General features: G+C 65.8%; 49 protein-coding genes (2 of these 49 only partly in view). 19 read left to right on the forward strand and 30 right to left on the reverse strand.

Annotated elements, in window-relative coordinates:
• On the forward strand, positions 1 to 1,856 hold the 3' portion of the coding sequence (gene quiC / locus NJF35_RS11165; RefSeq protein ID WP_225789159.1) for a 3-dehydroshikimate dehydratase QuiC. 52 nt of this gene lie to the left of the window's left edge; the window shows 1,856 of its 1,908 coding nt (coding positions 53–1,908); the start codon falls outside the window, past its left edge; its stop codon occupies positions 1,854 to 1,856.
• Between the two features lie 189 nt (positions 1,857 to 2,045).
• On the opposite strand, the gene glpT is transcribed toward quiC, so the two are convergent.
• From glpT to NJF35_RS11205, 8 genes are all read right to left on the reverse strand, one after another.
• Entirely contained in the window at positions 2,046 to 3,398 is a 1,353-nt protein-coding gene (gene glpT, locus NJF35_RS11170) for a glycerol-3-phosphate transporter (RefSeq protein ID WP_253081536.1), read from the reverse strand.
• A gap of 245 nt (positions 3,399 to 3,643) precedes the next feature.
• The gene (locus tag NJF35_RS11175) at positions 3,644 to 4,024 is read right to left on the reverse strand and encodes a DUF2195 family protein (protein ID WP_225789161.1); all 381 of its coding nucleotides are present in this window, start codon (positions 4,022 to 4,024) and stop codon (positions 3,644 to 3,646) included.
• 201 nt (positions 4,025 to 4,225) lie between these two features.
• Complete coding sequence (locus NJF35_RS11180; protein WP_225789162.1) at positions 4,226 to 4,609, reverse strand: RidA family protein; 384 nt, start codon at positions 4,607 to 4,609, stop codon at positions 4,226 to 4,228.
• A gap of 33 nt (positions 4,610 to 4,642) precedes the next feature.
• Positions 4,643 to 5,332: a DUF3726 domain-containing protein gene (locus tag NJF35_RS11185; protein ID WP_225789163.1), complete on the reverse strand. Its 690-nt coding sequence runs from the start codon at positions 5,330 to 5,332 to the stop codon at positions 4,643 to 4,645.
• 2 nt (positions 5,333 to 5,334) lie between these two features.
• The gene (locus tag NJF35_RS11190) at positions 5,335 to 7,029 is read right to left on the reverse strand and encodes a hypothetical protein (protein WP_225789164.1); all 1,695 of its coding nucleotides are present in this window, start codon (positions 7,027 to 7,029) and stop codon (positions 5,335 to 5,337) included.
• A 26-nt stretch (positions 7,030 to 7,055) separates the two neighbouring features.
• A complete protein-coding gene (locus NJF35_RS11195) occupies positions 7,056 to 8,606 on the reverse strand; it encodes a BCCT family transporter (protein ID WP_253091042.1) in 1,551 nt (516 codons plus the stop codon).
• 55 nt (positions 8,607 to 8,661) lie between these two features.
• The gene (locus NJF35_RS11200; RefSeq protein WP_253081539.1) at positions 8,662 to 9,648 is read right to left on the reverse strand and encodes a dipeptidase; all 987 of its coding nucleotides are present in this window, start codon (positions 9,646 to 9,648) and stop codon (positions 8,662 to 8,664) included.
• A gap of 13 nt (positions 9,649 to 9,661) precedes the next feature.
• Positions 9,662 to 11,104 carry an aldehyde dehydrogenase family protein gene (locus tag NJF35_RS11205; RefSeq protein ID WP_253081540.1) on the reverse strand — a complete coding sequence of 481 codons (1,443 nt, stop codon included), beginning with the start codon at positions 11,102 to 11,104 and terminating at the stop codon, positions 9,662 to 9,664.
• A 93-nt stretch (positions 11,105 to 11,197) separates the two neighbouring features.
• On the opposite strand from NJF35_RS11205, the gene NJF35_RS11210 reads away from it, so the two are divergent.
• The 3 genes from NJF35_RS11210 (at position 11,198) to nudC (ending at position 13,876) form a co-directional block, all read left to right on the forward strand.
• Positions 11,198 to 12,091 (forward strand): LysR family transcriptional regulator, encoded by an 894-nt coding sequence (locus NJF35_RS11210; RefSeq protein ID WP_225789168.1) that lies wholly within the window; start codon positions 11,198 to 11,200, stop codon positions 12,089 to 12,091.
• 108 nt (positions 12,092 to 12,199) lie between these two features.
• Positions 12,200 to 13,012, forward strand: a complete 813-nt coding sequence (locus NJF35_RS11215; protein WP_225789169.1) for a crotonase/enoyl-CoA hydratase family protein — start codon at positions 12,200 to 12,202, stop codon at positions 13,010 to 13,012.
• 33 nt (positions 13,013 to 13,045) lie between these two features.
• Positions 13,046 to 13,876, forward strand: coding sequence for an NAD(+) diphosphatase (gene nudC / locus NJF35_RS11220; RefSeq protein WP_225789170.1), 831 nt, complete (start codon positions 13,046 to 13,048; stop codon positions 13,874 to 13,876).
• A 48-nt stretch (positions 13,877 to 13,924) separates the two neighbouring features.
• Here nudC and NJF35_RS11225 read toward each other — a convergent pair whose 3' ends face one another.
• The 4 genes from NJF35_RS11225 to NJF35_RS11240 form a co-directional block, all read right to left on the reverse strand.
• Positions 13,925 to 14,698 (reverse strand): TSUP family transporter, encoded by a 774-nt coding sequence (locus NJF35_RS11225; RefSeq protein ID WP_225789171.1) that lies wholly within the window; start codon positions 14,696 to 14,698, stop codon positions 13,925 to 13,927.
• Positions 14,699 to 14,873: 175 nt separating this feature from the next.
• Positions 14,874 to 16,226 carry a glutamine synthetase family protein gene (locus tag NJF35_RS11230; protein WP_253081543.1) on the reverse strand — a complete coding sequence of 451 codons (1,353 nt, stop codon included), beginning with the start codon at positions 16,224 to 16,226 and terminating at the stop codon, positions 14,874 to 14,876.
• Between the two features lie 9 nt (positions 16,227 to 16,235).
• The gene (locus tag NJF35_RS11235) at positions 16,236 to 16,808 is read right to left on the reverse strand and encodes a helix-turn-helix domain-containing protein (RefSeq protein ID WP_410045490.1); all 573 of its coding nucleotides are present in this window, start codon (positions 16,806 to 16,808) and stop codon (positions 16,236 to 16,238) included.
• Positions 16,801 to 18,090: an NAD(P)/FAD-dependent oxidoreductase gene (locus tag NJF35_RS11240; RefSeq protein WP_253091043.1), complete on the reverse strand. Its 1,290-nt coding sequence runs from the start codon at positions 18,088 to 18,090 to the stop codon at positions 16,801 to 16,803. The genes NJF35_RS11235 and NJF35_RS11240 overlap by 8 nt, the downstream gene beginning before the upstream one ends.
• Positions 18,091 to 18,247: 157 nt before the next feature.
• Here NJF35_RS11240 and NJF35_RS11245 point away from each other — a divergent pair, with 157 nt between their 5' ends.
• The 3 genes from NJF35_RS11245 (at position 18,248) to NJF35_RS11255 (ending at position 21,436) form a co-directional block, all read left to right on the forward strand.
• The gene (locus NJF35_RS11245) at positions 18,248 to 19,135 is read left to right on the forward strand and encodes a LysR substrate-binding domain-containing protein (protein WP_253091044.1); all 888 of its coding nucleotides are present in this window, start codon (positions 18,248 to 18,250) and stop codon (positions 19,133 to 19,135) included.
• 94 nt (positions 19,136 to 19,229) lie between these two features.
• Positions 19,230 to 20,342, forward strand: a complete 1,113-nt coding sequence (aguA, locus tag NJF35_RS11250) for an agmatine deiminase (RefSeq protein WP_225789175.1) — start codon at positions 19,230 to 19,232, stop codon at positions 20,340 to 20,342.
• Entirely contained in the window at positions 20,339 to 21,436 is a 1,098-nt protein-coding gene (locus tag NJF35_RS11255) for an extracellular solute-binding protein (protein ID WP_225789176.1), read from the forward strand. The genes aguA and NJF35_RS11255 overlap by 4 nt, the downstream gene beginning before the upstream one ends.
• Positions 21,437 to 21,574: 138 nt before the next feature.
• Here the strand turns inward: NJF35_RS11255 and NJF35_RS11260 are convergent, their stop codons facing one another.
• From NJF35_RS11260 to NJF35_RS11295, 8 genes are all read right to left on the reverse strand, one after another.
• Entirely contained in the window at positions 21,575 to 23,548 is a 1,974-nt protein-coding gene (locus NJF35_RS11260) for a DNA topoisomerase III (protein WP_253091045.1), read from the reverse strand.
• 267 nt (positions 23,549 to 23,815) lie between these two features.
• On the reverse strand, positions 23,816 to 24,250 hold the full coding sequence (locus NJF35_RS11265) for a GNAT family N-acetyltransferase (protein WP_225789178.1): 435 nt from the start codon (positions 24,248 to 24,250) through the stop codon (positions 23,816 to 23,818).
• Positions 24,243 to 25,409 (reverse strand): cupin domain-containing protein, encoded by a 1,167-nt coding sequence (locus NJF35_RS11270; protein WP_225789179.1) that lies wholly within the window; start codon positions 25,407 to 25,409, stop codon positions 24,243 to 24,245. Before NJF35_RS11270 ends, NJF35_RS11265 begins: the two co-directional genes overlap by 8 nt.
• Before the next feature lie 81 nt (positions 25,410 to 25,490).
• Complete coding sequence (gene purB / locus NJF35_RS11275) at positions 25,491 to 26,861, reverse strand: adenylosuccinate lyase (RefSeq protein WP_253091046.1); 1,371 nt, start codon at positions 26,859 to 26,861, stop codon at positions 25,491 to 25,493.
• Between the two features lie 128 nt (positions 26,862 to 26,989).
• Positions 26,990 to 27,610 (reverse strand): high frequency lysogenization protein HflD, encoded by a 621-nt coding sequence (hflD, locus tag NJF35_RS11280; protein ID WP_225789181.1) that lies wholly within the window; start codon positions 27,608 to 27,610, stop codon positions 26,990 to 26,992.
• Positions 27,607 to 28,731, reverse strand: a complete 1,125-nt coding sequence (gene mnmA, locus NJF35_RS11285) for a tRNA 2-thiouridine(34) synthase MnmA (RefSeq protein WP_225789182.1) — start codon at positions 28,729 to 28,731, stop codon at positions 27,607 to 27,609. The genes hflD and mnmA overlap by 4 nt, the downstream gene beginning before the upstream one ends.
• A gap of 55 nt (positions 28,732 to 28,786) precedes the next feature.
• A complete protein-coding gene (locus NJF35_RS11290) occupies positions 28,787 to 29,227 on the reverse strand; it encodes an NUDIX hydrolase (protein ID WP_225789183.1) in 441 nt (146 codons plus the stop codon).
• Between the two features lie 159 nt (positions 29,228 to 29,386).
• On the reverse strand, positions 29,387 to 31,612 hold the full coding sequence (locus NJF35_RS11295) for an NADP-dependent isocitrate dehydrogenase (RefSeq protein ID WP_225789184.1): 2,226 nt from the start codon (positions 31,610 to 31,612) through the stop codon (positions 29,387 to 29,389).
• 560 nt (positions 31,613 to 32,172) lie between these two features.
• Here NJF35_RS11295 and icd point away from each other — a divergent pair.
• The gene (icd, locus tag NJF35_RS11300; RefSeq protein WP_225789185.1) at positions 32,173 to 33,429 is read left to right on the forward strand and encodes an NADP-dependent isocitrate dehydrogenase; all 1,257 of its coding nucleotides are present in this window, start codon (positions 32,173 to 32,175) and stop codon (positions 33,427 to 33,429) included.
• 174 nt (positions 33,430 to 33,603) lie between these two features.
• Here icd and cspD read toward each other — a convergent pair whose 3' ends face one another.
• A complete protein-coding gene (cspD, locus tag NJF35_RS11305) occupies positions 33,604 to 33,861 on the reverse strand; it encodes a cold shock domain-containing protein CspD (protein WP_317235052.1) in 258 nt (85 codons plus the stop codon).
• Between the two features lie 230 nt (positions 33,862 to 34,091).
• Between cspD and clpS the strand changes: the two genes are divergently transcribed.
• The gene (gene clpS / locus NJF35_RS11310; RefSeq protein ID WP_225789186.1) at positions 34,092 to 34,454 is read left to right on the forward strand and encodes an ATP-dependent Clp protease adapter ClpS; all 363 of its coding nucleotides are present in this window, start codon (positions 34,092 to 34,094) and stop codon (positions 34,452 to 34,454) included.
• A 30-nt stretch (positions 34,455 to 34,484) separates the two neighbouring features.
• Complete coding sequence (clpA, locus tag NJF35_RS11315) at positions 34,485 to 36,755, forward strand: ATP-dependent Clp protease ATP-binding subunit ClpA (protein WP_225789187.1); 2,271 nt, start codon at positions 34,485 to 34,487, stop codon at positions 36,753 to 36,755.
• A gap of 88 nt (positions 36,756 to 36,843) precedes the next feature.
• Here clpA and infA read toward each other — a convergent pair whose 3' ends face one another.
• From infA to aat, 3 genes are all read right to left on the reverse strand, one after another.
• Positions 36,844 to 37,062: a translation initiation factor IF-1 gene (gene infA / locus NJF35_RS11320; RefSeq protein ID WP_002553999.1), complete on the reverse strand. Its 219-nt coding sequence runs from the start codon at positions 37,060 to 37,062 to the stop codon at positions 36,844 to 36,846.
• A gap of 103 nt (positions 37,063 to 37,165) precedes the next feature.
• The gene (locus NJF35_RS11325) at positions 37,166 to 37,873 is read right to left on the reverse strand and encodes an arginyltransferase (protein ID WP_225789188.1); all 708 of its coding nucleotides are present in this window, start codon (positions 37,871 to 37,873) and stop codon (positions 37,166 to 37,168) included.
• Positions 37,874 to 37,928: 55 nt separating this feature from the next.
• Complete coding sequence (gene aat, locus NJF35_RS11330) at positions 37,929 to 38,609, reverse strand: leucyl/phenylalanyl-tRNA--protein transferase (protein WP_225789189.1); 681 nt, start codon at positions 38,607 to 38,609, stop codon at positions 37,929 to 37,931.
• Between the two features lie 392 nt (positions 38,610 to 39,001).
• Between aat and ftsK the strand changes: the two genes are divergently transcribed.
• From ftsK to cysG, 6 genes are all read left to right on the forward strand, one after another.
• Positions 39,002 to 41,416, forward strand: a complete 2,415-nt coding sequence (ftsK, locus tag NJF35_RS11335; protein ID WP_253080565.1) for a DNA translocase FtsK — start codon at positions 39,002 to 39,004, stop codon at positions 41,414 to 41,416.
• 62 nt (positions 41,417 to 41,478) lie between these two features.
• A complete protein-coding gene (lolA, locus tag NJF35_RS11340) occupies positions 41,479 to 42,102 on the forward strand; it encodes an outer membrane lipoprotein chaperone LolA (RefSeq protein WP_225789191.1) in 624 nt (207 codons plus the stop codon).
• A gap of 12 nt (positions 42,103 to 42,114) precedes the next feature.
• Positions 42,115 to 43,440, forward strand: a complete 1,326-nt coding sequence (locus NJF35_RS11345; RefSeq protein ID WP_225789192.1) for a replication-associated recombination protein A — start codon at positions 42,115 to 42,117, stop codon at positions 43,438 to 43,440.
• Positions 43,437 to 43,811 carry a fluoride efflux transporter CrcB gene (gene crcB, locus NJF35_RS11350; RefSeq protein WP_225789193.1) on the forward strand — a complete coding sequence of 125 codons (375 nt, stop codon included), beginning with the start codon at positions 43,437 to 43,439 and terminating at the stop codon, positions 43,809 to 43,811. Before NJF35_RS11345 ends, crcB begins: the two co-directional genes overlap by 4 nt.
• Before the next feature lie 28 nt (positions 43,812 to 43,839).
• Positions 43,840 to 45,120: a serine--tRNA ligase gene (gene serS / locus NJF35_RS11355; protein ID WP_225789194.1), complete on the forward strand. Its 1,281-nt coding sequence runs from the start codon at positions 43,840 to 43,842 to the stop codon at positions 45,118 to 45,120.
• Entirely contained in the window at positions 45,121 to 46,515 is a 1,395-nt protein-coding gene (cysG, locus tag NJF35_RS11360) for a siroheme synthase CysG (RefSeq protein WP_225789195.1), read from the forward strand.
• Between the two features lie 52 nt (positions 46,516 to 46,567).
• Here cysG and NJF35_RS11365 read toward each other — a convergent pair whose 3' ends face one another.
• The 5 genes from NJF35_RS11365 to NJF35_RS11385 all read right to left on the reverse strand — a co-directional run bounded on the left by NJF35_RS11365 (position 46,568) and on the right by NJF35_RS11385 (position 51,675).
• On the reverse strand, positions 46,568 to 47,878 hold the full coding sequence (locus NJF35_RS11365) for an OprD family porin (protein WP_253080566.1): 1,311 nt from the start codon (positions 47,876 to 47,878) through the stop codon (positions 46,568 to 46,570).
• A gap of 107 nt (positions 47,879 to 47,985) precedes the next feature.
• Entirely contained in the window at positions 47,986 to 48,384 is a 399-nt protein-coding gene (locus NJF35_RS11370) for a PPC domain-containing DNA-binding protein (RefSeq protein ID WP_225789197.1), read from the reverse strand.
• Positions 48,381 to 48,932, reverse strand: a complete 552-nt coding sequence (locus NJF35_RS11375) for a hypothetical protein (protein WP_253091047.1) — start codon at positions 48,930 to 48,932, stop codon at positions 48,381 to 48,383. Before NJF35_RS11375 ends, NJF35_RS11370 begins: the two co-directional genes overlap by 4 nt.
• Positions 48,929 to 50,509, reverse strand: coding sequence for an acyl-CoA synthetase (locus NJF35_RS11380; RefSeq protein WP_225789199.1), 1,581 nt, complete (start codon positions 50,507 to 50,509; stop codon positions 48,929 to 48,931). The genes NJF35_RS11375 and NJF35_RS11380 overlap by 4 nt, the downstream gene beginning before the upstream one ends.
• Complete coding sequence (locus NJF35_RS11385) at positions 50,509 to 51,675, reverse strand: acetyl-CoA acetyltransferase (protein ID WP_225789200.1); 1,167 nt, start codon at positions 51,673 to 51,675, stop codon at positions 50,509 to 50,511. Before NJF35_RS11385 ends, NJF35_RS11380 begins: the two co-directional genes overlap by 1 nt.
• Before the next feature lie 397 nt (positions 51,676 to 52,072).
• Between NJF35_RS11385 and NJF35_RS11390 the strand changes: the two genes are divergently transcribed.
• The 3 genes from NJF35_RS11390 to NJF35_RS11400 are packed head-to-tail and all read left to right on the forward strand — an operon-like array spanning position 52,073 to position 55,788.
• Positions 52,073 to 53,104, forward strand: a complete 1,032-nt coding sequence (locus NJF35_RS11390; RefSeq protein ID WP_225789201.1) for a TRAP transporter substrate-binding protein — start codon at positions 52,073 to 52,075, stop codon at positions 53,102 to 53,104.
• Positions 53,101 to 54,984, forward strand: a complete 1,884-nt coding sequence (locus NJF35_RS11395; RefSeq protein ID WP_225789202.1) for a TRAP transporter large permease subunit — start codon at positions 53,101 to 53,103, stop codon at positions 54,982 to 54,984. Before NJF35_RS11390 ends, NJF35_RS11395 begins: the two co-directional genes overlap by 4 nt.
• A 12-nt stretch (positions 54,985 to 54,996) precedes the next feature.
• On the forward strand, positions 54,997 to 55,788 hold the full coding sequence (locus tag NJF35_RS11400) for an SDR family NAD(P)-dependent oxidoreductase (protein ID WP_225789203.1): 792 nt from the start codon (positions 54,997 to 54,999) through the stop codon (positions 55,786 to 55,788).
• 140 nt (positions 55,789 to 55,928) lie between these two features.
• On the opposite strand, the gene NJF35_RS11405 is transcribed toward NJF35_RS11400, so the two are convergent.
• A protein-coding gene (locus NJF35_RS11405; RefSeq protein ID WP_225789204.1) for a LysR family transcriptional regulator crosses the window boundary here: on the reverse strand, positions 55,929 to 56,557 show its 3' portion. It continues 295 nt past the right edge of the window; 629 of the gene's 924 nt are visible here — the last part of the coding sequence; the start codon falls outside the window, past its right edge — the gene reads right to left on this strand; it ends in the stop codon at positions 55,929 to 55,931.

Consider the following 56,557-nt stretch of genomic DNA (forward strand, 5'->3'; position numbering starts at 1 on the left):
TCGAAGCCATTGCCGCCGCCGGTTTCGACGGCGTCGAGATCTTCGAGAACGATCTTTTGTACTACGCCGGCAGCCCCCGTGAGATCCGCCAGATGTGCGCCGATCTTGGCATCGCCATCACCCTGTTCCAGCCGTTTCGCGATTTCGAGGGCTGCCGCCGCGACCGCTTGCAGAAGAACCTCGACCGCGCCGAGCGCAAGTTCGACCTGATGCAGGAGCTGGGCACCGACTTGGTGCTGGTGTGCAGCAACGTCCAGGCCGATGCCTTGGGCGACGAGCAGGTGCTGGTGGATGACCTGCGCCTGCTGGCCGAACGCGCGGGCCAGCGCGGCCTGCGCATCGGCTACGAAGCCCTGGCCTGGGGGCGTCACGTCAATACCTGGCAGCAGGTGTGGCAACTGGTGCGCCAGGCTGACCATCCAGCCCTGGGGGTGATCCTCGACAGCTTCCACACCCTGTCGCTCAACGGCGACCCTGGCGGTATCCGTGATATTCCCGGCGACAAGATCTTCTTCGTGCAGATGGCCGATGCGCCGATCCTGGCGATGGACGTACTGGAGTGGAGCCGGCATTTCCGTTGTTTCCCGGGGCAGGGCGAGATGGACCTGGCGGGCTTTCTCGCGCCGATCCTCGCCAGTGGTTATCGCGGGCCGCTGTCGCTGGAGATCTTCAACGACGGTTTTCGCGCAGCCCCTCCCCGGCAGAATGCCGCCGATGGCCTGCGCTCGCTGCTCTACCTGGAGGAGCAGACCCGCCTGCGGCTTGAACAGGAGGCGAAGGCCGTGGAGCCGGGCGTGCTGTTCAATACGCCGGCGGCCAGTGCCTACGAGGGCGTGGAGTTTCTCGAGTTTGCCGTCGACGAGGCGCTCGGCGCGCGCCTGGGCAGTTGGCTCGAGCGCCTGGGCTTCGCCGTGGCCGGCCAGCATCGTAGCAAGGCGGTGCGCCTGCTACGCCAGGGCGATATCAACATCGTGCTCAACGCCGAGCCCTATTCCTTCGCCCACAACTTCTTCGAGGCCCACGGCCCGTCCCTGTGCGCCACAGCGTTGCGGGTCAAGGATGGGCAAGCGGCCCTGCAGCGTGCCATCGCCTACCGTGGCCAGCCGTTTCGCGGGCTGGTGGGCCCGAACGAGCGGGAGATCCCCGCGGTACGTGCGCCGGACGGCAGCCTGATCTACCTGGTGCAACAGGCAGGCACGGGCCAGACCATCTACGACAGCGACTTCCACCTCGCTCCCACGGCGGCTGCCACCGGCGGGCTGCGGCGCATCGACCACATGGCCCTGGCCCTGCCGGCCGAATCGCTGGACAGCTGGGTGCTGTTCTACAAGAGCCTGTTCGGTTTCACCGCCGACGACGAGGTGGTGCTGCCCGACCCCTACGGTTTGGTCAAGAGCCGCGCCTTGCGTAGCCCCTGCGCCAGCCTGCGGCTGCCGCTGAACATCTCGCAGAGCCGTAACACCGCCATTGCCCACGCGCTGTCCAGCTACGGTGGCTCGGGCGTGCACCATATCGCCTTCGCATGCGAGGACATCTTCCGCGAAGTGGCCAGGGCCAAGGAGGCCGGTGTGCCGCTGCTGGAGATCCCGCTGAACTACTACGACGACCTGGCGGCGCGCTTCGACTTCGACGACGAGTTCCTCAGCGAGCTGGCCTACTACAACGTGCTGTACGACCGCGATGCCCAGGGTGGCGAGCTGTTCCACGTGTACACCGAGCCATTCGAGGGGCGTTTCTTCTTCGAGATCCTCCAGCGCAAGGGCGGGTATGCCGGATATGGCGCGGCCAACGTCGCCGTACGCCTGGCAGCGCTGGCCAAGGCCCGCAGCGGCGTGGGGCGCAAGCCGGTGTTGTGATCGGCATGTGCTGTGAGGCGGTTTGTCACTTGGGGCCGCTTCGCGCCCCATCGCCGGCAAGCCGGCTCCCACAGGGTGCGCGTCGGCCACAAAGGATGCGGCTTGCAGGAACGTCCTCTACATGACTCAAGACTCGTGAGCACCGCCGGCGATGGGCTGCAAAGCAGCCCCAGGATCATCATGTTGCCCTCAGGCCAATGCCTCGCGCGTACGGCTGCTCGCCTGGGTATGCCGCAACGTCGGTAGCAGAAAGGCAATGGCCAGCAGGCACGCCGCCACCAGCATCACGAACCCACCGTCCCAACCAAAGTGGTCCACGGTGTAGCCCATCGCCGCACTGGCGGCGACCGAGCCGCCGAGGTAGCCGAACAGCCCAGTGAAACCGGCTGCGGTACCAGCAGCTTTTTTCGGTGCCAACTCCAGCGCTTGCAGCCCCACCAGCATGACCGGCCCATAGATCAGGAAGCCAATGGCAAAGAGCGCAGCCATGTCGATGCCCGGGTTGCCCGGCGGATTGAGCCAGTAGACCAGGGTGGCGACGGTGACCAGCGCCATGAACACGATGCCGGTCAGCCCGCGGTTGCCACGGAAGATCCGGTCCGACATCCAGCCGCACAGCAGGGTGCCGGGAATCCCGGCCCACTCGTAGAAGAAATAGGCCCACGACGTGGTGTCGACGCTGAAGTGCTTGGCTTCCTTGAGGTAAGTCGGCGCCCAGTCCAGCACGCCATAGCGCAACAGGTAGACGAAGACGTTGGCCAGGGCGATGTACCACAGCAATTTATTGCGCAGCACGTAGTCGACGAAGATCCGCCTGGCGCTGAATTCCTGTTCATGGCTGGCATCGTAGCCTTCGGGGTAATCGTGCTTGTACTGCTCCACCGGCGGCAGGCCGACCGACTGGGGCGTGTCGCGCATGGCGGCGAAGGCGAATACCGCCACCAGTACCGCCACGGCCGCAGGCACGTAGAACGCAGCGTGCCAGTCGTTGGTCCAGCCCAGGCCCAGCAGGAACAGCGGGCCGATCAGGCCGCCGCCGACGTTGTGCGCCACGTTCCACACCGACACCACGCCGCCGCGCTCCTTGCGCGACCACCAGTGCACCATGGTTCGCCCGCTCGCCGGCCAGCCCATGCCCTGGGCCCAGCCATTGATGAACAGCAACACGAACATGACCGTCACGCTGGACGTGGCCCAATGTGCGAAACCGAACAGGAACATCACCGATGCCGACAGTAGCAGGCCGAACGGCAGGAAGTAGCGCGGGTTGGAGCGGTCCGAGACCAGGCCCATGAGGAACTTGGACAGGCCGTAGGCAATGGCCACGGCGGAAATGGCCACCCCGAGCTGGCCGCGCGTGTAGCCTTCCTCCTCGATCAGGTAGGGCATGGCCAGGGAGAAGTTCTTGCGCAGCAGGTAGTAGCCGGCATAGCCAATGAAGATGCCGGCGAAGATCTGCCAGCGCAGGCGGCGGTAGGTGGTGTCGACGTGCTCGGCGGGCAGTGGCGCCCGATGCATGGCGGGACGGAAGAGGGCGAACATCCTGTATCTCCGGTTTTATTATTGGTGTGCGAAAACGAATATCATGTTTTCGATATGGAAAACAATATCGTGCTTAGGTCCGGATGTGTTGTATTTCGAATGTTCGGCGGGGGAGGGCGTTGCCGAGGCAGCGGGCGTCTTCGATATTGGCTGTTCTGGGCCGCTACGCGGCCATCGCCGGCAAGCCGGCTCCCATGGCGAGTCGATTACGGGTGCCTCACTCCACCACTGGATTGGGTTCGGGCTCAGTCAGGCGCCCTGCACCCCAGCGTCACTTCGATTTCCCGGCCAGCAGCCAACCGGGCATCCGCCACCAACATCAGCGTGCGGGCGCCTGCATGGCGACTGTCGAGCAGGCCTTCCTGGAGGATGAACGAAGTGGCGCCGGCCCCCGTGGCCAGCAGGCGATAACGGATCAGTGCCGAAGTGCAGCCACACTCGCCGGTGGAGCGTCTGGCTTCCAGGGTGAGCGGCAGTAGTACTTGCCCTTGCGCTGTGCGCGGGGGGGCGAGGTGAGCGGCGAGACAGGTGGAGAGGGTATTGTCGAGGGTCGGCGCGCCAGCCAGGGCGCCAGCGAGCGGGGCGGCCAGGCATAGGCTGCCGAGGCGCAGGGCTCTGGCATCCATGGTGGTGTTCCGGTGTAAGGGGCAGTCCTTCAAGGTGTCCTGAAGTAATGGGCTGTTGGGCTGCTTCGCAGCCCTTTCGCGACACAAGGCCGCTCCCACAGGGGGCGTTGCCCTTTCAGTCCCTGTTCTCTGCGCAAAGCGCCCCCTGAAGTGTAGAGCAGCGCCGGGCTTATGAGCGGCTCCAGCATTGTCGTCAGGGCATCACGCCTGCAACGGCAGGCAGGCGTAGACCACCAGTTCCACCAGCATTTCCTCGCGTGCCAGCCCTGCCACCACGACCGCGGCGCGGTTGGGGAAGGGCGCTTGGAAGTATTGCGCGTACACGGCATTGACCGTTGCCAGGTAACTGCGGTCGGTGACGTAGATCAGTACCTGGGTCACGGCATCCAGCGAGCTGCCCGCAGCCTCGAGGGTATGGCGCAGGTTGTCCAGCGTCTGGCGCGCCTGGGCTTCGATGCCGCCGGCGACCACCTGACCCTGGGCATCGATGGGGATCTGCGCGGTGTAGAGCGTGCCGTTGCCGACGACGGCCCACTCCAGCGGGGCTTTGGACGCGAACAGGTCGGTCTTGATGGCGTATTTCATGAGTGTGTTCCTGGGGGGATGGGAGGGGGCTTGTCAATCGGCGTCGCTGCCGCCTCCAGCACCGTGCCGGCGCGAGGCTTCGGTGCTTTCGACGAGGATGTGCCCGGCCAGTTGCTTGAGCCGCTGCCAGGTGTGCTCGCTGACGCTGAAGCCTTGGTTGAGCGCGGCCTGCGCGCAGGCGACTCGCTGGGCGCAGTTGGCCGGGCGGCTGAAGGTGACGGTGATGCTCTGTTCGATGCACTCGGCTGTCGACGGCAGCTCGTGCAGGTCAGGGTGGCTGTCGAGCGCGGCGAAGGTGGCGATGTGCAACTGACGGGCATCGCTCCAACGGGCCTGGACCTCCAGGCCGAGCTCGGCGGCCCGGCACAGGTAGCCAAGCAACAGCAGGCGGTTGTGGCAGTGGTGGATCCGCAGCACCGCCTGGCCTGTGCGCAGCGCCTTGGCCAGGGCCAGCTCCACCACGGTCGCGGCGCAGCGCAGCACACTCTGGCCACGAGCATCGATCACCAGCAGGGCGCTGTCTTCATAGCTCAGGGCAAAGGGCTGGTCGGCTTCGTTGCGCAGGTAGTCCAAGGCCTTTTCCAGCGTCGCGACGCCATCGAGCCCCTGCAATTGCAGCCAGCCGACCATGTCGGCCGCGTCCTCGCAATCGCCGGCGGCAAAACCCATGCCTTCGAAGGCCTTGCGGCACATCACCTGGATTTCGTTGAGGGATACGCGCATGGTCAGTGATCTCCGTCCGGCATGACCGCAAAGTTCCAGTCGTCTGCGAATGGCTGGCCGATTTCGCTCACCAGCGGCGCCCCCTGGAACAGCGTGATGCGCACCCAGCGGCTCGACTTGGGGTCGAACTTGCCAGCACCGAAGAACGCCAGTTTGCAGCGCAGCAGGTGGATCGGCAGCATGTCGCGGGCCAGCAGGTTGGCGCGGATCTCGCCATAGCTGCGTAGCGCCATGCCCTGCAGGCGGCGTACCGTGCCCTTGAACGCCGGCTGGGCGATCAGAAAGTGCGCAGTCAGCGCATCGGGGTGGGCGTGCAGGTGATCGACCAGTGCGGCGTGGCACTGCTGGATGTTGCGGGCGATGCCCAGTTGCATTTCCTTCTCGGCGCCCGGTTCCTCGACGCGCATGCCCAGGCGGGGCTCTTCCTTGTCTGCGGAGCGGTACCAGAAGAAGTGCTCGGCGTCGGCATCGCTGAAGTCGTAGGCCAGCGCCCAGCCGTAGTGGCTTTCGATCAGCTTGCGCAGGTGCGCCAGGGGCATTTGTGCGTCCAGGCGCCAACCTTCGACCACGCCCATCTGCTCGGCCAGCGGTAGCACCTGCTCGGGGTACAGCTCCAGCAACAGGCTGACCAGCAACTCCTGGCAGCCGACGCTCGCGTGCGCTTCGCTCCAGGCCAGCAGGCGTGCCCAGAGGTCGTTGCCGGTGGGCTGGCGATCGAGCCACTCGGCCAGGGGCGCGAGGTCGGCCAGGGTCTGCTGGTCCTGCGCGTGCTGGCGCAGGTCTTCGGTATGGCTCTGCTGCAGGTGCAGGCGTGCCCGCGCCAGCAGGTCATGCAGACGCTGCATGTGGGCCGGGTCGGCTGCTTGCGCGAGCACCCGGGCCAGGGCGGTTTCCCGTGCCCAGACCCACTGGTCGACCAGTTGCGGGTGGTTGAGCAGAAATGGCGCCATGCCCAGCCCGGTGGAGTTGCCGACCCCCAGGTAGCGTTGCAGCGCCGGGGCCAGTCTCACCGCACGCCGTGGGTTGCGTGCCCGCGCCATGTGTTCGATCTGTTCGATGCTGAAGTGCCGCAGCAGGTACACGGTGAACATCTGTGCCGCGAAGGGCTGGCTGAAGTCCTCGTTGCCATGCAGGCAGCCGAAGTCGGCGATGCCGAACTTGCCGTTGCCATAGACGGCGGTGGTGCGATACAGGTAGCCGACTTCGGCCAGTTGCCGCGGGTCGGGCTGCTGGCCTTCGGCCAGGGCCGCGAGGAAGCGGTCGAAGTTGCGCAGGCTGCGGTTGGCGCGCGACAGCACCAGCACACGGGCGTCGAAGCGGCCGGCTTCCTGCAGGGGGACGTTGCGCTGCAGGTCGGCCAGTTGCGCCTCGTCGACGTCCCCGGCCAGCAGCACGAAACTCACGTCCCATTGGTCGGCGATCACCCGGTCGCTGCGTTTTTCCGGCGGCAGGTAGGCCGAGAAGATCACGCAGTGGTAGTGCGCATTCGGTGTGTCGATGCGGTAGATGACGGTGCCGAAACCTTCGCCATCGAGGTCGAAACGGCTGCGCTGGATGCGCCAGCCTTGGTTCATCATCCGGCGCATGCTGCTGCGCACGAAGCTCAAGGGGCTCTGGAAGTGGCTGCCCAGCCGGGCCAGGTCCATGACCTGGCTGGCGGGGCGCAGCGCGTGCGCTGCGAACAGGGTGTTGGACATTGTTAGGGTTCCTGGATGCATCATGTTCAGAGGCCTTGTGCGTGGGCCATGTGCCGGGCGATGCGCACGGCATCCCACAGCGCCGGCAGGATCAGCAGCGACACCGGCACCGCGGTGATGACGATGAAGGACTGCAGGGCCGTCACGCCGCCTGCGCCGATGGTGATCAGCACCACGGCCGCCAGGCCCATGCCGATGGCCCAGAAACCGCGCAGCCATTTCTTCGGCTTGTCGCTGCTGGACATCGCCAGTGCCACGGTGAAGGCCATGGCGTCGCCGTTGGTGGCCACCGAGATGAAACTCAGGAACAGGAACAGCGCACTGACCAGGCCACCCAGGGGCAGGTTCTGCGTCACGCCCAGCAGCAGGTCTTCGGGCTGGCTGCCATGGGCGGTGACGATACCCGGGGTCTGCAGCTCCAGGCCGATGCCGCTGCCGCCGACCACGGTGAACCAGAACATGGTCACCAGCGGGGCAACGATCGACAGCGTCATGATGATCTCGCGGATGGTGCGGCCCCGGGAGATCCGCGCGACGTACAGCGCGACCATGGGGGCATAGCCGATGAACCAGCCCCAGAAGAACACCGTCCACCAATCCAGCCACTTGGGGTCGGCACGGAACAGGGTCATCGGCAGGAAGTGCTCCACGTGCAGGGCCAGGGCCGAGGGGAAGCTGCCGAGGATGAACAGGGTGGGGCCGAACGCTACCATGAACACCGCGAGCCCGAGCATCAGCCAGACGTTGATCTCGCTGACGAAACGGATGCCCTTGAGCCCCACCAGGCACGAGACGGTGTACATCAGCGTCACCAGGACGATGGTGAGCGACTGGGTGAACAGGTCGTTGGGCAGGCCCCACGCCGCGTGCAGGGCGCTGCTGATTTGCAGGCCGAGGAAACCGATCGGGCCGATGGTGCCGGCGACCACGGCGATGATCGAGGTGGCGTCGGCCAGGGTGCCGATCGGGCCCCTGAGGGCGCGCTCGCCGAACAGCGGGTAGAGCAGGGTGCGGGGCGCCAGCGGCAGGCCCTTGTCGTAGTGCAGGTGCATCAGCACGATCGCCAGCAGGCTGCCGAGCACCGCCCAGGCGAGGAAGCCCCAGTGCACGAAGGACTGTGCCAGCGCCGCCGTGGCCGCCGCCTCGCTGTGCGGCTGCACGCCGGCGAACAGGGGGGGCGGGCTGGCGAAGTGCATCAGCGGTTCGGCCGCAGCCCAGAAGGCGCCGCCGCCTGCCAGCAGTGCGCACATGATCACCGCGATCCAGTTGAAGGTGCTGATGTCCGGGCGTTGTTCGACGCCGCCCAGGCGCACGCGCCCATATTTCGAGAAACCGATGCCCAGGCTGACCACGAAGGTCACCAGCATCAGCACCTGCCAGTACAGGCCGAAGGCCTTGGTCGACCAGGCGAACAGGGTATCGACCAGTGCCGATACCGCGTCGATGTCGACCAGCGCCGCGACCAGGAACGCCGCGAGGAAACCGCCGCTGATCAAGAACAGCGGCCAGTCGATATCCCGGGCGAGCGGCAGGCGCATGGCCTGGCCGTCCGCTGGCAGGGTGGTTGGGTTTTTCATGAAGCCTCCGGAACCTGCGTTGTTGTTATTGTTCAAGCTGTCCGTGCGGGGAGATTCAGGCCTGCGCCGTGGTGGCGGTTTCCAGCAGGCGCAACCAGTTCAGGCCCATGATCTGGCGCACCTCGTCCTCGGCGAAGCCTCGGGCGCGCAGGCCTTGGGCGATGTTGGGGAAGTCGCGGCTGTCACGGAACCACTGCAGCGGTGCCGGCCAGTTGGCGTTGTCCTTCGAGCCTTCGCCGTAGTCCTTTTCCTTGCTCCAGCGCCCGTTGCGCATCCATTCGAGCACCGACAGCGGTTGCGCCTGGCACAGGTCGGTGCCGATGCCGATGTGCTCGACCCCCATCAGGTCGGCGGTGCTGGCGATCATGTCGCAGAAGCTTTCCAGGCTGCAGGCCGAGGCGCCCTTGAGGTGGAAGGGGTAGGTGCTGAAGCCCAGCAGGCCACCGGACTCGGCGATACCGCGCAGCACCGCATCGGACTTGTTGCGCTTGGCGGCATGGAAGCTCGACGGGTTGGCGTGGGAGACGATCACCGGCCGGCTCGACAGCTCGATGGCTTCCAGGGTGCTGCGTTCGGCGCTGTGCGACATGTCGATCAGCATGCCGACCCGGTTCATCTCGGCGATGACCTGGCGGCCGAAGCGGCTGATGCCGTTGTCTTCACGCTCGTAGCAACCACTGGCCAGCAGGCTCTGGTTGTTGTAGGTGAGCTGCATGACGAACACCCCCAGCTGGCGGAAGATCTCCACCAGGGCGATGTCGTCCTCGATCGGCGAGCAGTTCTGGAAGCCGAAGAAGATCCCCACCCGGCCTTCTTCGTGGGCCAGGCGGATATCGCTGGCCGTGCGTACCGGGCGGATCAGCTGTGGCCAGGTTTCGAAGCGGCGGTTCCACTCGCCGAGGCGCGAGAGGGTTTCGCGAGCGTTCTCGTGGTAGGCGATGGTGGCGTGCACCGCGCTCAGGCCACCGGCTTGCATCTGCTGGAATATTTCCGGGCTCCAGTTGGAGTACTGCAGGCCGTCGATCATCAGTAGGTCGTGCATGGCGCGTGCTCCTTCAAGGCCGCAGGTAGGTGGTCTTGACCACGGTGTAGAAGTCGCGGGCGTACTGCCCCTGTTCGCGCGGGCCGAAGCTGGAGGCTTTGCGGCCGCCGAAGGGCACGTGGTAGTCGGTGCCGGCGGTGGGCAGGTTGACCATCACGCAGCCGGTCTGGGCGCGGCGGCGGAACTCGGTGGCGTGGCGCAACGACTGGGTGACGATGCCGGCGGTCAGGCCGTACGGGGTGTCGTTGAGCGTGGCCAGGGCGTCCTCGAAATCGCCCACGCGGATCACGCAGGCGATGGGGCCGAACACTTCCTCGCGGTTGATGCGCATGTCATTGCGGCTGTCAACGAATAGCGCCGGGCGCATGTAGTAGCCGTCGGTCTCCAGTTGCAGCCGTTCGCCGCCTTCGATCAGCGTGGCGCCTTCGGCCTGGGCCAGGCGCAGGTAGCCCAGGTTCTGCTCCAACTGGCGGGCGTCGGCCACCGGGCCGATCTGCACGCCGGCCTGCAGGGCGTGGCCGACCTTGAGCTGGCGCATGCGCAGGCGCAGGGCCTCGACGAAGCGGTCGTGGATACCCTCGCAGACGATCAGCCGCGAGGAGGCCGTGCATTTTTGTCCCGTGCCGAAGAACGCACCGTTGAGCGCGCACTCCACCGCCAGGTCGAGGTCGGCGTCGTCCATCACCACCAGGGCATTCTTGCTGCCCATCTCCAGTTGGCAGCGCACCAGGTTGCCGGCGGTGGCGACCGCGACGCGGCGGCCGGTTTCCAGCGAGCCGGTGAAGGTCAGGGCGTCGATCTCCGGCGAGTTCACCAGGGTTTCGCCGACATTGGCGCCGCTGCCCATGATCAGGTTGAAGGTGCCGGCGGGCAGGCCCTGGCGGCTGATGATCTCGGTCAGCGCCCAGGCGCTGGCCGGTACCAGGTTGGCCGGCTTGAACACCACGGCGTTGCCGAAGGCCAGGGCCGGGGCGATCTTCCAGGCGGCGGTGGCCATGGGGAAGTTCCAGGGGGTGATGATGCCCACCACGCCTACCGGCTCGCGGTGCACCTCGATGTCGATACCGGTGCGCACGGAAGCGGCGGTCTCGCCCATCTGGCGCAGCACTTCGGCGGCGTAGTAGTGGAAGAACTGGCCGCTGCGGTTGACCTCGCCAATGCCTTCGGCCAGGGGCTTGCCCTCTTCACGGGAGAGCAGCTCGCCGAGTTCGTCCTTGCGGGCGATCAGTTCGTCGCCGATGGCCATCAGCACCTGCTGGCGGGCTTCGAGGCCGCTGGCGGCCCACTGCGGTTGCGCGGCGCGGGCGGCCTGGATGGCCTGGCGGGCCTGTTCGGCGCTGGCCTGGTGGTATTGGCCGATCAGGTCGCGGGTATCCGAAGGGCTGTGGTTGGCCAGCGTGGACTGGCCTTCGCACCATTGGCCATCGATGTAGTTCTTGTAGGGAGTGAGTGACATTGAGAAGCCTCCGTTTGCCTGGCTCTCATCTTGCGAGCAATATGGCGCAAATAAAAATTAATAAAAAAAATGATTCGATAAGGAACGCTAACCATGTTGCCCGAGCTGAAGATCGCCCAGTTGCGCTATTTCCTGTGGGTCGCGGAGCTCAAGAGCTTCCACGCTGCCGCCCGCCAGGCCTACCGCACCCAGCCGGCGGTATCGCTGGCGGTGCGCGAGCTGGAGCAGAAGCTGGGCCAGGCGCTGGTCGAGAAGGGCGGCGGGCGGGTCGAGCTGACGCCTTTTGGCGAGCATTGCCTGCCGTTGTTCCGTGGCCTGGTCGAGCACCACGACCGCATCGCTCGCGAGGCCACCTTGCTGGCTCGGCACGAGATCGGCCAGGTGAGCATCGCCACCGTGCCTTCGGTGGCCAGCCGGCTGCTGCCGGGGCCCCTGGGGCGCTTCGTGGCCGAGCACCCGAACGTGCAGGTGAGCATCCAGGACGGCAGCGCCGACAGCGTGCAGCAACTGCTGGCCCAGGGGCAGGTGGACTTCGTCATCAGCAGCATGTGGATGGCCGATGAGCAGGTCGAGTTCGTGCCGATCCTCAACGACCAGGTGGGGGTGGTGTGCCGCAGCGACCATCCCCTGGTGCAGGGCGGCGGGACGTTGCACTGGTCGCAGTTGCAGGGGGTGCCGATCATCCGCAACGGCACCTCGCGGCTGCTGGAGGGCACCGAGGCCGAGTGCCTGCTGGCGCACAGCCGGTTGTTCGTCTCCAACATGATTTCGCTGATCGCGATGCTGGAGGAGGGCGTGGGGATCAGCACGCTGCCGTACCTGGCGTTCCCGCTGGAGAACGAAAAGCTCGCCTTCCTGCCGCTGGCCGAGCCGAAGGTGGAGCGCCAGATCGGCATGCTGACGCGCAAGGGGCGCAGCCTGTCGCCTGCGGCCGAGGCGTTGATGACGTTCTTGCGGGCGCAGTTGCCCAAGGCGGGGGATCGGTAGGGGCGGTTCATTCATGGGGGCCAGGAGTCCCGCTTTTGGCACATGTGCAGCCTTGCGGGTGGGTTATAGTCCGGCGATGTGAACCCTTCCCCCGCTGGAGTACCGCCCGTGACCGAATACACCGCGTTCAAGGTCGAACTGACCGACAACATTGCCCATGTGCAGATCAACCGCCCGGAGAAGATCAATGCGATGAACGCGGCCTTCTGGGAGGAGATCGTCGCCATCTTCCAGTGGATCGACGACACCGATGCGGTGCGCGCGGTGGTGCTCAGCGGCGCTGGCAAGCACTTCTCCTCGGGCATCGACCTGATGATGCTGGCCTCGCTGGCGGGCCAGATGGGCAAGGATGTCGGCCGCAACGCCCGCCTGTTGCGCCGTACCATCCTGCGCCTGCAGGCGTCGTTCAATGCCGTGGACAATTGCCGCAAGCCGGTGCTGGCGGCGATCCAGGGCTATTGCATCGGTGGCGCCATCGACCTGGTGTCGGCCTGCGACATGCGCTATTGCAGCGCGGACGCGCAGTTCTCGATCAAGGAGATCGACATGGGCATGGCCGCCGATGTCGGCACCTTGCAGCGTTTGCCGCGCATCATCGGTGACGGCATGCTGCGCGAACTGGCCTTCACCGGACGCACGATCGATGCCCAGGAGGCCCTGCGCATCGGCCTGGTCAATCGGGTCCATGACGACCAGGCGGCGCTGCTCGATGCAGTCTTTGCCATCGCCAGGGAAATTGCAGGAAAATCCCCCATTGCCGTGGCCGGCACCAAGGAGATGCTCAGCTACATGCGCGACCATCGCATCGACGATGGCCTGGAGTACATCGCCACCTGGAATGCCGCCATGCTGCAGTCCGAGGACCTGCGGGTCGCCGTGGCGGCCCACATGAGCAAACAGAAACCGACGTTCGCTGACTGACCTGGCCAGCGGGCGCCAGCAAGGAACCCGAACATGTCAGCACGCTGGACTACCGCAGTACTCGACCCGCAGATCGTCGGAGGCTGGGCCGTGGCCCGCAGCCCGCAGGGGTTCCTGGTGGACGCCAACGGTGCGCTGTTCCCCCGTGACTGGCTGGCGCGCCAGGACTTGGACGTGCTCTGCGAGCATGGCATCGGCCACTTCGATGGCCAGCCGGTGTTCCTCCTCGAGCTGCGCGCCGCCACCGACCTGCCGGGCTGCAGTTGGCGCGGCCTGCGCCAGTTCATGCTGGAGGGCGACGCCGACACCTACAGGGTCCTCGGCTACGCGGCGCAGATTGGTACCTGGGCCCGCGAACACCGCTTCTGTGGCAGTTGCGGCCAGCCCATGGCGCAGATCCGCTGGGAGCGCGCCATGTATTGCCAGGCCTGCGACCTGCGCAGCTACCCGCGCATCTCGCCGAGCATGATCGCGCTGATCACCCGCGGCGACGAAATCCTCCTGGCCCGCTCGCCGCGCTTCGTCACCGGCGTCTACAGCACCCTGGCGGGCTTTGCCGAGCCGGGCGAGTCGGCCGAGCAGTGCCTGGTGCGCGAAGTGCTGGAGGAAGTGGCGGTGCAGGTGAAGAACATCCAGTACGTGGGCAGCCAGTGCTGGCCGTTCCCGCACTCGATGATGCTGGGCTTCCATGCCGAGTACGCCAGTGGCGAGATCGTCATGCAGCCGGACGAGATCGAGGATGCCAAGTGGTTCAGCGTGCATGACTTGCCGCCACTGCCGGCCGGGCGTTCCATCGCCCGCTACCTGATCGACCTCTATGTGGCGCGTCGATTGGGCCAGCAGGAGCCGGCATTCCCGGCCTAGGTCCGTAGCAAATGCCGCGAAGCACTCCAACGCTGCGCAAACACTGCGCTATCCGACCCAGTGCTGCCATACCAGGCGCACGGTCAGCGCCAGCACCACGGCGATGAACACCGGGCGGATGAACTTGCTGCCCCCGCTGATCGCCGTGCGTGCGCCAAAAAAGGCACCGACCATCACCGACAGGCCCATGGCCAGGCCAACGATATAGTCCACCTGCCCGGACAGGATGAACACCGTCAGCGCCGCGATGTTGCTGACGAAGTTCATGCTGCGCGCCACGCCGCTGGCGCGCACCAAGTCGATGGGGTAGAGCAGCAGCGTGCTCACCGTCCAGAACGCCCCGGTGCCGGGGCCGGCCACGCCGTCGTAGAAGCCCAGGCTCAAGCCCTGGGGGAACTGCCAGGTCTTCTTGATCGGTACATCGGCATCCAGCGGTGCCTTGGGCGTGCCGCCGAACAGCAGGTAGATGCCACAGGCGAACACGATCACCGGGAGCATCTTGTTCAGCCAGTCGGCGGGCATGATGTGCGCGACCACCGCACCGAGCAACGCACCGACCAGGGTCCCCAGCAGCGCCGGGCGCCATTGGGCCGGGTGGAACAACTTGCGCCGGTAGTAGGTGAAGCCGGCCGTGGCCGAGCCGAAGGTGGAACTGAGCTTGTTGGTGCCCAGCACCAGATGGGGCGGCATGCCGGCGGTGAGCAGCGCCGGGGTGGTGAGCAGGCCGCCACCGCCGGCGATGGCGTCGATGAAACCGGCGACGAAGGCGACTGCGGCGAGGATCAGCAGGGTAAGGGGTTCTACGGTGAGTTCGAAGGGCATGGGGCTTTGGCAGGCTGGGAGGCGGGGTGCGGCAAACGGCCGCGCTAGAGGCCGTACATGGTAATCCTCGGGAGGAGGGGTTGCCAGTCATGCCTTTGGGTTATGTGCCGGCGGTGTCCGGCCCTTTCGCGGGCTTGCCGTAACGCCGGACCGGCGCGAAAGGGGCGAGCGGGCATCAGAGGAACCAGCGATACTCCCGCGCACTGACCTCGTGCATGAACGCCAGGTGATCCTGGCGCTTGTTCTCGCAATACACCATCACGAACTCTTCCCCAAGCCCCTCGTTCACCGCCGGATGCCCGCGCATTGCCGCCACCGCGCCGAGCATGTCCCGGGGAAAATCGATCCCGCTGCCGCGATCCTCGTTGAGCGGCGCGATCGGTTCCTGCGCGGCCTGCAGCCCATGCTCCATGCCGCAGAGGATCGCCGCCAGCACCAGGTACGGGTTGGCATCGGCCCCCGCCAGGCGGTGCTCGATGCGCAGGTTGCGCGTATCCGACTCGGGAATGCGGATGCACGCATCGCGGTCTTCGAAGCCCCAGCTGGCGCGGCTGGCGGCATTGACCATGGCGCCGTAGCGGCGAAAAGCATTGTGGTTGGCGGCGAACACCGGCATGCAGTGCGGCAGCAGCGCCAGGCAGCCGGCCACCGCATGGCGCAGCGGGCGCTGCGCGTCGGCGGCCAGCAGGTTGTTGCCGGCGTTGTCGTAGAGGCTGACGTGCACGTGCATGCCGCTGCCGGGCGCGTCCAGGTAGGGCTTGCTCATGAACGAGGCGCGCAGCCCATGCTTGAGCGCCACGCCGCGGGTGCTGCGGCAGAACAGGGCGGCCCAGTCGGCGGCGCGCAGGCCGTCGTCGCAATGGCCGAAGTTGATCTCGAACTGCCCCGGGCCCAGCTCGGCGGTGATCACGTTGGCGTCCACGCCTTGCGCGTTGGCGGTCTCGACCATGTCCCGCAGCACGTCGCAGAAGCGCGAGAGGCGCTCGATATGCATGTTGGGCTGGTCGTCGGCATCGCCGCTGAGCGGATCGCGAGGGAAGCAGGGTAGGCCCTCCTTGAGCGCGCGGTCGAACAGGTAGAACTCCAGCTCGAACGCCACCACCGGGCGGATACCGCGCCGTTCGAGGCGTTGCAGCACGCGGGCGAGCACTTCCCGTGGCTCGAACTCGATGGGCGTGGCGGTACCGTCGGAGGTGACCAGCATCTGCCCCAGCGGCTCGCGCTCCCAGGTCACCGGCTTGAGCGTACCCGGCACCAGGCGCCGCAGGGCGTCCGGGTCGCCATCATTGAAGCAGTAGTCGCCGATGGGGAACAGCCCGCCCTGGACGCCCAGCAGCACGCAGTTCTGCGGCAGTTTCAGGGGGCTGCCGGCGGCGACCTTCTCGAGCATGTCCACAGGGTAGCGCTTGCCATAGAAGTGCCCGGGGATGTCCAGGCTGATCAGGTCCACATGGCGCACCTGTGGATGGCGGGCGCGGAAGGCGCGAACTTCGCTGAGCAGGTCGGGAAAGCTTGTTGTCGTTGTCATGCTGTGCTCTCAACGGAATACCCAGAGGACGCGGGTCGTCTGGTCGGTCAGGTTGGCGTAGCGGAACTGGCTGTGCGGCGGGAGCTGGAAGCTGTCGTTGGGGCCGAGGGTGACGGGGGCGTCATGCCCTTCGAGCCACAGGGTCAGTTGGCCTTCCAGGATGAAACCGCCTTGTTCGGCGCTGTCGTCCAGATGGCCCTCGCCGCTGCTGGCGCCGGGCGCCAGGTGGCTTTCGAGCATGGCGAAGCTGCCGGTGAGGCTGGGCGAGACCAGGACGTCGGTCACGCCCTGGGCGTAGTACAGCGTGCGTCGTTCGCCGGGGCGCGTCACCCAGCCCAGCGCCCGCGGCTTGCTGGGTTGGTAGAAGTAGGTGGTCGGTACGTGCAGGGCTTCGCTGATGGCCGTGAGGTCGGCCACGGTGGGCCTCGACAGACCACGCTCGACCTGCGAGAGAAACCCCAGCGAACGGTTGACCCGGCCGGCCAGCTCGCCCAAGGTCAGGCCGCGGTGCTTGCGCAGGTCGCGGATCAGCAGCGCCAGGCCCTGGATGTCGTCGTCGGTGTGCAGGGGCGTCTCAGACATGGTCGCGCAACCTGTACCAGGCCTTGGCCGCGGCCTCCAACGGCGCGGCCATCAGGTCGCCGCCGGGGAAACGGCCGTTGTCGATGCCGGCGTACAACGCCAACAGCTCGTCGTCGCCGAGGATCGCGTCGCTGACCGCCCGTGCGCCGGCCAGGGTCGGCAGCACACCATGGCCAGAGAAACCTTGCAGCCAGTAGCGTTGGCCCTGGCGGCCGATGTCCGGCGTGCGGTGCAGGCTGCAGTCGATGTGCCCACCCCAGGCGTAGTCGATGGCCACGCCGGCCAACTGCGGGAACACCCGCTCCAGGTAGGGACGGGTGGCAGCGGCCACGTCCTTGGGAATGCCGCCCAGGTAGGTGCAGCCACCGCCGAACAACAGGCGATGGTCCGGAGTCAGGCGGAAGTAGTCGGGGACGAACTGGTTGTCGATCACGCAGCTGTTGCGTGGCAGCAGCGACTGGGCCAGCGCCGCCTCCAGGGGCGCGGTGGCCACCTGGTAGGAGCCCACCGGCAGGAGCCGGCGCGAGAGGGTGCGGTCGAGGCGGTCGATGTAGGCGTTGCAGGCCAGTACCAGTACCTGGCTGCGCACTTCGCCCTGGTCGGTGCGGGCGACGAAGCCGCTGGCGCTCTCGTGGTAGTCGCGCACCTGGCTTTGCTCGAAGATTTGCCCGCCTGCCGCCTCGATCGCGCTGGCCAGGCCCTGGGCCAGTTTCAGCGGGTTGAGGTGGGCGCCGTTGGGGTCGTACAGGGCGGCCTGGTAGCGTGGGCTGTCGACCCATTCGGGCAGCTCGTCGCGGCCGATCAGGCGCAGGCAGTCGTAGCCCCATTTCTCCCGGGCTTCGTGCTGCGCCTGTTCGAGCATCTTCACGCGCCGGGCCAGCACGGCGGTCCACAGGCTGCCGACCCGGTAATCCACCTCGAAGCCGTGACGCTGGGGCAGTTCGCGCATCTCCTCGGCGGCCCAATACATGCTGTCCCACAGCCGGCGCGCCCGCTCCAGGCCCAGGGCCTTCTCCAGGGGCGGCATGTCGCAGGACCAACCCAGCAGTGCCTGGCCACCATTGCGCCCGGACGCCGCCCAGGCCACCCGACTGGCTTCCAGCAAGACCACGCGCTTGCCGGCCAGGGCCAGGCGCAGCGCGGTGTGCAGGCCGCTGAAGCCGGCGCCGACGATCAGCACGTCGGTGTCCAGAGGGCCTTGCAGGGTGGGGCGCAGGGGGATGGTCGTGGGGTAGGTCCGGGCGTAGTAGCTGGCGACGTGTTGGGCGGATTGCTTGAACATGCGGGCCTCGTGAAATTTATTGTTGTTTATTTCATGAAAAAATAGCAGATAAATTTCACAGCGCCAGTGGGGCCGGTGCAGCGGCAAAAGACTTAACGGCTCCTCGAAATAGCCCGATATGATTCGGCTCCGACTGCCATCCAGAAGGGAACCCCTCATGCGCCGCCTGCCTTCCCTGACCGCCCTGCGCACCTTCGAGTGTGCCGCCCGCCACGGCCACTTCGGCCGGGCCGCCGCCGAGCTGTGCGTGACCGACAGCGCCGTCAGCCACCAGATCCGCCAACTGGAGGATCAACTGGGCGTCGCCCTGTTCGAGCGGGTGGGCCGCCAGGTGCGCCCCAGTGCCGAGGCCGAGCGTCTGCTGCACCACCTGCAGCAGGCCTTCGAGCTGATCGGCAAGGCCTGCGACGAGCTGCGCGATCCGGCTTCCCAGGCGGTGTTGCGGGTGGCGGTCACGGCGGAGCTGGCGCAGAAATGGCTGGTGGCCCGGCTGGCCGACTTCAGCAGCCGCTACCCGCACATCACCCTGCACCTGCACGAGCAGCCGATCGACGCCGGCGCCCCGGCGATGGAGGTCGATGTCGCCATCACCTACGGCACCAGCGCCCTGGACGCCAGCACCCACTTCGTCCGGCCCTTGCCGCTGCTGCAGTTCTTCCCGGTGTGCAGCCCGGGGCTGTTCAACCAGGGCGGGCTCAAGCGTCCGCGCGACCTGGTGCGCCACTGTCTGCTGCACGACGACCAGGATGGCCGCACCTGGACCACCTGGCTGGCCACCCACGCCGACGACGCCTTGCCCACCCGCCAGTTGTACTTCCCCCATGCGGCGCTGGCCCTGGAGGCGGCGGCGCTGGGGCAGGGCGTGGCCATGGGCGACAACCTGACCTGCCAGGCCGACCTGCAGAGCGGCCGCCTGGTGCGCCCGTTCAACGCCAGCGTGACGGCCCAGGGGCAGTACGCGCTGGTCTGCGAGCGCTTGCGCCTGGAGCGCGGCGCGGTGGCCGAATTCATCGAATGGTTCATCGAACAGATCGCCGAGCCCTGAATTCAATTCAACTATCGCTGAGTTTTCATCGTTGGAAGCCCGGCGCCCGGCGGCGTAGCGTGCAGTCATCACTCACCGATGACGAGGTTGACCCATGGCACGTTCGCTCACCACCACCCCGAAGGCCGATGGTTTCCGCCTGCCTGGCGAATTCGAGCGCAAGGCCGGTTGCTGGCTCGGCTGGCCGGAGCGCCCGGATGTCTGGCGCAACGGCGGCAAGCCGGCGCAGAAGGTCTGGGTCGAGATCGTCACGGCCATCGCCTCCAGCGAGCCGGTGACCGTCTGCGCCTCCGCTGCCCAGTACGCCAATGCCCGGCGCCTGCTGCCGGCCCATGTACGGGTGGTCGAGATGACCTGCAACGACACCTGGTTCCGCGACAGCGGCCCGTGCTTCGTGGTCAACGACGACAGCGGCGAGGTGCGCGGCGTGGACTTCGAGTTCAATGCCTACGGCGGCCTGGACGGTGGTCTCTACTACCCCTGGGACAAGGACGACCAGATCGCCCGCAAGATCCTCGAGATCGAGAACCTGGACCACTACCGCGCGCCGCTGATCGCTGAGCTGGGCGGTATCCAGAGCGATGGCCAGGGCAGCCTGCTGACCACCGAGCAGTGCCTGCTCAACCGCAACCGTAACGCGCACCTGGGCAAGGACGAGGTGACCCGCCGGCTACAGGACTACCTGGGCGCCGAACAGGTGATCTGGCTGCCGCGTGGCTGCAAGTTCGACGAGACCGACGGCCATGTCGACGACCTGGCTTGTTTCGTGCGCCCCGGCGAAGTGGTGCTGCAATGGACCGACGATCGCAACGACCCGCAGTGGGAGATCTACCAGCAAGCCTATGACATCCTGCGCAGCACCCGCGACAGCCGTGGCCGGGCCCTCAAGGTGCATAAGCTGCCGCAGCCGCAGGTGCTGGAATGGACGGCGGAGGAAGCCGCAGGCCTGGACCAGGTCGACGGTACCCACCTGCGCCAGGCGGGTACGCGCATCTGCGCCTCGTACATCAATTACTACGCGGGCAACTCGGCCATCGTCGTGCCGCTGTTCGGCGACCGCAACGACGCCGTGGCCCAGGCTACCCTGGCGGAACTGTTCCCCGACCATCGCATCCTCGGTATCGAGCACTCCCGGGAGATCCTGCTGGGCGGTGGCAACGTCGCCTGTATCACCATGCCGCAATACGCTGGAGGCCGCCGCCCATGAAACTGCGCAACCTGACCCTGGCGCTCGCCCTGGGCTGCACGGTGGCGGTGGCCCAGGCAGCCGACGCACAACAGCCGACCGTCAACCTGTACATCTGGGGCGAGTACCTTGCCCCGGACACCTTGGCCAACTTCGAGAAGCAGACGGGCATCCGCGTGGTCGCCGACCACTTCGACTCCCTGGAGACGGCCGAAACCAAGCTGCTGACCGGCCGTAGCGGCTACGACGTGGTGCTCAGCGCCGGCCAGCACCTGAGCCGGGCGATCGCCAGCGGTGCCCTGCAACCGCTGGACAAGAGCAAGGTGCCGCACCTGGCGGGTATCGGCGAGGAGTTCCGTCAGCACATGGCGGTGTTCGATCCGGGCAATCGCTATGCTGGCACCTATGCCTGGGGCACCACGGGGGTGGGCTTCCAGCAGGAGGCGGTGGCGGCACGCTTGCCGGATGCACCGCGTGACAGCTGGGCGATGCTGTTCGATCCGCAGGTGGCGGCGAAATTCGCCGATTGTGGGGTGAGCCTGCTCAACGACCCCAACGAGGTGTTCGCCGCGGCGATGCGCTACCTGGGGCTGGACATCAACCAGCAGCGCGTGGAGGATCTGCGGGCGGCCGAGGCGCACCTGCGCAAGATCCGCCCCTATATCCGTTATTTCGACAACGATCGCAACATCAACGACCTGGCCAACGGCGAGACGTGCGTGGCGATGTCGTGGAACGGCAACGTGGCCATCGCCCAGACGCAGGCGCAGCAGGCTGGCAAGGCCTTCAGCCTGGACTACCGCATTCCCAGCGAGGGAACGCTGATCTGGCTCGATGCGTTGGTGGTGCCCAAGGATGCGCCGCATCCCGAGGCGGCCTGGCAACTGGTCGATTACCTGATGCGGCCCGAGGTGATCGCGCCGATCACCGACACCATCCACTACGCCAATGCGATCACGGCTGCCGACGAGTTGGTGGACCCTGGGATCCGCAATGCGCCGGGGACCTACCCGCCGGCCGAGGTGCGGGCGCGGTTGTATACCAAGAACGACAATGGCAAGGCCTTCAACCGGGAGTTGACCCGGGCGTTCAGTCGGTTGAAGAGCGGGACCTAGGCTGGGGGAATGACCTGAACTGCCTGGGTGCCTGTACGGGCCCATTCGCGGGCAAGCCCGCTCCCACAGGGGCCTGCAAAACCGCATCACTTGTGATCGACGCGGCCCCAGGATTACCCAGGCCGGCGCATCTGCGGTTCAGGTCGCCGCCTTGCGCCGCCCTGACCTCGGTTTGCCGCTGACGGCCTTGGCCGAACTTCCCGCTGCCTTGCCCTTGCCAGCGCTCCTGCGCTTCTTCTTCCAGGGCGCCCCCTTGCCCCCGGCCGGTACCGCCGGGCCATTGATGGTCAGGCGCATGCCGGAGCAGCGCTGCACCAGCTTGCCCATCCACGCCGATTGCCGGGCGACGAATTCGTCCAGGCTCATCTCACCGCTCTGCACCATGTCCAGGGCTTGTTCCCAGATCGCCGTGGTGCCTGGGTCGGCGATGGCGCGGGGGACGGCGTCGATCAGGCTGAAGGCCGCCGGGGTAGCGCTCAGCGCCTTGCCGTTCTTGACCAGGTAACCGCGCTCGATCAGGCCCTGGATGATGCTGGCGCGGGTGGCCTCGGTGCCGATGCCGGTGGTTTCCTTGAGCTTCTGCTTGAGCAGTGGGTCGTCCACCAGTTTGGCGACGTTCTTCATCGCCTTGATCAGGTCGCCTTCGGTGAACGGCTTGGGGGGCTGGGTCCACAGGTCCTTGAGTTGCAGGCCGTGAACGGCGCAGTCCAGGCCTTCGTGCAGGGGGGGCAGCACCTGGGGCGGTGGCGCCTCGCGGCCTTTGGCGGGTGTCAGGGCCTCGGGCAGGGCGCGGCGCCAACCCGGCTCGACGATCTGCTTGCCCACCGCACGCAAGGCATGGCTGGCGCAGTCGAATTCGGCCTGGGTGCGGTCGTACTCGTGGTTGGGCAGGAACTGCGCCAGGTAGCGAGCACGGACCAGGGTATAGACGGCCCGGTACTTGGGTGGCAGGCGCGCAGGGTCGCTGGCGGCGGCGGTGGGGATGATGCCGTGGTGGGCGCTTATCTTGGCGTCGTTCCAGGCCCGCGAGCGGCGTTGTGGCTCGAGATGGGGCTGCAACGGGGCGAGGCTGGCGTCGGCGCGCTGCAGGGCGGCGAGGATCGCTGGCGCCTCGCCATGCTGGCTGAGCGGCAGGTAGCCGCAGTCGCTGCGCGGGTAGGTGATCAGCTTGTGGGTTTCGTACAGGGCCTGGGCGATGTCGAGGGTTTCCTGGGCACCGAGGCCAAGCTTCTTCGAACACACTTCCTGCAGGGTGCCCAGGTCGAAGGGCAGGGGGGCCGCTTCGCGCACGCGCTCGGTGGCCACCTTGAGCACCCGCGCGCTGCCGGCCGCGTCGATGTCGGCGGCCGCTCGCTGTGCCAGGGCCTGCTTGAGGCAGCGGCCCTGGTCGTCGCAGGCGTCCTCCGGGGCGCGCCATTGGGCGTTGAAGACACTGCCGGCGTGCTCCAGCTGCACGTCGATGGCCCAGTAGGGGACTGGCACGAAGTCGGCGATGCTACGGTCGCGGTCCACCACCAGGCGCAGGGTCGGGGTCTGCACCCGTCCTACCGGTAGTACGCCCTGGTAGCCGGACTGGCGGCCGAGCAGGGTGAACAGGCGGCTCATGTTCATGCCGATCAGCCAGTCGGCGCGGGAGCGGCCCAGGGCCGAGTGGTACAGGTTGAAGGTCTGGTGGCCGGGCAGCAGGCGTGCCAGGGCCTTGCGGATCGAGGCGTCGTCCAGCGCCGACAGCCACAGGCGCTGGATCGGCCCACGGTAGCGGCAATGTTCGACCAGTTCGCGGGCGATCATCTCGCCTTCGCGGTCGGCGTCGGTGGCGATCACCAGCTCGCGGGCTTCGCCGAGCAGGCGCTTGACCGCCTTGAACTGGCTGGCGGTCTTGGGCTTGACCAGCATCTTCCACTGCTGCGGGATGATCGGCAGGTCGGCCAGGACCCAGCGCTTGTAGCGCTCGTCGTAGCGGTCCGGTGGTGCGGTCTCGAGCAGGTGGCCGATGCACCAGGTCACGCAGACATCGGTACCGTGCCAGCAGCCGTCGCCCTTGCGGGTGGCGCCGAGGACCTTGGCGATGTCCTTGGCCTGGGAGGGTTTTTCGCAGAGAAAGAGGCGCATGGCCGGAAACACTTCATGGTGACGATGGCGTCAGGATGCGCAAAACGAGGCGGGCAGGCAAGAATTATCTGTATGGGTGTACAGTGTTCTTGCAAGCGGGTTTTTCGAGGGGCGGGAAACTGGGGCCCTTGCAGGGGCCTGTAGGAGCAACTGTCTTGTGTGGGCTGTGCCGGCCCTATCGCCGGCAAGCCGGCTCCCACAGGTTCTCTGCTGGGCCCTGTGGGAGCACTTTGCGTCGCGATGGTCGGCAGGGCCGGCCCTGGGGGATCAGGCCAGTTCGCGGGAATCGCGCACCATGTCGACATGGGGAATGCCGGCCTCGAGGAATTCCTCGCTGACCACCCGGAACCCCAGGCGCTCGTAGAACGGTGTGGCATGCACCTGGGCACTGAGCATCTGCTGCTTGAGGTCGCGGTTCTGCGCCTCGACGATCACCGCGCGCATCAGTGCATCGCCCACCTTCAGGCCACGCCAGTCCTTGAGCACCGAGACCCGGCCGATGGTGCCATCGGGCAGCAGGCGTGCGGTGCCGATCGGGTAGTCGCCTTCCAGGGCCAGGAAGTGCACGGCGCTCGGGTCTTCGGCGTCGAACTCCAGCTCCGGCGGCACGTGTTGCTCGGCGACGAACACCGCGCTGCGGATGCGGTGGATATCGGCGTTGTCTTTGTGCCAGTCGGCGAGGCGAACGCTGATCTTATTCATTGGCAAATCCCAGGCTTCCTTGTTTGACCAGCTGGCATACCAGCGTCAGGCCATCTTCGTCTTCCAGCCACTGTACAAGGTTTTCGATGTGCAGTGCGTCGGCGGCGCAGATCAGTTTCAGCAGCTCGCGCAGGTGGCCCGGGAGCAGGCGGCTCTGGCCGCTGGCGAACAGCAGCAGGTTGTCGTCGACTTCCGACCAGGCCAGGCGCGCGCTGGGGTTGCGGACCAGGATCGCGCCTTGTTCGAGGCTGTCGATCAGCTCTTCCTCGCTCAGTTCTTCGCCGGACACCAGCTCCGGGTAGCGCGGCTCGGTCATGAACTGGCCGAACCAGGTCAGCAGCAGACGTTCATCGCCCATGTGCTCGGCCAGCAGGGTCTTGAGGCGCTCGAGGGCATCGTGCTGGATCTGGTGCGGGTCGCTGGCAGGCTCTGCGTCTGCGTCGCTGTAGCGCTCTTCGTCCGGCAGGAACTGGCTGAGGAAGTCGGTGAAGTGGGTCAGCACTTCGGCCGCGCTCGGCGCGCGGAAGCCCACCGAGTAGGTCAGGCAGTCGTCTTCGGCCACGCCGTAGTGGGCCAGGCGCGGCGGTAGGTAGAGCATGTCGCCGGGTTCCAGGGTCCATTCGTCCTGCTGCTCGAAATCGGCGAGGATGCGCAGGTCGGCGTGGTCCAGCAGCGGGCTGTCGCTGTCGCACATCTGGCCGATCTTCCAGTTGCGCTTGCCGTGGCCCTGGAGCAGGAACACGTCGTAGTTGTCGAAGTGCGGGCCAACGCTGCCGCCGGGAGCGGCGAAGCTGATCATCACATCGTCGATACGCCAGCTGGGCAGGAAGCGGAAGTGCTCCAGCAGCTCGGCCACTTCCGGGACGAACTGGTCGACCGCCTGCACCAGCAGGGTCCAGTCACGCTCCGGCAGGGTGGCGAAGGTGTCCTCGGCGAACGGGCCGCGACGCAACTCCCAGGGGCGTTCGCCGTGCTCGAGCACCAGGCGCGACTCGACTTCTTCTTCCAGGGCCAGGCCGGCCAGCTCGTCGGGGTCGATCGGGCTTTGGAAGTCCGGGAAGGCCTGGCGCACCAGCAGGGGCTTCTTCTGCCAGTAGTCGCGCAGGAATTCGCGGGCCGTAAGGCCACCCAGCAGCTGCAGTGGAGTATCAGGATTCATGTTCAACCTATTGAAAAAACGTAATTTTCGTCCGGGAATAAAAACGCCCGGCCAGGCCGGGCGTCGAACGCGGAGGCTGGCTCAGATGCGCTTGGCCTGGGCCGCCGCGTTGCCGATGTAGGTGGCCGGGGTGAGCTGCTTGAGCTCGGCCTTGGCGTCGGTCGGCATGTCCAGGCCATCGATGAACGCCTGCAGGGCTTCGGGGCTGATGCCCTTGCCACGGGTCAGCTCCTTGAGCTTCTCGTAGGGATTCTCGATGTTGTAGCGGCGCATGACGGTCTGGATCGGCTCGGCCAGGACTTCCCAGCAGGCGTCCAGGTCTTCGGCGATGCGGGCGACGTTCACTTCCAGCTTGCCGATGCCCTTGAGGCTGGCCTCGTAGGCGATGACGCTGTGGGCGAAGCCCACGCCCAGGTTGCGCAGCACGGTGGAGTCGGTCAGGTCGCGCTGCCAGCGGGAGATCGGCAGCTTGCTGGCCAGGTGCTGGAACAGGGCGTTGGCAATCCCCAGGTTACCCTCGGAGTTCTCGAAGTCGATCGGGTTGACCTTGTGCGGCATGGTCGAGGAGCCGATCTCGCCAGCGACGGTCTTCTGCTTGAAGTAGCCCAGGGAGATGTAGCCCCAGACGTCGCGGTCGAAGTCGATGAGAATGGTGTTGAAGCGGGCGATGGCGTCGAACAGCTCGGCGATGTAGTCGTGCGGCTCGATCTGGGTGGTGTAGGGGTTGAACTGCAGGCCCAGCTCTTCCTCGATGAAGGCACGGGCGTTGGCTTCCCAGTCGATCTGCGAGTAGGCCGACAGGTGGGCGTTGTAGTTGCCTACGGCGCCGTTGATCTTGCCCAGCAGCGGCACGGCGGCGATCTGGGCGATCTGGCGCTCCAGGCGGTAGACCACGTTGGCCAGCTCCTTGCCCAGGGTGGTCGGCGAGGCCGGCTGGCCGTGGGTGCGCGAGAGCATCGGCACGTCGGCATGCTGATGGGCCAGGGTGCGGATGGCCTCGGCGATCTGGCGCATCAAGGGCAGCAGCACTTCGTCGCGACCGGCGCGCAGCATCAGGGCGTGGGACAGGTTGTTGATGTCCTCGCTGGTGCAGGCGAAGTGGATGAACTCGCTGACCTTGGCCAACTCGGGCAGTTGGGCGGCCTGCTCCTTGAGCAGGTACTCGATGGCCTTGACGTCATGGTTGGTGGTGCGCTCGATTTCCTTGACGCGCTCGGCGTGCTCGAGCTTGAAGTCGCTGGCCAGGGTGTCGAGCAGGGCGTTGGCCTCGGCCGAGAAGGCGGGCACTTCAGCGATCTGCGGGTGGGCGGCCAGGCGCTGGAGCCAGCGCACCTCGACCAGGGCGCGGAAACGGATCAGGCCGTATTCGCTGAAAATGGGGCGCAGGGCCTGGGTTTTGCCGGCGTAGCGGCCGTCTACAGGGGAAACCGCAGTGAGCGAGGAGAGCTGCATGGCGTGTTCTCGGACAGTCAGGCTTTTGAAGGGGCGCATATCATACATGAAAAAGGGCAGCAGCGAGCCTCGAGCTACGAGCGGCAAGAGAATGCGAACGCTACGCTGCTTCTACTTGCAGCTTGCGCTTACCCCCGCATCATGTCGTACAGCTCGTTGAGCAACTTGCGCCGGCTGAACACCAGTTGCCAGCGGTGCCCGCCCAGTTGGCGCCACAGGCGCGCGGCACGGATACCGGCGAGCAGCAGGGCGCGGATCTTCGACGCATTGCTGGCCTGCTGCAGGAAGCGCATGTCGCCATGCACCTGGATACGCTGGCGCAGGGTGCTCAGGGTGTCCTGGTACAAGGCTCCACTGGAAGCGATGACATTTTCGTGAACCAGGCCGAAATGGTCGGCCTGGGCCTGGATCTGCGGCAGGCGTTGGCCGATGGTGTCGAGCATGTCGCCGCGCTTGGCCAACTGGCGCTCCAGGCCCAGCATCGACAGGGCATAGCGCAGGGGTTCGCGCTGCAGGCTGCTGGGGTCGCGCTCCAGGGCGCCGACCAGGGCACGGTAGCCGTCGCGCAGGTTGAGGTCGTCGCCACCGAACACCTCCAGGGTGTCCTTGGGGTCGCGCACCAGCAGGCTGCCGAGCATGCAGCCGATGTCGGCCTCGCTGGCCTGGCCGGTACGGGCGATGCGGTCGACCAGCACCGCGGCCTGGAACACACCACCGAGGGCGACCAGTTGCTCTTGGGTACCATTCATGCGCGTGGGCTCCAGGGCTCGGCGGTTTCGATCACACCGCCACCCAGGCACACCTCGCCGTCGTAGAACACCACCGACTGGCCCGGGGTCACGGCCCGTTGCGGCTCGTCGAACACGGCCCGGTAGCCGCTCGCGGTGCGCTCGAGCACGCAGGCCTGGTCGCCCTGGCGGTAGCGCACCTTGGCGGCGAGGCGGCGCGGGGCGGACAGGTCGACCGGGTTGACCCAGTAGATCTCCGAGGCCAGCAGGGCGCGGGAGAACAACCAGGGGTGTTCGTTGCCCTGGCCGACGACCAGCACGTTGCGCGACAGGTCCTTCTCCAGCACGTACCACGGCTCGTCGCCGGCGTCCTTCATGCCGCCGATGCCCAGGCCCTGGCGCTGGCCGATGGTGTGGTACATCAGGCCGTGGTGGCGGCCGATCACTTCGCCTTCGGTGGTCTCGATGTTGCCGGGCTGGGCCGGCAGGTACTGCTTGAGGAAGTCGCTGAAGCGGCGCTCGCCGATGAAGCAGATGCCGGTGGAGTCCTTTTTCTTGGCCGTGGCCAGGCCGTGTTTCTCGGCGATGGCGCGTACCTCGGGCTTTTCCAGTTCGCCGACCGGGAACAGGGTGCGAGCGATTTCCTTGCCGCCGACGGCATGCAGGAAGTAGCTCTGGTCCTTGTTCGGGTCCAGGCCCTTGAGCAGTTCGGTGAGCTCGCCGGTGTCGCGGCGACGCACGTAGTGGCCGGTGGCGATCAGGTCGGCGCCGAGCGACAGGGCGTAGTCGAGGAAGGCCTTGAACTTGATCTCGCGGTTGCAGAGGATGTCCGGGTTCGGCGTGCGGCCGGCCTTGTATTCCGCGAGGAAGTGCTCGAACACGTTGTCCCAGTATTCGGCGGCGAAGTTGGCGGTGTGCAGCGTGATGCCGATGCGGTCGCACACGGCCTGGGCATCGGCCAGGTCTTCGCGGGCGGTGCAATATTCGGTGCCATCGTCCTCTTCCCAGTTCTTCATGAACAGACCTTCCACCTGGTAGCCCTGCTCCATGAGCAGAAGGGCGGAGACGGAAGAGTCCACGCCGCCGGACATGCCGACGATGACGCGGGTCTTGGCGGGGTCTTTGAGTGCTGGGCTGGTCATGGCTACCGGTTGTATCTGGGAAAAAGGCCGATTCTATCAGGCCGGGCCTCGCGCGTCAGTCGCGCAGCAGGTCGAGGCTGTGCAAGGGGCCTGCCAGGTAGTCGTCGATGCAGCGCGGCACCAGTTCGCTGCGCCAGCGCGTGGGGTCGGCCAGCAGCTCGTCGCGGGTCAGCCAGACGGCGCGTACGATGTCGCTGTCCAGGGCCAGCTCCGGGCGTTGGCGCACGGGGCGGGCGGCGAAGCAGATGCGCTGGTAGGTCACGCCGTTGCTCGGCGCGGTGTACAGGTAGATGCCGACCACGCCGGTGAGCTCGACTTCCCAGGCGGTTTCCTCGAGGGTTTCGCGCAGGGCGGCCTGGGGCAGGGTCTCGTTGGCTTCCAGGTGCCCGGCGGGCTGGTTGAAGACGTGCTGGCCGGCCTTGAATTCCTCGACCATGAGGAAGCGGCCCTGGTCTTCGACGATGGTGGCGACGGTGATGTGGGGTTGCCAGGACATGCTCGGTTTTTTCCAAAGTGGCGAGCGTCGAGCTGCAAGCGGCAAGAAAAAGCGGCTCGCAGGCTGCTCTCTCTTGCCGCTTGCAGCTCGAAACTCGAAGCTGAAAAAGCACAAACCCCGGTGCGTGGCCGGGGTTTGCGCTGTTACGTCAAGCGAACCTTACAGTGCGGCGATCGCGCTGTTGAAGGTCTGGCTCGGGCGCATCACCTTGCTGGTCAGCTCGGCATCCGGGGCGTAGTAGCCACCGATGTCGGCCGGCTTGCCCTGCACGGCGTTGAGCTCGGCGACGATGGTCGCCTCGTTCTCGGCCAGGGCCTTGGCCAGTGGGGCGAAGCGCGCCTGCAGGGCGGCATCGTCGCTCTGCGCGGCCAGGGCTTCGGCCCAGTACAGGGTCAGGTAGAAGTGGCTGCCGCGGTTGTCGATGTTGCCGACCTTGCGTGCTGGCGACTTGTTGCCGTCGAGGAACTTGCCGGTGGCCTGGTCCAGGGTGTTGGCCAGGACCTTGGCGCGTGGGTTGGCGTAGGCGTTGCCCAGGTGCTCCAGGGAAGCGGCCAGGGCCAGGAACTCGCCCAGCGAATCCCAGCGCAGGAAGTTCTCTTCGACCAGCTGCTGCACGTGCTTGGGCGCCGAACCGCCGGCACCGGTCTCGAACAGGCCGCCGCCATTCATCAGCGGAACGATCGACAGCATCTTGGCGCTGGTGCCCAGCTCCATGATCGGGAACAGGTCGGTCAGGTAGTCACGCAGTACGTTGCCGGTCACCGAGATGGTGTCCTTGCCTTCGCGGATGCGCGCCAGGGAGAACTTGATGGCCTCGACCGGTGCCAGGATACGGATGTCCAGGCCGCTGGTGTCGTGGTCCTTCAGGTACTTCTGGACCTTCTCGATCATCACGCCGTCGTGGGCGCGGGCGGGGTCCAGCCAGAACACCGCCGGGGTGTCGCTCAGGCGAGCGCGGTTGACGGCCAGCTTGACCCAGTCCTGGATCGGCGCGTCCTTGGTCTGGCACATGCGGAAGATATCGCCGGCCTCGACGTTCTGCTCCAGCAGCACCTGGCCCTTGCCGTCGACCACGCGCACGACGCCGTCGGCCTTGATCTGGAAGGTCTTGTCGTGGGAGCCGTATTCCTCGGCCTTCTGCGCCATCAGGCCAACGTTCGGCACGCTGCCCATGGTGGTCGGGTCGAAGGCGCCGTTGGCCTTGCAGTCCTCGATCACGGCCTGGTAGATGCCGGCGTAGCAACGGTCAGGGATGACTGCCTTGGTGTCCTGCAGTTCGCCCGCGGCGTTCCACATCTTGCCCGAGTCACGGATCATGGCCGGCATCGAGGCGTCGACGATGACGTCGCTCGGCACGTGCAGGTTGGTGATGCCCTTGTCGGAGTTGACCATGGCCAGGGCCGGACGGACGGCGTACAGGGCCTGGACGTCGGCTTCGATCTCGGCCTGCTTGTCGGCTGGCAGGTCCTTGATGCGGGCGTACAGGTCGCCGATGCCGTTGTTGGCGTTGAAGCCTACCTCGGCCAGGGCGGCGGCGTGCTTGGCCAGCACGTCGTTGTAGAACTCCTCGACGATGACGCCGAACATGATCGGGTCGGAGACCTTCATCATGGTCGCCTTCAGGTGGACCGACAGCAGCACGCCGGAGGCCTTGGCGTCGGCGATCTGCTCGGCGATGAAGGCTTTCAGGGCCTTGCGGCTCATGACGGCGCAGTCGATGACTTCGGCGGCCTTGACCGGGGTCTTTTCCTTCAGGACGGTGGTGGCGCCGTCCTTGCCGACCAGCTCGATGCGCAGGCTGTCATCGGCCTCGATCAGCGCGGCCTTTTCGCTGCCGTAGAAGTCGCCCTGGCTCATGTGCGCCACGTGGGACTTGGAGTCGGCGGCCCAGGCGCCCATCTTGTGCGGGTGCTTGCGGGCGTAGTTCTTGACCGACAGCGGGGCGCGGCGGTCGGAGTTGCCTTCACGCAGGACCGGGTTCACGGCGCTGCCCTTGATGCGGTCGTAGCGCGCGCGGGCTTCCTTCTCGGCCTCGGTGGCCGGCTCGTCGGCGTAGTCGGGGATGTTGTAGCCCTTGCCCTGCAGTTCCTTGATCGCGGCCTTGAGCTGCGGTACCGAGGCGCTGATGTTCGGCAGCTTGATGATGTTGGCTTGCGGGGTGGTGGCCAGCTGGCCCAGTTCCGCCAGGTGATCGCCTACCTGCTTCTCGGCACCGAGCTGCTCGGGGAACGCGGCGAGGATACGGCCAGCGAGGGAGATATCGCGGGTTTCGACGGCGATGTCAGCGCAAGCGGTGAAGGCTTCGATGATTGGCAGCAGTGAGTAGGTGGCGAGGGCGGGAGCTTCGTCGGTGAAGGTGTAGATGATCTTGGAACGGGTGGGCATATGCGGGTTAACTCTCTGTTTTGCTGAGCGTGCTCGAAGTCTCGAGGTGCGCAGGGTAGGCGCTTCGCCCTGGCGGCGCCATGGGCAATTGGTCGAGAGGCTACGAGCGGTGATGGTGGATGCATCAGTCGAGCGTCAAACGGCTGGGTCGCGGTAACGGCCCAGGCTTTTTGGCCGTTGATGGCCGAGGGCGAGCCGCGTTTTTCCAAGGGTTCGCCCCAATGACCCTGCGGTCAGCGCCGGAGTATACCAAACCCTTCGGCCTAATCAGCAAGGCGAAGTGATATCGATTCACTTATAAGACCAAAGGCGTAGGAGCAATGTGGCGTGATGCCGCAGGCTCGAGGGGCTGCAAGCTTCAAGCTGCAAGCGGCAAGAAAAAGCGGCTATGCGGTGTGGCTGAGCTTGCGGTCGGCGCGGTTTTGGAGGCGTGCCCGTCATTGAATCCAGCGCCGATCAGCTTGCCGCTTGCAGCTTGAAGCTTGCAGCCCGGAAAAGCTGGTTTAGGCTCAATGGATCGCAGGATGTCCAATCACACTTGGCAAGCGGAGTAGTGCAGCATGGGATACCAGAAAATCAAGGTTCCGGCAGAAGGCACCAAGATCACCGTCAATGCAGACCATTCGCTCAACGTTCCAGACAACCCCATCATCCCCTACATCGAGGGCGACGGCATTGGCATCGATGTCACGCCGGTGATGATCAAGGTGGTGGATGCCGCCGTGCAGAAGGCCTACGGCGGCAAGCGCAAGATCGCCTGGATGGAGGTGTATGCCGGCGAAAAAGCCACTCAGGTCTATGACCAGGACACCTGGCTGCCCCAGGAAACCCTCGACGCGGTGCGCGAGTACGTGGTGTCGATCAAGGGGCCGCTGACCACCCCGGTGGGCGGCGGCATTCGCTCGCTCAACGTGGCCCTGCGCCAGCAACTGGACTTGTATGTCTGCCTGCGTCCGGTGCTGTGGTTCCAGGGCGTGCCCAGCCCAGTGAAGAAGCCTGGCGACGTCGACATGGTGATCTTCCGCGAGAACTCCGAGGACATCTATGCCGGCATCGAGTGGAAGGCCGGCTCGCCCGAGGCGAACAAGGTGATCAAGTTCCTCAAGGAGGAAATGGGCGTCACCAAGATCCGCTTCGACCAGAACTGCGGCATCGGCGTCAAGCCAGTCTCCGAGGAGGGCACCAAGCGCCTGGTGCGCAAGGCGTTGCAGTACGCCGTGGACAACGACCGCGAGTCGGTGACCCTGGTGCACAAGGGCAATATCATGAAGTTCACCGAAGGCGCCTTCAAGGACTGGGGCTACGAGGTGGCGCGCGACGAGTTCAAGGCCGAGTTGCTCGATGGCGGCCCCTGGATGACGTTCAAGAACCCCAGGACTGGCCGCGACATCGTGGTCAAGGACGCCATCGCCGATGCCATGCTCCAGCAGATCCTGCTGCGCCCGGCCGAGTATGACGTGATCGCCACCCTCAACCTCAACGGCGACTACCTCTCCGACGCCCTGGCGGCGGAGGTGGGCGGCATCGGCATCGCGCCGGGGGCCAACCTGTCCGACACCGTGGCCATGTTCGAGGCGACCCATGGCACCGCGCCCAAGTACGCCGGGCAGGACAAGGTCAACCCAGGCTCGGTGATCCTCTCGGCGGAGATGATGTTGCGGCACATGGGCTGGACCGAGGCGGCCGACCTGATCATCAAGGGAACCAATGGCGCCATCGCGGCCAAGACCGTTACCTATGACTTCGAACGCCTGATGGACGGGGCCACGCTGGTCGGCAGCTCGGGCTTCGGTGACGAGATGATCAAGCACATGTGAAGGCGCGGGTCGTTGGGGCTGCGTTGCAGCCCTTTCGCGACACAAGGCCGCTCCCACAGGGGCGCCCCTAAAAACACTGGGTCAGGTTTCGTTCTAATTTAGGCAACAAATGAAAACCGGCCAGCCCTGCGAGGGCTGGCCGGTTCCCGATGTGCCTGCAGAAGGCTGTGTGGATCAGGCCTGGACGGTATTCGCCACAGGCTGGGCTTCGGCCTTCGCGGCCGTGGCGCCGGCACCGCAGATATTCACCGCGTGCAGGCCCTTGGGGCCCTGGACGATATCGAAGGTCACGGGCTGGCCGGCCTTGAGCGTCTTGTAGCCGTCCATCTGGATATGCGAATAGTGGGCGAACAGGTCTTCGCTCTTGCCCTCCTCATTGACGAATCCATAGCCCTTGGCATTGTTGAACCACTTGACTTTACCGCTCGCCATCCTCATGTCCCTCTGCAAAGGACTCCATCACTGGAGTATCATCCACGTCATCCGCATACGAACCATGCGAAAAAATCTGGTTGACTGCGCGGATCTTTATCGACCACGGTGGGTTCTTATTGGTTGTAACACCGTTTTGCCGATAGTCAAGGTCAGACGGCGCCCGCGCCGGGCGCGGCCTTCGCGGTCAACCCACTACCTTAACCTGTCGATATGATGAAATTCTTTCCATGCATCCACTCAGCCAGATTCGACTAACATTCAATCAGGATCGCCCGCAATCTAACGAGGACGACGGCTCCGGTCTGGCGGTACAGGAAGCCAAGCCGATCCTGCAGGCGCCACCGATGTACAAGGTGGTTTTGTTCAACGATGACTACACACCGATGGATTTCGTCGTCGAAGTGCTCGAGACGTTCTTCAATCTGAACCGCGAGCTGGCGACCAAGATCATGCTGACCGTCCACACCGAAGGGCGGGCAGTGTGCGGATTGTTTACCCGCGACATCGCCGAGACCAAGGCCATGCAGGTCAACCAATACGCCAGGGAAAGCCAGCATCCGCTACTCTGTGAAATCGAGAAGGACGGTTAATCGCCGACCACTTGGGTATGAGGTGAAGCTATGTTAAACCGCGAGCTCGAAGTCACCCTCAATCTGGCCTTCAAGGAGGCCCGTTCGAAGCGTCATGAATTCATGACCGTCGAGCATCTGCTGCTGGCACTCCTTGACAACGAGGCCGCCGCGACCGTTCTGCGCGCCTGTGGCGCCAATCTCGACAAGCTCAAGCACGACCTGCAGGAGTTCATCGATTCCACCACGCCGCTGATCCCCGTGCATGACGAGGACCGCGAGACCCAGCCGACCCTGGGCTTCCAGCGTGTACTGCAGCGTGCCGTGTTCCATGTGCAGAGCTCCGGCAAGCGCGAAGTCACCGGCGCCAACGTGCTGGTGGCGATCTTCAGCGAACAGGAAAGCCAGGCCGTGTTCCTGCTCAAGCAGCAGAGCGTGGCCCGCATCGACGTGGTCAACTACATCGCCCATGGCATCTCCAAGGTGCCGGGTCATGGGCCGCACAGCGAAGGCGACCAGGACATGCAGGACGAGGAGGGCGGCGAGGCCGCGTCCTCGGGCAATCCGCTGGACGCCTATGCCAGCAACCTGAACGAACTGGCCCGTCTGGGCCGCATCGACCCACTGGTGGGGCGCGAGCAGGAAGTCGAGCGGGTCGCCCAGATCCTCGCCCGCCGGCGCAAGAACAACCCGCTGCTGGTCGGCGAGGCCGGGGTGGGCAAGACCGCCATCGCCGAAGGCCTGGCCAAGCGCATCGTCGATGGCCAGGTCCCGGACCTGCTGGCCCAGAGCGTGGTGTACTCCCTCGACCTGGGTGCCCTGCTGGCTGGCACCAAGTACCGGGGCGATTTCGAAAAGCGCTTCAAGGCTTTGCTTGGCGAACTGCGCAAGCGCCCGCAGGCGATCCTGTTCATCGACGAGATCCACACCATCATCGGTGCCGGCGCGGCGTCGGGAGGGGTGATGGATGCGTCCAACCTGCTCAAGCCGTTGCTGTCGTCCGGTGACATCCGCTGCATCGGTTCGACCACCTTCCAGGAGTTCCGTGGCATCTTCGAGAAGGACCGTGCCTTGGCGCGGCGTTTCCAGAAGGTCGACGTCACCGAGCCGTCGGTGGAAGACACCGTGGGTATCCTGCGTGGCCTGAAAGGCCGCTTCGAGAGCCACCACAACATCGAGTACAGCGACGAGGCCCTGCGTGCCGCGGCGGAACTGGCCGCACGCTACATCAATGACCGGCACATGCCGGACAAGGCCATCGACGTGATCGACGAGGCCGGCGCCTATCAGCGCCTGCAGCCGGAGGACAGCCGCGTCAAGCGCATCGACGTGCCGCAGGTCGAGGACATCGTCGCCAAGATCGCGCGGATTCCACCGAAGCATGTCACCAGCTCCGACAAGGAGCTGCTGCGCAACCTCGAGCGTGACCTCAAGCTCACGGTGTTCGGCCAGGACGCGGCGATCGACTCGCTGGCCACGGCGATCAAGCTCTCGCGTGCCGGGCTCAAGGCGCCCGACAAGCCGGTCGGTTCGTTCCTCTTCGCCGGCCCTACCGGCGTGGGCAAGACCGAGGTGGCGCGCCAGTTGGCCAAAGCCCTGGGTGTCGAGCTGGTGCGCTTCGACATGTCCGAGTACATGGAGCGGCATACCGTGTCGCGTCTGATCGGTGCGCCGCCCGGCTACGTCGGGTTCGACCAGGGCGGTCTGCTGACCGAGGCGATCACCAAGCAGCCGCATTGCGTGTTGTTGCTCGACGAGATCGAGAAGGCCCACCCGGAAGTCTTCAACCTGCTGCTGCAGGTGATGGACCACGGCACCCTGACCGACAACAACGGGCGCAAGGCGGATTTTCGCAACGTGATCCTGATCATGACCACCAACGCCGGCGCCGAGACCGCCGCGCGGGCCTCGATCGGCTTCACCCAGCAGGACCATACCTCCGACGCCATGGAAGTCATCCGCAAGAGCTTCACGCCGGAGTTCCGCAACCGCCTGGACACCATCATCCAGTTCGGCCGCCTGAGCCACGAGACGATCAAGAGCATCGTCGACAAGTTCCTCATCGAACTGCAGGCGCAGCTGGAAGACAAGCGTGTACTGCTGGAAGTCAGCGACGATGCCCGCGGCTGGCTGGCGACCACCGGTTACGACGTGCAGATGGGCGCGCGGCCGATGGCACGGCTCATCCAGGACAAGATCAAGCGGCCGCTGGCCGAGGAGATCCTGTTCGGCGAGCTGGCCGAGCACGGCGGGGTGGTGCACATCGACCTGCGCGATGGCGAGCTGGTGTTCGACTTCGAGACCACGGCCGAGGTGGCGTGACCGTAGTAACGGGGCCGCTTTGCGGCCCCGGTTTCTCGTAATCCATGAAAAAGCCCGGCACATGGCCGGGCTTTTCATTGGCTTGAGCTTAGCGCGCGCGGTAGGTGATGCGGCCCTTGCTCAGGTCGTACGGCGTCAGTTCGACGCGGACCTTGTCGCCAGTGAGAATGCGGATGTAGTTCTTGCGCATCTTGCCGGAGATGTGCGCGGTTACGACGTGCCCGTTTTCCAACTCCACGCGGAACATGGTGTTGGGCAGGGTGTCGACGACAGTACCTTCCATTTCGAAGCTGTCTTCTTTCGACATGCAGTAAAGCCCTCGGTATCCAGTGACGGCCCGACGCACCACTGCATCGGGCAAAAAAAGTGGCGTGGATTATGCCCGAAAACTGTGTTTCAAGCCAATGCTTTCAATTGAGGGTGACCCAGCGCTGGTTGATCAGCAGTTCGATGGGGCGGTACTGGGTCTTGTAGTTCATTTTCTTGCAGTTCTTGATCCAGTAGCCGAGGTAGACCGCGTCGAGGTTCTGCCGCAGCGCCTCGGTGATCTGCCAGAGGATGGCGTAGCGGCCCAGGCTGCGGCGTTCTTCCTCGGGCTCGTAGAAGGTGTAGACCGCCGACAGGCCGTTGGGCAGCAGGTCGCACACCGCCACTGCCATCAGCCTGCCTTCCAGGCGGAACTCGTAGAACCAGCAGAACGGCAGGTCGCGCACCAGGAAGGTGGAGAACTGGTCGCGGCTTGGCGGGTACATGTCACCGTCGGCATGGCGCTGCTCGATATAGCGCCGGTACAGGTCGAAATACTCTTCCTTGAACGCCGGGCGTGCGGCGCTGACGGTGAGGTCGGCGTTGCGCTTGAGGATACGCCGTTGCTGGCGGTTGGGGATGAAGCGCGCGGCCGGGATGCGCGCTGGCACGCAGGCATTGCAGTGCTGGCAATGGGGGCGATACAGGTGGTCGCCACTGCGGCGAAAGCCCATTTCCGACAGGTCGGCGTACACATGCACGTCCATCGGTTGGCTGGGATCGAGGAACAGGGTAGTGGCCTGCTCGTCCGGGAGGTAGCTGCAGGAGTGGGGCTGAGTGGCATAGAACTTCAACCGCGCCAACTCTGTCATGATCGACCCCTCGGCAAGACTTTGCCTTAAGTGTAAGCCAGCTGGCAGAACTCGCCTAGCGCACCCAGGTGGCGCCGCTGGGTTGGTCCAGGTAGCGCGCCAGGTGGTCGGCGAAGCTGGCGCGGCTGATGGCGCGGGCGCCGAAGCTGTGCAGGTGGTTGGTCGGCATCTGGCAGTCGATCAGCACGAAGCCGGCCTGCCGCAGGTGCTCGACCAGCGTCGCGAAGCCCACCTTGGAGGCATTGTCGGCGCGGCTGAACATCGATTCGCCGAAGAATAGCCGGCCCATGGCCAGGCCATACAGGCCGCCGACCAGCTCGCTCTCCTGGCGTACCTCCACCGAGTGGGCGATGCCGCGCCGATGCAGCTCGCAATAGGCGGCGCGCATGTTGTCGGTGATCCAGGTGCCGTCGGCATAGTCGCGGGGGGCGGCGCAGGCGGCGATCACCGCCGGGAAGTCGGTGTCGAAGGTGACCTGGTAGCGGCCTTGGCGCATCAGTTTGGCCAGTGAGCGAGACACGTGCAGCTCGTCCGGGAACAGCACGGTGCGTGGGTCGGGTGACCACCAGAGGATCGGTTGGCCGTCTTGGTACCAGGGGAAGCAACCATGGCGATAGGCCTGCACCAATCGCTCCGGGCTCAGGTCGCCGCCGGCGGCGAGCAGGCCGTTGGGCTCGTGCAGGGCTTTTTCCAGGGGCGGGAAGGTGAGCGAGTCACGGGTCAACCAGGTGAGCATTGTCTTTCGGCGGTGGGGGAGGGGAGGGTGAAGAGCATGGCGCGGCGGTGGTTGCAGGTCAATGCATGGTCTTGTAAGAGCGTGTGGCAGGGGGGCGGCACCGATTGACGCTTGCTCATGCATGCAATGGAAGATTTCCTACACAATCGCCCGCCATCCGGCACCAACCCGGACATTTGCTGTCATACCTGTGCAAAAACACAGCATAAGCCTTTGTCACGAAAGAAAATGCGTGCTCAAATTGCAGGCATAGGAAATTGGCCCCCGTTCACGCCCCGTATGGCGTGCCGCCATGGCGGCTGGCGGGCAGTAATGTTAAAAGTAGTGGTTCGTCGACCGGTCACCGGGTCGATCACTACTGGACGCGCAGCAAGCGCAGGAATAGACGCGTTTTGAAGAAATCCACCGCAACCCCGACCCCCTTGCCCGTGCCCCTGTGGCGGCAGCAGCTGCATTACCGCCTCAAGGAAGGCGCACTGATCGCCGTCGGCGCCCTGTGCCTGTACCTGTGGATGGCACTGCTGACCTACGACACGGCGGATCCGGGCTTCAGCCACACCAGCAACGTCGAGCAGGTGCAGAACGCCGCCGGCCGTGCCGGTGCCTACTTCGCCGATATCCTGTTCATGGTGCTGGGGTATTTCGCCTACATCTTCCCGCTGCTGCTGGCGATCAAGACCTGGCAGATCTTCCGCGAACGCCACCAGCCCTGGCAGTGGAGCGGCTGGCTGTTCTCCTGGCGGCTGATCGGCCTGGTGTTCCTGGTGCTGTCGGGCGCGGCGCTGGCGCATATCCATTTCCATCCGCCGGCAAGCTTGCCGTTCTCCGCCGGTGGCGCGCTGGGCGAAAGCCTGGGCGACCTGGCGCGCAACCTGCTCAACGTGCAGGGCAGCACGCTGATGTTCATCGCCCTGTTCCTGTTCGGCCTGACCGTCTTCACCGACCTGTCCTGGTTCAAGGTGATGGACATCACCGGCAAGATCACCCTCGACCTGTTCGAACTGGTGCAGAGCGCGGCCAATCGCTGGTGGGCGGCGCGCAACGAGCGCAAGCGCCTGGTGGCGCAACTGCGCGAGGTGGACGAGCAGATCGACGAAGTAGTCGCCCCGGTGGTGGCCGACAAGCGCGAGCAGGTCAAGGCCCGCGAGCGCATCATCGAGCGTGACCAAGCCCTGAACAAGCACGTGACCCAGCGCGAGCAGCAGCCGGCGCCGGTGATCATGCCGGCCCCGGCCAAGGCGCCGGAGCCGAGCAAGCGGGTGATGAAGGAAAAACAGGCGCCGCTGTTCGTCGACAGCGCCGTGGAAGGGACCCTGCCGTCGATTTCCATCCTCGACCCGGCCGAGCAGAAGAAGATCGAGTACTCGCCCGAGTCGCTGGCCGGCGTCGGCCACCTGCTGGAAATCAAGCTCAAGGAATTCGGCGTCGAAGTCTCGGTGGACTCGATCCACCCGGGCCCGGTGATCACCCGCTACGAGATCCAGCCGGCGGCCGGGGTCAAGGTCAGCCGCATCGCCAACCTGGCCAAGGACCTGGCGCGCTCCCTGGCGGTGACCAGTGTGCGCGTGGTCGAGGTGATCCCCGGCAAGACCACCGTGGGTATCGAGATCCCCAACGAGAACCGCCAGATCGTGCGCTTCTCCGAGGTGCTGTCGTCGTCCCAGTACGACGAGGCCAAGTCGCCGGTCACCCTGGCCCTGGGCCATGACATCGGTGGCAAGCCGGTCATCACCGACCTGGCCAAGATGCCCCACCTGCTGGTGGCCGGTACCACCGGTTCCGGTAAGTCGGTGGGGGTCAACGCCATGATCCTGTCGATCCTGTTCAAGTCCAGCCCGGAAGACGCGCGCCTGATCATGATCGACCCGAAGATGCTCGAGCTGTCGATCTACGAGGGCATCCCGCACCTGCTCTGCCCGGTGGTCACCGACATGAAGGACGCCGCCAACGCCTTGCGTTGGAGCGTGGCCGAGATGGAGCGGCGCTACAAGCTGATGGCGGCGATGGGCGTGCGCAACCTGGCCGGCTTCAACCGCAAGATCAAGGACGCCCAGGAGGCCGGCGAGTCGATCCCCGACCCGCTGTACCGCCGCGAGAGCATGGACGACGAGCCGCCGGCACTGAAGACCCTGCCGACCATCGTCGTGGTGGTCGACGAATTCGCCGACATGATGATGATCGTCGGCAAGAAGGTCGAAGAGCTGATCGCCCGTATCGCCCAGAAGGCGCGGGCCGCCGGTATCCACCTGATCCTCGCCACCCAGCGTCCGTCGGTGGATGTGATCACCGGCCTGATCAAGGCCAACATCCCGACCCGCATGGCCTTCCAGGTGTCGAGCAAGATCGACTCGCGGACCATCATCGATCAAGGCGGCGCCGAGCAGTTGCTCGGCCACGGTGACATGCTCTACATGCCGCCGGGCACCAGCCTGCCGATCCGCGTGCATGGCGCCTTCGTCTCCGACGACGAGGTGCACCGCGTGGTGGAGGCCTGGAAACTGCGTGGCGCACCGGACTACAACGACGACATCCTCAACGGTGTCGAGGAGGCCGGCAGCGGCTTCGACGGTGGTGGTGGCGGTGGTGGCGATGGCGACGATCCGGAAGCCGATGCCCTGTACGACGAAGCGGTGCAGTTCGTCCTGGAAAGCCGTCGGGCATCCATTTCCGCGGTGCAGCGCAAGCTGAAGATCGGCTACAACCGCGCTGCGCGGATGATCGAGGCCATGGAGATGGCTGGCGTGGTCACCCCCATGAACAGCAACGGCTCGCGGGAAGTGATTGCCCCGGGCGGCCCACGCGATTGATGATCACCTTGCCGGGCGCCGAAGGCGGCGCCCGGCCCATTCACTGTTCGACGAGGATTCCCATGCGCGCGATTCGCATGCTGTTGGTTTCTGCCCTGGCCCTGGGCGCCGTGTCGGCCCATGCCGACGAGAAGGACGTGGCGCGCCTGACCCAATTGCTGGAAAAGTCGCAGACCATCACTGCCCGTTTCTCCCAGCTGACCCTGGATGCCAGTGGCACCAGCCTGCAGGAGACCAGCGGCGAGATGGCGGTCAAGCGCCCAGGCCTGTTCTACTGGCACACCGATGCGCCCCAGGAACAGGTGGTGGTGTCCGATGGCCAGAAGGTCACCCTGTGGGACCCGGACCTGGAGCAGGCCACCGTCAAGAAGCTCGACGAGCGCCTGAACCAGACCCCGGCGCTGCTGCTGTCCGGTGACGTGTCGAAGATCAGCCAGAGCTTCGACATCACCTCCAAGGAGCAGGGCGAGGTCCTGGACTTCACCCTCAAGCCCAAGACCCGGGACACCCTGTTCGACTCGCTGCGGGTGTCGTTCCGCCGTGGGCTGATCAACGACATGCAACTGATCGACAGCGTCGGGCAGCGCACCAATATCCTGTTCAACGGGGTCAAGGCCAACGAGGCGGTCCCGGCGAGCAAGTTCCAGTTCAAGATCCCGGAAGGCGCCGACGTCATCCAGGAGTAACGAGAGCGCATCATGGACCTGTTTCGAAGCGAACCTGTCGCCCAGCCCCTGGCCGCCCGCCTGCGTCCGTCCAACCTGGACGAGTACGTCGGCCAGGAGCACCTGCTGGCACGCGGCAAGCCGCTGCGCGAGGCGCTGGAGCAGGGCGCGCTGCATTCGATGATCTTCTGGGGGCCACCCGGGGTCGGCAAGACCACCCTGGCGCGGCTGCTGGCGCAGTTCTGCGATGCGCATTTCGAGACCGTCTCGGCGGTGCTGGCCGGGGTCAAGGAGATCCGCCAGGCGGTCGAGGTGGCCAAGCAGCAGGCTGGCCAGTACGGCCGTCGGACCATCCTGTTCGTCGACGAGGTGCACCGCTTCAACAAGTCCCAGCAGGATGCCTTCCTGCCCTATGTGGAAGACGGCACGCTGATCTTCATCGGCGCCACCACCGAGAACCCCTCGTTCGAGCTGAACAACGCGCTGCTGTCGCGGGCCCGGGTCTATGTGCTCAAGAGCCTGGACGAAGCCGCCCTGCGCAAGCTGGTCAACCGCGCCCTGACCGAGGAGCGCGGCCTGGGCGAGCGTCGGCTGCAGGTCGGTGACGAAGCCTTTCAGATGCTCATGGCCGCCGCCGACGGCGATGGCCGGCGCATGCTCAACCTGCTGGAGAACGCCTCGGACCTGGCCGAGGACGGTGGCGAGATCGGCGTCGACCTGCTGCAGAGCCTGCTCGGTGACAGCCGCCGCCGCTTCGACAAGGGCGGCGAGGCCTTCTACGATCAGATCTCGGCGCTGCACAAGTCGGTGCGCGGCTCCAACCCGGACGCCGCCCTGTACTGGTATGCGCGCATGCTCGATGGGGGCTGCGACCCGCTGTACATCGCCCGCCGCGTGGTACGCATGGCCAGCGAGGATATCGGCAACGCCGACCCCCGTGCCCTGAGCCTGTGCCTGGCGGCCTGGGACGTGCAGGAGCGCCTGGGCAGCCCGGAAGGCGAACTGGCGGTGGCCCAGGCCATCACCTACATCGCCTGTGCGCCGAAGAGCAACGCGGTGTACATGGGCTTCAAGGCGGCCATGCGCGAGGCGGCCGAGCACGGCTCGCTGGAGGTGCCGTTGCACCTGCGCAATGCCCCGACCAAGTTGATGAAGCAACTGGGCTACGGCGAGGAGTACCGCTACGCCCACGACGAGCCCGATGCCTACGCCGCCGGCGAGGACTACTTCCCCGAGCAGCTCGAGCCGCGCCAGTACTACCAACCGGTACCCCGGGGCCTGGAACTGAAGATCGGCGAAAAGCTGCGCCACCTGGCCGAGCTCGACCGCAACAGCCCCCGCCAACGGAGAAAACCGTGATCGTACTCATCGCCGCCGTCAGCGCGGGCGGCGTCGCCGGCACGCTGCTGCGCTTCGCCACCGCCAACTGGGTCGCTGCCCACTGGCCACGACACTTCTATGCCGGTACGCTGGCGGTCAATCTGGTCGGCTGCCTGCTGATCGGCCTGCTCTACGGCCTGTTCCTGCACAAGCCGCTGGCGCCGGTCGAGCTGCGCGCAGGGCTGATCGTGGGCTTCCTCGGTGGCCTGACGACCTTTTCCTCCTTTTCGCTGGATACCGTGCGCCTGATGGAAAGCGGGCAAGTACCGCTGGCCCTGGGCTATACCGGTATCAGCGTAGTGGGCGGGCTGCTGGCCACCTGGGCCGGCCTGTCCCTGACCAAATTCTGAACCAACACACACACAACGAGAGAACGATATGCTCGATTCCAAACTGTTACGCGGCCAACTTCAGGAAGTGGCGGACCGCCTGGCCTCCCGTGGCTTCAGCCTGGATGTCGCGCGCATCGAATCCCTGGAAGAGCGCCGCAAGGCGGTGCAGACCCGCACCGAGCAACTGCAGGCCGAGCGTAACGCCCGTTCCAAGTCCATCGGCCAGGCCAAGGCCAAGGGCGAGGACATCGCCCCGCTGATGGCCGATGTCGAGCGCATGGCCAACGAGCTGGCCGCCGGCAAGGTCGAGCTGGACGGCATTCAGGCCGAGCTGGACGCCATCGTCCTGACCATCCCCAACCTGCCGGACGCCAGCGTACCGGTCGGCGCGGACGAGGATGCCAACGTCGAGGTGCGCCGCTGGGGCACGCCGCGCGCGTTCGATTTCGAGATCAAGGACCACGTGGCTCTGGGCGAGATCAGCGGCGGCCTGGACTTCGAGACCGCAGCCAAGCTTTCCGGCGCCCGCTTTGCCCTGCTGCGCGGCCCGATCGCCCGCCTGCACCGCGCCCTGGCCCAGTTCATGATCGACCTGCACACCCGCGAGCACGGCTACGAGGAAGCCTACACCCCGTACCTGGTGCAGGCGCCGGCCCTGCAGGGCACCGGCCAGTTGCCGAAGTTCGAGGAAGACCTGTTCAAGATCGCCCGTGAAGACGAGGCCGATTTCTACCTGATCCCGACCGCCGAGGTGTCGCTGACCAACATCGTCGCCGGCGAGATCCTCGATGCCAAGCAACTGCCGGTCAAGTTCGTCGCCCATACCCCGTGCTTCCGCAGCGAGGCCGGTGCCTCGGGCCGCGATACCCGTGGCATGATCCGCCAGCACCAGTTCGACAAGGTCGAGATGGTGCAGATCGTCGAGCCGTCCAAGTCGATGGAAGCCCTGGAGGGCCTGACCGCCAACGCCGAGCGCGTGCTGCAGGCCCTGGAGCTGCCGTACCGCGTACTGGCCCTGTGCACCGGCGACATGGGCTTCAGTGCGGTGAAGACCTACGACCTGGAAGTCTGGGTGCCGAGCCAGGACAAGTACCGCGAGATCAGCTCCTGCTCCAACTGTGGTGACTTCCAGGCGCGGCGCATGCAGGCGCGCTGGCGCAACCCGGAAACCGGCAAGCCGGAACTGGTGCACACCCTCAACGGCTCCGGCCTGGCCGTGGGCCGCACCCTGGTGGCGGTGCTGGAGAACTACCAGCAGGCCGACGGTTCGATCCGTGTGCCGGAAGTGCTCAAGCCGTACATGGGTGGTATCGAGGTCATCGGCTAAATGGATTTCCTGCCGCTGTTCCACAAGCTGCAGGGCGGCCGCGTGCTGGTCGTCGGCGGCGGCGAGATCGCCTTGCGCAAGGCGCGTCTGCTGGCCGATGCCGGCGCCGCGCTGCGGGTGGTCGCGCCGCAGGTCGACAGCCAGCTGGCGGCGTTGGCCCAGGAGGGGGGCGGCGAGGTCCTGGTGCGTGGCTACCAGGTCGGCGACCTGGAAGGCTGCCGGCTGGTGATCGCGGCCACCGACGACCCGACGCTCAATGCCCAGGTGTCGGCGGACGCACAAGGCCGCTGCCTGCCGGTCAACGTGGTGGATGCCCCGGCGCTGTGCACGGTGATCTTCCCGGCCATCGTCGACCGTTCGCCCCTGGTGGTGGCGGTGTCCAGCGGTGGCGACGCACCGGTGCTGGCGCGGTTGATCCGTGCCAGGCTGGAGGCCTGGATCCCGGCCGCCTATGGCGAACTGGCCGGGCTGGCGGCGCGTTTTCGCGACAAGGTCAAGGCCCTGTACCCAGACGTCAACCAGCGTCGCGGTTTCTGGGAGGAGGTCTTTCAGGGGCCGATCGCCGAGCGCCAGCTGGCCGGGCAGGGCAGCGAGGCCGAGCGCCTGTTGCAGGCCAAGGTCGATGGCGCGGCGGTGCAGCAAGGCGGCGAGGTGTACTTGGTCGGTGCCGGGCCGGGCGATCCGGACCTCCTGACCTTCCGTGCCCTGCGCCTGATGCAGCAGGCCGACGTGGTGCTCTACGACCGCCTGGTGGCGCCGGCCATCATCGAGATGTGCCGGCGCGATGCCGAGCGGATCTATGTGGGCAAGCGCCGCGCCGACCATGCCGTGCCCCAGGAGCAGATCAACCGCCTGCTGGTCGACCTGGCCCGCCAGGGCAAGCGCGTGTTGCGGCTCAAGGGCGGCGATCCGTTCATCTTCGGTCGTGGTGGCGAGGAGATCGAGGAGTTGGCTGGGGAGGGCATCCCGTTCCAGGTGGTGCCGGGCATCACCGCGGCCAGCGGCTGCTCCGCCTATGGCGGGATCCCGCTGACCCACCGGGACTATGCCCAATCGGTGCGTTTCGTCACCGGTCACCTGAAGGATGGCACCAGCAACCTGCCGTGGCATGACCTAGTAGCGCCGGCCCAGACCCTGGTGTTCTACATGGGCCTGGTGGGGCTGCCGACCATCTGTGCCGAGTTGATCCGCCATGGCCGTGCGGCCAGTACCCCGGCAGCGTTGGTGCAGCAAGGGACGACACGCAACCAGCGGGTGTTCACTGGCACCCTGGCCGACCTGCCGGAGCTGGTGGCACGGCATGAGGTGCATGCGCCGACCTTGGTGATCGTCGGGGAGGTGGTGCAGTTGCGTGACAAGCTGGCCTGGTTCGAGGGCGCGCAGCACACTTCCTGATCGGAGTAGATGACCTCGCAGGAGCGGGCAAGCCCGCTCCTGCGGTTCAGGCTCACAGCAACGGTAGTGAGTAGCTCACCATCACCCGGTTTTGGTCCTGGTTCCATTCGCTCGGCACGCCGCTGCGCAGCATGCCATTGCGCCAGCTGAACGCCAGCCCCTTGAGCGTTCCGTCTTGCACCACGTAATCCAGGGCGATGTCGCGTTCCCATTCCTGCTCGTCGCCACCCGATGCCATGCGGATGTGGCTGCCCTTCAGATAGGCCACCGAGGCAGTCAGCCCCGGCACCCCCAGCGCCGCGAAGTTGTAGGCATACTGGCCGAAGGTGGTGCGCTCGCCGGCCCGGGTGAAACTGGTCACCAGGCGATCGGTGAACAGATAGATACTGGCACCCGCCGCCCCTTCGCCGGTATTGCCCTGGTTGAGTTGCACGAAGTTGCCGCTGTTAGATACCCGCTGATGGCCCAGCAGCAACGCATGACCACCGAGTGCATAGGTGAACATCGCGCTCCAGGTGTCGTTGTCGATCTTGCCCGGCGTATCGGCCAAGCCGCTCACCTGATAACCTGCTGCACGTCCAGAGGCCGAATCGTTGCGCCCGTCGGCATCGGTCTTGAAGTAACGCAGGTCGGTGGTCAGCGACTGGTTGTCGGCCAGCGTCCAGACGTGTACCAGGCCGCCGAAGTGCTGCACGTAGTAGTCCTCGAGCTTGGCGGCGTAGTACTGCAGCTTGAGTGCTTCGCTCAATTGATAGTCGGCGCCGGCGAAGAGGAACGCGTTGCTCTCTTGGGTGCCCCCCGCGACAGCCAGGCCGGAGCGGTTGCTCGAGCCACGTCCGGTGGTGTGCTCCAGGCGCCCTCCGGTCAGCGTCAGGCCATCGAACTCCTGGGAGGTGATCATGCCGCCCTCGAAGGTCTGCGGTAGCACGCGACCGTCGTTGGTCACCAGGATCGGCAATTTCGGTTGCAAGGTGCCGTAGCGCGCCTCGGTCCTGGAGAAGCGCAGTTTGCCGGTCAGCCCCAGTCGACTCCACTGGTCGACGGCGCTGCCGTCGCTGTCGTCGGGAATCATCGAGCTGCCACGGTGGTTGCCGCCGCCGCCGTCCAGGCGCACCCCCAGCATGCCGAGGGCGTCGACGCCAACGCCGACGGTGCCGTCGGTGAAACCGGACTTGTAGTCGAGCAGAAAGCCCTGGGCCCATTCGGCGGTCTTGCTCTGCCCTGCGGCACTGGGGCGGTCGCGAAAGTCATTGTTGAAGTAGTAGTTGCGCAAGGTCAGGGCGGCTTTGCCATCTTCGACGAAGGCTGCCTGGGCGGGGGGAGCGAGCAGGGCGCTGGTGGCGGTCAGCAGGGAAAGGTGCATGAAGGGCTTTCTTGTCATTGTTGTTTTCCTGATGCAAAAAAGCGCCCGTACGCCGGGCGCAAGGGGGCTGGACGCGCTGGCGCCCAGGGTGTGACGTTGGGTAGGGGTCAGTCAGGCAGCCATTCCTGAAGGGTCAGTTCGACGGTGATGAACGATAGGTTGCGGCCTCTTTGCAGCCGGCCGGCGAAGATATTGCCATCGGCATCGGCAACCACCGCCTGCAGGCGGCTTTCACCGGCTGCGATCTCGCCGCTGAGGCTGAGGATTTCCACCCCCGGCCCAGGCACATGGATAGCCTGCATGCCGTTGTGGCCCAGGTAGTGCAACTGGGCGTCGATCAGGCTGCCCAGGCCGCCGCGGACCACGGCCAGGCGGATGCCGTGGCTTGCGCACAGGGCTTCGGCACTGTCGATGATGTCTTCGTTGGGCTTGAGTCGGGCCACCACCAGGCGGCCCAGGCGGCCGCTCTGTACCTGGGACTCGGTTTGGCTCGCTGCAAGGTTCATGAGGCCTCCTGGAACACCGGGTGGAGCAGGTTGAAGTGGGTTTCCGCGTCGGGCTGTACCTGGTAGGCGACCTGCTCGAACAGGCACAGGCGCAGCACCAGGGGGTCGCTGCCGACCACCAGCCGGTCGAGCACCAAATGGCCGCCGTGTTGCTGGCCGTGGCGGTCGATGAAGCCGGCGTGGCAGTGCAGCAAGGGGGCGCCGCGGGCATCTCGACCCACGGTCAGTGCACCGCTGATGAAGGTGATGCAGCCGTCCAGCTCCACCGGGCGGCCATAATCGTACGGGCGTTGTGTGTCGCGGGTAGTGACCATGCGGTGATAGCTCAACCGCGCCGCGGTACCACACAGGATGCGCCCCACCGCGCTGCGGTAGCTGTGCCCGCTGAGGGCCTCGAGCAAGGCCGAGGCGACGTTGCAGGCCTGTGGCAGGACGATGCGCAGTTCCTCGCAATCGGCCACTTCGCAGTCCAGCAAGCGCGGCTGCTTGGGTTGGCCGCTGTGAATGAAATGGCGCACGCCGGCGTGCTGTTCGAAGTGCGGGGTCATAGGGCAGGCTCCTCGCAGGCATCGAGCAGGGCGCGGATCTGCTTCTTGACGATCTTGCCGTAGCCCGATTTGGGCATGGTTTTCCAGCGCACGAAGCGCTTGGGCCATTTGTAGCGGGCCAGGCGCGGCTCCAGGTGAGCCAGCAACTGTTCGTCACTGACCTGCTCGGTGGTGACGATCACCGCGCAACCGCACTCGCCCCATTTTTCGTCCGGCAGGCCGAGCACCGCCACTTCGTTGACCGCCGGATGGGTCAGCAGTGCTTCCTCGATCTCGCGTGGGTAGACGTTCGAGCCGCCGGAGATGTACATGTCCGAGGCGCGCCCGGTGATGAACAGGTAACCCTGCTCGTCGACATGGCCCAGGTCGCCGGTGTGGAACCAACCATGGCGAAAGCAGGCGGCGTTGGCCTGCGGGTTGTCGTAGTAGCCGGCGAACACCGCCGGGCCGCGCACGCAGATCTCGCCATCGCTGCCAGTGGGCAGTTCGTTGCCCTGCTCGTCGAGGATCGCCACCTGCATACCGGTGCGCGGGTAACCGCAGGAGCCGACCTTGGCCCATGGGCTGTCCTCGGCATCGTGGCAGTCGGCGGGCAGCACGGTGATATTGCCCGTCACCTCGCCCAGCCCGTAGTACTGCACCAGCACCTTGCCCAAGGTGCGCAGGGCGTGGCACTGGTCGGCGCGGTACATGGGCGCGCCAGCGTAGATGACATAGCGCAGGCTGCTGTGATCATGGCGAGCGACCGCTTCATCCTCGGTGAGCATCTTGACGATGGTCGGCACGGTGAACAGGTTGTCGACCTTGTGTCGTTCCACCAGCCGCCAGGCCTCGTCGCAGTCCAGCCGGTCGCTGGAAGGCAGGATGCAGGCAGCGCCGCGGGCGACGTTGACCAGCGCGTGGATACCGGCGCCATGCGACAGCGGTGCCAGCACCAGCGAGCGGGATCGCTGGGTGAGGCCCGGCATGAGGTCGGCGAGGTGGTTGTTGACCACGAATGCCATCTGCCCGTGGGTCAGCACGCCAGCCTTGGGGTGGCCCGTGGTGCCTGAGGTGTAGAAGAACCACAGTGGGTCGTGATAGAGCACCTCGGCCGGGCGGAAGCTGGGCTGCAGCGCTGCGCCCTGGTCGAGCAGTTGGTCGTAGCCCAGCTCACCCGTGCGCGGCGTGCCGATGGCGATCACCAGGCGCAACGCCGCCGAGGCTTCGCGAACGGCGTCCACGTAGTGGGCGAAGCCTTCGTCGTAGAGCATCGCCACCGCGCCGCTGGAACTGCCCAGGTAGGCCGCCTCGGGCGGTGTGATGCGCACATTGGTCGGTACCCAGACCATGCCCAGGCGGAAGGCGACCCAGGCGCTCTCGAACAATTGCAGGTTGTTGCGCGAATGCACCAGCAGGCGGTCGCCCTTGCCCAGCCCCTTGGCGCGCAGCGCAGCGGCCACGCTGTCGACACGGTTGAGCAATTGGCGCCAGCTGTAGCGTTGGTGGCCGCGAATGAACCCCGGTTCGTCGGGTAGCCGGCGGGCAGTTTGCGCCAGCAGTTCACCGAGGTTCATGACGTTGTCGATACCGGTCATCACACAGCCTCCAGAATGCTCACGTAGTTGGTGACAGCAGCGCCGCCCATGTTGAACACACCAGCACGGTCGGCACGGGACAGTTGCATATCGCCGGCTTGGCCGCTGAGCTGCATGGCGGCCATCACGTGCATCGACACGCCGGTGGCCCCGATCGGGTGGCCCTTGGACTTGAGCCCGCCCGACGGGTTGATCGGCAGGCGGCCGTCCTTGTGGCTGATACCTTCCTTGATCACCCGCGCACCCTGGCCAGGCTCGGCCAGGCCCATGGCCTCGTACTCGAGCAGCTCGGCGATGGTGAAGCAATCGTGGGTCTCCACCAGCGACAGGTCGGCCAGGGTCATCCCGGCCTGGGCCAGGGCTTGCCGCCAGGCGCGTGCGGCGCCCTCGAACACGGTAGGGTCGCGGCGCGACAGCGGCAGGTAGTCGTTGACTTGCACCGCGGCCCGGAAGCGCACGGTGTTGCGCTGGCTATCGCCCAGGTCGGCACGGCTGACCACCAGCGCCGCAGCGCCGTCGGTGATCAGCGAGCAGTCGCTGCGCTTGAGTGGGCCGGCGACGAAGGGGTTTTTCTCCGAGGGTGTGCGGCAAAAGTCGAAGCCCAAGTCGCGGCGCATGTGGGCGAAGGCATTGAGTGCGCCATTGGCGTGGTTTTTCGCCGCGATCATGGCCAGGGCGTCGGACTGGTCGCCATGGCGGGCGAAATAGGCGCTGGCGATGTTGCCGAACACGCCGGCGAAGCCGTTTTCGATCTGCGCTTCTTCGCGCGCATAGCAGCACTTGAGGAGGATGCGACCGACCTCCGCAGTCGGCAGGCCGTTCATCTTCTCGAAGCCCACCACCAGGGCATGCCGGGAGTGGCCGCTGAGCACCGCCTGCAGCGCCGAATGGATCGCCGCCGAACCTGTGGAACAGGCGTTCTCCAGGCGTACCGACGGGGTGAAACGCAGCGCTGGCAGGTGATTGGCCAGCAGTGCGGAGGGGAAGTCCTGGTAGAGCAGGCCGGCGTTGAAGTGGCCGACGTGGACCGAGTCGATCTGCTCGGCCTCGAGCCCCGCATGGCTGAGCGCGCCGATGGCGGCGTCGGCCATCATCTGCTCGGGGTCGATCTCGGGGAACTTGCCGAAGGGGGAGTGGTACCAGCCGCGGATGACGGGCGAATCCATGAGGTGCGTCCTCGCTTGATGTGGTTTGCGAGGTCGATAGCAAGGGCGGTGCCAAGGTCCGGGCAGGCCTCTGGCGTGCGGCTTTGCCGCCAACCCAGGGGTTCGCACGGTAGCCCTGGGCATCGAACAGGTGTCGCCTTTGCCGAGCAGGCGACAGTTCAGGGAGACACCTGTCACTTCCCGTCGGCACATCGGGTGTCAAGCCAGCGGTGCGCTCGCCAGCCGCAGATAAATAAATTCTTTCGTCAAAACATAGGCTTGAATGAATCCTGGCATATTCGGCGACAGGCATGGCCGCACCTTGCAAAGGGGTGGCACTCGTATTGCTAACAACAACGTCACCGTCGCCGTATTCCAGCAACTCGATCAATAAGAACAACTAGGTCAGGAGAGCTTCATGAGCGATTTCACCCGCCGTTCCTTCATCAAGACGGCCTCCATGGCATCGGCCGCCGTCGCTGCCGCCGGTCTGGGCCTGTACAGCGGCAGCAGCCGCGCCGCGGACTTCAAGTTGAAGTTCGCCAACAACCTGCCGATCAGCCACCCGATGAACATCCGCGCCCGGGAGATGGCCAAGGCCATCAAGGAAGAAACCAACGGCGCCCTCAGCGTGCAGGTGTTTCCCAGCAGCCAGTTGGGCAGCGACACCGACACCCTGGCCCAGGTGCGTTCCGGCGCGGTCGACCTGTTCTCGCTGTCGCCAGTGATTCTTGGCACGTTGGTGCCTTCGGTACAGATCAGCGCGGTGGGTTTTGCCTTCAAGGACTATTCACAGGTGTGGAGCGCCATGGACGGCGCGCTGGGCGCCCATGTGCGCAATGAAATCGCCAAGACCGGCACGCTGTTCGCCTACGAACGCATGTGGGACAACGGCTTCCGGGTCACCACTACCAGTACCCGGCCGGTGGCCACCCCCGACGACCTGCGTGCGATGAAGCTGCGCGTGCCGCCCAGCCCGATCATCATGTCGATTTTCCGTGCCCTGGACGCCGCGCCGACCAGCATCAACTTCGCTGAAGTCTACTCGGCCTTGCAGACGCGCATCGTCGAGGGGCAGGAAAACCCGTTGACCCTGGTGGCTTCGGCCAAGCTCTACGAAGTGCAGAAGTACTGTTCGTTGACCAACCATGTCTGGGACGGTTTCTGGATGCTTGGCAACAGCGCCTCCATCGGCCGCCTGCCGGCCGAGCTCCAGGCGGTGCTGCGCAAGCACATCGACGCGGCGGTGCTGGCCCAGCGCGAAGACCTCGCCAAGCTCGAAGGCAGCACCCGCGATACCCTCAAGGCACAAGGCCTGGAGCTGGTCGAAGCACCAGCCGAACCGTTCCGCGAGAAGTTGCGCAACGGTAACTACTACGCGCACTGGCACGAAAAGTTCGGCGATGAAGCCTGGGCCATTCTCGAGCAGTTCTCCGGGAAGCTGGCATGATGAGCGCCCCAGCGGTCACGGCCTCCAACCTTCCACAGCGCCTGCCGGCCCGGGTGCTGATCCGCTTGAACACCTGGACCATGCGCGTGGTCGGGGTGATCGCCGTCGCCTTGATGGTGATAGAGACCTTGGTGCTGCTGGCGGGTGTTATCGCGCGCTATGTGCTGCACAGCCCGTTGATCTGGTCCGATGAGCTGGCGTCGTCGCTGTTCATCTGGTTGTCGATGTTCGGCGCGGTGCTGGCGCTGGACCGCGGCGAGCACATGCGTATGTCGGCGGTGGTCAACAAGCTGCCCGCTGCCTGGCGCGGCTTCAGTGAAACTTTGTCGGCGCTGATCGTCTGTCTGTTCGTGGCGCTGATCATCTCGCCCGCCATGCAGCATTCCCATGAACAGATGTGGATCACCACGCCGGCCTTGGGCATTCCCGATGGCGTGCGCGCGGCGGCGCTGCCGGTGGGCGCGGTGCTCATGCTGCTGGCGGCGGTGGCGCGCATGGCGCGTTACTCGACCGTGCGCCAGTTCATGGCCGGGTTGGGCGTGGTGGCGGTGGTGGCAGGCGTGCTGTGGTTGGCACAGCCGCTGCTGGAGCAGATGGGCAACTACAACCTGGTGGTGTTCTTCCTGGTGCTGCTGGGCGCTTGCGTGTTCGGCGGCATCCCCATCGCCTTCGCCTTTGGCACCGCGACCATGGCCTACTTGGCCTTGGCGACCCATGCGCCATTGTCGATCGTGGTCGGACGCATGGATGAAGGCATGTCGCACATGGTGCTGTTGGCGGTACCGCTGTTCGTGCTGCTGGGCGTGGTGCTGCAGCTCTCCGGCATGGCGCGTACCCTGATCGACTTCATGGCCTCGCTGCTCGGGCATGTGCGCGGTGGCCTGCAGTATGTGTTGCTGGGTGCGATGTTCCTGGTCTCCGGTATTTCTGGTTCCAAGGTGGCCGACATGGCGGCTGTGGCGCCAGCGTTGTTCCCGGAGATGAAACGCCGCGGGTCCAAGCCCGAGGAACTGGCGGCGCTACTGTCGGCTACCGGGGCGATGACCGAGACCATTCCGCCGAGCCTGGTGCTGATCACCATTGGTGCGGTCTGCAGTGTGTCGATCACCGCGCTGTTCATCGGTGGGTTGATGCCGGCGGTGGTCGCCACCGTGGCCATCGCGGTGGTGTGTTGGTGGCGCTCGCGCAAGGAGCAGGGGCCCAGGATCGAACGCGCGCCGCTGTCGCGTGTGGGCAAGACTTTCCTGATCGCCTTGCCGGCGCTGGCCCTGCCATTGCTGATTCGCGTCGCTGTGCTGGAGGGCGCGGCCACCGCCACCGAGGTATCGACCATCGGCGTGGCCTACGTGGTACTGGTCGGCCTGGCGATGCACCTGTTCATGCGCCATATCGAGTGGCGCAGGCTGTACCCGATGCTGCTCGAGGCTGCGGCGTTGTCCGGGGCCATCCTGCTGATCATCGGCATGGCCTCGGCCATGGCCTGGGCGCTGACCCAGTCGGGCTTCTCCAATTCGCTGGTCGAGCTGATCGAGGAGATCCCTGGCGGCACCTTGGGCTTCATGTTCGTCACCATCATTGTGTTCCTGGTGCTGGGCAGTGTGCTCGAAGGCATCCCGGCCATCGTGCTGTTCGGCCCGTTGATGTTCCCGCTGGCCGAAATGCTCGGCATCCACCCGGTGCACTACGCCATGGTGGTGATCCTGGCCATGGGTGTGGGGCTGTTCGCACCACCGCTGGGGGTGGGCTTCTATGCCGCTTGCGCCATCAGCAAGACATCGTCCGATCATGTCATTCGCAGGGTCTGGGGCTATCTGGGGGCCTTGCTGGTGGCCCTGGTGATCGTCGCCTGTTTCCCGTGGATTTCCATTGGTTTCCTCTAAGAGAGTCCTATCATGAGCCAAGCTGCGACAACCACAATCAACTGGCCGGCCGAGGGCCGGGTAGCCCTGGTGACCGGGGCGGCGATGGGCATCGGCGCGGCCATCGCCGAGCGCCTGGGGCACGATGGCCACACCGTGGTAGTGGCCGATATCAACCTGGCGGCAGCCGAAGAAACGGCGGCGGGGCTGCAGGCCCAGGGCATCGATGCCCTGGCCATGGTCATCGACATCGGTGACCCGCAATCCATCGCTGTGTTGTTCGACACCCTGCGTACGCGCTGCGGGCGTTGCGATGTACTGGTCAACAATGCCGGTGTCGCCCGCACCCAGGCGTTTCTGGAGACCGACCTGGAGGGCTGGCAGCGGGTGATGAACATCAACCTGACCGGCACCTTGTTGTGCAGCCAGCAGGCGGCCCTGCTGATGCGCGAGCAAGGCTGGGGGAGGGTGATCAATGTCGCCTCGATCAGTGGCATGCGCGCGAGCATGGGGCGTACCGCCTACGGCACGTCCAAGGCGGCGGTGATCGGCCTGACCCGGCAGATGGCCATCGAATTGGCCGAGCATGGCATCACCGTCAATGGCATTGCTCCAGGGCCGGTGGATACGCCGCTGACCCGAACCCTGCATTCGGCGGCCACGCGCGAGTCTTACGCCCGGGCGGTGCCGCTGCGCCGTTACGGAACGCCGGCGGAGATGGCGGGGGCGGTGGCCTTCCTGGCGTCGGAAGATGCCTCGTATATCAGCGGGCACGTGATCCCGGTGGATGGCGGGTTCATGGCTTCGGGGATCCTGGAGATCTGAGCTGAGCCACTGTAGGAGATTGCCCAGCCCTTTCGGTCCCTGTCCTCTGCGCGACAGCGTAGCCCGAAGGGCTGGGTGATCTCCCACAGGAACCGTTGCGACGATAGTTTTTTCTAAGAATCCCTATTGCCCACTCACGGTCAATGTTCGAGCGCCCGCCGTGCGTCGTCCTCCTGTGTCGCCTGCTCCCCAGCCTGCCGCGCCGTTTCCACGAATGTGGCAATGCACGGGTTGTGGTTATCCGCCTTCCACACCGCCACCACTTCGATCACCGGCGCATCACGCAGTGGCCGGAAGGTCGTGCTGGCCAGGCGCATGTTGCGCATCGAGCGCGGCACTATCGCCACCCCCAGGCCTTCGCCCACCAGGTTGACGATGGTCTGCTGCATGTTGATCTCCATGCCGATGTTCGGCGTCACGCCGTGCTGCAGGCAGTAACCGCAGATCATGTCGTGCAGGGCCGGGGCGATGCGCCGAGGAACGATGATGAAGCTCTCGCCCGCCAGGTCACGGGGCTCGACCATCGCCCGCTGGGCCAGGCGATGGGCCGGTGGCAAGACCAGGGTCATTTCCTCGCGGTACAGGGTCATGGTCTCCAGCCCCGAACAGTCCTGGGGGCGGTACATGATCGCGACGTCCTTGTTGCCACTGCTGATGTCCTGGGCCAGGTCCAGCGGCAGGGTTTCGGTCAGTTTCAGGTCGACCTGCGGATACAGCGCCGCGTAGCGCCGGGTGATGGCCGGGGTGATGCTGTAGGCGGTGGACATCA

The organism is Pseudomonas guariconensis (assembly GCF_024127895.1).
GTDB classification, from domain to species: Bacteria; Pseudomonadota; Gammaproteobacteria; order Pseudomonadales; family Pseudomonadaceae; genus Aquipseudomonas; species Aquipseudomonas guariconensis_B.

Coding starts and splice junctions, on each gene's coding strand:
- NJF35_RS11400 (WP_225789203.1), top strand. CDS start 54,997: ATGAGCCAAGCTGCGACAACCACAATCAACTGGCCGGCCGAGGGCCGG.
- NJF35_RS11180 (WP_225789162.1), bottom strand. CDS start 4,609: ATGAAATACGCCATCAAGACCGACCTGTTCGCGTCCAAAGCCCCGCTG.
- NJF35_RS11230 (WP_253081543.1), bottom strand. CDS start 16,226: ATGACAACGACAACAAGCTTTCCCGACCTGCTCAGCGAAGTTCGCGCC.
- NJF35_RS11255 (WP_225789176.1), top strand. CDS start 20,339: ATGAAACTGCGCAACCTGACCCTGGCGCTCGCCCTGGGCTGCACGGTG.
- clpA (WP_225789187.1), top strand. CDS start 34,485: ATGTTAAACCGCGAGCTCGAAGTCACCCTCAATCTGGCCTTCAAGGAG.
- NJF35_RS11185 (WP_225789163.1), bottom strand. CDS start 5,332: ATGCGCGTATCCCTCAACGAAATCCAGGTGATGTGCCGCAAGGCCTTC.
- NJF35_RS11235 (WP_410045490.1), bottom strand. CDS start 16,808: ATGTCTGAGACGCCCCTGCACACCGACGACGACATCCAGGGCCTGGCG.
- cysG (WP_225789195.1), top strand. CDS start 45,121: ATGGATTTCCTGCCGCTGTTCCACAAGCTGCAGGGCGGCCGCGTGCTG.
- NJF35_RS11395 (WP_225789202.1), top strand. CDS start 53,101: ATGATGAGCGCCCCAGCGGTCACGGCCTCCAACCTTCCACAGCGCCTG.
- NJF35_RS11225 (WP_225789171.1), bottom strand. CDS start 14,698: ATGCCCTTCGAACTCACCGTAGAACCCCTTACCCTGCTGATCCTCGCC.
- infA (WP_002553999.1), bottom strand. CDS start 37,062: ATGTCGAAAGAAGACAGCTTCGAAATGGAAGGTACTGTCGTCGACACC.
- clpS (WP_225789186.1), top strand. CDS start 34,092: ATGCATCCACTCAGCCAGATTCGACTAACATTCAATCAGGATCGCCCG.
- hflD (WP_225789181.1), bottom strand. CDS start 27,610: ATGAATGGTACCCAAGAGCAACTGGTCGCCCTCGGTGGTGTGTTCCAG.
- NJF35_RS11290 (WP_225789183.1), bottom strand. CDS start 29,227: ATGTCCTGGCAACCCCACATCACCGTCGCCACCATCGTCGAAGACCAG.
- NJF35_RS11270 (WP_225789179.1), bottom strand. CDS start 25,409: ATGAATCCTGATACTCCACTGCAGCTGCTGGGTGGCCTTACGGCCCGC.
- NJF35_RS11265 (WP_225789178.1), bottom strand. CDS start 24,250: ATGAATAAGATCAGCGTTCGCCTCGCCGACTGGCACAAAGACAACGCC.
- NJF35_RS11245 (WP_253091044.1), top strand. CDS start 18,248: ATGCGCCGCCTGCCTTCCCTGACCGCCCTGCGCACCTTCGAGTGTGCC.
- aguA (WP_225789175.1), top strand. CDS start 19,230: ATGGCACGTTCGCTCACCACCACCCCGAAGGCCGATGGTTTCCGCCTG.
- NJF35_RS11390 (WP_225789201.1), top strand. CDS start 52,073: ATGAGCGATTTCACCCGCCGTTCCTTCATCAAGACGGCCTCCATGGCA.
- NJF35_RS11195 (WP_253091042.1), bottom strand. CDS start 8,606: ATGAAAAACCCAACCACCCTGCCAGCGGACGGCCAGGCCATGCGCCTG.
- NJF35_RS11385 (WP_225789200.1), bottom strand. CDS start 51,675: ATGGATTCGCCCGTCATCCGCGGCTGGTACCACTCCCCCTTCGGCAAG.
- NJF35_RS11295 (WP_225789184.1), bottom strand. CDS start 31,612: ATGCCCACCCGTTCCAAGATCATCTACACCTTCACCGACGAAGCTCCC.
- cspD (WP_317235052.1), bottom strand. CDS start 33,861: ATGGCGAGCGGTAAAGTCAAGTGGTTCAACAATGCCAAGGGCTATGGA.
- NJF35_RS11375 (WP_253091047.1), bottom strand. CDS start 48,932: ATGACCCCGCACTTCGAACAGCACGCCGGCGTGCGCCATTTCATTCAC.
- NJF35_RS11240 (WP_253091043.1), bottom strand. CDS start 18,090: ATGTTCAAGCAATCCGCCCAACACGTCGCCAGCTACTACGCCCGGACC.
- NJF35_RS11175 (WP_225789161.1), bottom strand. CDS start 4,024: ATGGATGCCAGAGCCCTGCGCCTCGGCAGCCTATGCCTGGCCGCCCCG.
- serS (WP_225789194.1), top strand. CDS start 43,840: ATGCTCGATTCCAAACTGTTACGCGGCCAACTTCAGGAAGTGGCGGAC.
- icd (WP_225789185.1), top strand. CDS start 32,173: ATGGGATACCAGAAAATCAAGGTTCCGGCAGAAGGCACCAAGATCACC.
- lolA (WP_225789191.1), top strand. CDS start 41,479: ATGCGCGCGATTCGCATGCTGTTGGTTTCTGCCCTGGCCCTGGGCGCC.
- NJF35_RS11210 (WP_225789168.1), top strand. CDS start 11,198: ATGTTGCCCGAGCTGAAGATCGCCCAGTTGCGCTATTTCCTGTGGGTC.
- NJF35_RS11380 (WP_225789199.1), bottom strand. CDS start 50,509: ATGACCGGTATCGACAACGTCATGAACCTCGGTGAACTGCTGGCGCAA.
- NJF35_RS11325 (WP_225789188.1), bottom strand. CDS start 37,873: ATGACAGAGTTGGCGCGGTTGAAGTTCTATGCCACTCAGCCCCACTCC.
- NJF35_RS11260 (WP_253091045.1), bottom strand. CDS start 23,548: ATGCGCCTCTTTCTCTGCGAAAAACCCTCCCAGGCCAAGGACATCGCC.
- NJF35_RS11205 (WP_253081540.1), bottom strand. CDS start 11,104: ATGTCACTCACTCCCTACAAGAACTACATCGATGGCCAATGGTGCGAA.
- aat (WP_225789189.1), bottom strand. CDS start 38,609: ATGCTCACCTGGTTGACCCGTGACTCGCTCACCTTCCCGCCCCTGGAA.
- NJF35_RS11190 (WP_225789164.1), bottom strand. CDS start 7,029: ATGTCCAACACCCTGTTCGCAGCGCACGCGCTGCGCCCCGCCAGCCAG.
- NJF35_RS11345 (WP_225789192.1), top strand. CDS start 42,115: ATGGACCTGTTTCGAAGCGAACCTGTCGCCCAGCCCCTGGCCGCCCGC.
- mnmA (WP_225789182.1), bottom strand. CDS start 28,731: ATGACCAGCCCAGCACTCAAAGACCCCGCCAAGACCCGCGTCATCGTC.
- NJF35_RS11200 (WP_253081539.1), bottom strand. CDS start 9,648: ATGCACGACCTACTGATGATCGACGGCCTGCAGTACTCCAACTGGAGC.
- NJF35_RS11370 (WP_225789197.1), bottom strand. CDS start 48,384: ATGAACCTTGCAGCGAGCCAAACCGAGTCCCAGGTACAGAGCGGCCGC.
- nudC (WP_225789170.1), top strand. CDS start 13,046: ATGTCAGCACGCTGGACTACCGCAGTACTCGACCCGCAGATCGTCGGA.
- purB (WP_253091046.1), bottom strand. CDS start 26,861: ATGCAGCTCTCCTCGCTCACTGCGGTTTCCCCTGTAGACGGCCGCTAC.
- glpT (WP_253081536.1), bottom strand. CDS start 3,398: ATGTTCGCCCTCTTCCGTCCCGCCATGCATCGGGCGCCACTGCCCGCC.
- NJF35_RS11365 (WP_253080566.1), bottom strand. CDS start 47,878: ATGCACCTTTCCCTGCTGACCGCCACCAGCGCCCTGCTCGCTCCCCCC.